50 protein-coding genes and 2 tRNA genes (2 of these 52 cut by a window edge) are annotated in these 56739 nt (G+C 69.8%); 27 read left to right on the forward strand and 25 right to left on the reverse strand.

Features of this window, described 5'->3' with window-relative positions:
• The 4 genes from ACZ3HL_RS01425 to ACZ3HL_RS01440 all read left to right on the forward strand — a co-directional run.
• Positions 1-1315, forward strand: partial view of an NAD-glutamate dehydrogenase gene (locus ACZ3HL_RS01425; RefSeq protein ID WP_465416548.1) — the 3' end only. Its footprint begins 3659 nt before the window's first position; 1315 of the gene's 4974 nt are visible here — the last part of the coding sequence; its start codon lies off the left edge, out of view; its stop codon occupies positions 1313-1315.
• The gene (locus tag ACZ3HL_RS01430; RefSeq protein ID WP_465528075.1) at positions 1315-1734 is read left to right on the forward strand and encodes an acyl-CoA thioesterase; all 420 of its coding nucleotides are present in this window, start codon (positions 1315-1317) and stop codon (positions 1732-1734) included. The genes ACZ3HL_RS01425 and ACZ3HL_RS01430 overlap by 1 nt, the downstream gene beginning before the upstream one ends.
• Positions 1727-2362, forward strand: a complete 636-nt coding sequence (locus tag ACZ3HL_RS01435; RefSeq protein ID WP_037347649.1) for a DUF8010 domain-containing protein — start codon at positions 1727-1729, stop codon at positions 2360-2362. The genes ACZ3HL_RS01430 and ACZ3HL_RS01435 overlap by 8 nt, the downstream gene beginning before the upstream one ends.
• Before the next feature lie 63 nt (positions 2363-2425).
• Positions 2426-2701, forward strand: a complete 276-nt coding sequence (locus tag ACZ3HL_RS01440) for a hypothetical protein (protein WP_465416542.1) — start codon at positions 2426-2428, stop codon at positions 2699-2701.
• 74 nt (positions 2702-2775) lie between these two features.
• On the opposite strand, the gene ACZ3HL_RS01445 is transcribed toward ACZ3HL_RS01440, so the two are convergent.
• Positions 2776-3417, reverse strand: coding sequence for a DUF305 domain-containing protein (locus ACZ3HL_RS01445; RefSeq protein WP_465416540.1), 642 nt, complete (start codon positions 3415-3417; stop codon positions 2776-2778).
• A gap of 87 nt (positions 3418-3504) precedes the next feature.
• On the opposite strand from ACZ3HL_RS01445, the gene ACZ3HL_RS01450 reads away from it, so the two are divergent.
• The gene (locus ACZ3HL_RS01450; protein WP_465528077.1) at positions 3505-4965 is read left to right on the forward strand and encodes an LVIVD repeat-containing protein; all 1461 of its coding nucleotides are present in this window, start codon (positions 3505-3507) and stop codon (positions 4963-4965) included.
• Between the two features lie 20 nt (positions 4966-4985).
• Here the strand turns inward: ACZ3HL_RS01450 and ACZ3HL_RS01455 are convergent, their stop codons facing one another.
• Genes ACZ3HL_RS01455 through ACZ3HL_RS01465 form a run of 3 tightly spaced genes read right to left on the reverse strand, consistent with a single transcriptional unit; the run spans position 4986 to position 7932 of the window.
• Positions 4986-6539 (reverse strand): glycoside hydrolase family 13 protein, encoded by a 1554-nt coding sequence (locus ACZ3HL_RS01455; protein ID WP_465416536.1) that lies wholly within the window; start codon positions 6537-6539, stop codon positions 4986-4988.
• A complete protein-coding gene (locus ACZ3HL_RS01460) occupies positions 6539-6934 on the reverse strand; it encodes a globin (RefSeq protein ID WP_038517366.1) in 396 nt (131 codons plus the stop codon). Before ACZ3HL_RS01460 ends, ACZ3HL_RS01455 begins: the two co-directional genes overlap by 1 nt.
• A 20-nt stretch (positions 6935-6954) precedes the next feature.
• The gene (locus tag ACZ3HL_RS01465; protein ID WP_465528078.1) at positions 6955-7932 is read right to left on the reverse strand and encodes a mechanosensitive ion channel family protein; all 978 of its coding nucleotides are present in this window, start codon (positions 7930-7932) and stop codon (positions 6955-6957) included.
• A gap of 419 nt (positions 7933-8351) precedes the next feature.
• Here ACZ3HL_RS01465 and ACZ3HL_RS01470 point away from each other — a divergent pair, with 419 nt between their 5' ends.
• The 3 genes from ACZ3HL_RS01470 to ACZ3HL_RS01480 all read left to right on the forward strand — a co-directional run bounded on the left by ACZ3HL_RS01470 (position 8352) and on the right by ACZ3HL_RS01480 (position 10344).
• Positions 8352-8846: an HNH endonuclease gene (locus ACZ3HL_RS01470; protein ID WP_007034711.1), complete on the forward strand. Its 495-nt coding sequence runs from the start codon at positions 8352-8354 to the stop codon at positions 8844-8846.
• A 771-nt stretch (positions 8847-9617) separates the two neighbouring features.
• Positions 9618-9875 (forward strand): aa3-type cytochrome oxidase subunit CtaJ, encoded by a 258-nt coding sequence (gene ctaJ / locus ACZ3HL_RS01475; RefSeq protein WP_034313897.1) that lies wholly within the window; start codon positions 9618-9620, stop codon positions 9873-9875.
• Entirely contained in the window at positions 9862-10344 is a 483-nt protein-coding gene (locus ACZ3HL_RS01480) for a DUF5130 family protein (protein WP_465416531.1), read from the forward strand. The genes ctaJ and ACZ3HL_RS01480 overlap by 14 nt, the downstream gene beginning before the upstream one ends.
• A gap of 70 nt (positions 10345-10414) precedes the next feature.
• Here ACZ3HL_RS01480 and pepN read toward each other — a convergent pair whose 3' ends face one another.
• Positions 10415-12988 carry an aminopeptidase N gene (gene pepN / locus ACZ3HL_RS01485; protein ID WP_465416529.1) on the reverse strand — a complete coding sequence of 858 codons (2574 nt, stop codon included), beginning with the start codon at positions 12986-12988 and terminating at the stop codon, positions 10415-10417.
• Positions 12989-13157: 169 nt separating this feature from the next.
• On the opposite strand from pepN, the gene ACZ3HL_RS01490 reads away from it, so the two are divergent.
• The gene (locus ACZ3HL_RS01490; RefSeq protein ID WP_465416527.1) at positions 13158-13778 is read left to right on the forward strand and encodes a mycothiol-dependent nitroreductase Rv2466c family protein; all 621 of its coding nucleotides are present in this window, start codon (positions 13158-13160) and stop codon (positions 13776-13778) included.
• On the opposite strand, the gene ACZ3HL_RS01495 is transcribed toward ACZ3HL_RS01490, so the two are convergent.
• The gene (locus ACZ3HL_RS01495; RefSeq protein WP_465528080.1) at positions 13775-14578 is read right to left on the reverse strand and encodes an MBL fold metallo-hydrolase; all 804 of its coding nucleotides are present in this window, start codon (positions 14576-14578) and stop codon (positions 13775-13777) included. The two genes, ACZ3HL_RS01490 and ACZ3HL_RS01495, sit on opposite strands and share 4 nt — an antisense overlap.
• Positions 14575-15294, reverse strand: a complete 720-nt coding sequence (locus ACZ3HL_RS01500; RefSeq protein ID WP_465528082.1) for a 2-phosphosulfolactate phosphatase — start codon at positions 15292-15294, stop codon at positions 14575-14577. Before ACZ3HL_RS01500 ends, ACZ3HL_RS01495 begins: the two co-directional genes overlap by 4 nt.
• Before the next feature lie 45 nt (positions 15295-15339).
• Between ACZ3HL_RS01500 and ACZ3HL_RS01505 the strand changes: the two genes are divergently transcribed.
• Both ACZ3HL_RS01505 and ACZ3HL_RS01510 read left to right on the forward strand, forming a co-directional pair.
• Positions 15340-15813 (forward strand): ribose-5-phosphate isomerase, encoded by a 474-nt coding sequence (locus ACZ3HL_RS01505; protein ID WP_007034718.1) that lies wholly within the window; start codon positions 15340-15342, stop codon positions 15811-15813.
• A gap of 1 nt (position 15814) precedes the next feature.
• Positions 15815-16624 (forward strand): Fpg/Nei family DNA glycosylase, encoded by an 810-nt coding sequence (locus ACZ3HL_RS01510; RefSeq protein WP_465416518.1) that lies wholly within the window; start codon positions 15815-15817, stop codon positions 16622-16624.
• Between the two features lie 224 nt (positions 16625-16848).
• On the opposite strand, the gene ACZ3HL_RS01515 is transcribed toward ACZ3HL_RS01510, so the two are convergent.
• Positions 16849-17622 carry a hypothetical protein gene (locus tag ACZ3HL_RS01515; RefSeq protein WP_465416516.1) on the reverse strand — a complete coding sequence of 258 codons (774 nt, stop codon included), beginning with the start codon at positions 17620-17622 and terminating at the stop codon, positions 16849-16851.
• Between the two features lie 111 nt (positions 17623-17733).
• Here ACZ3HL_RS01515 and ACZ3HL_RS01520 point away from each other — a divergent pair, with 111 nt between their 5' ends.
• Genes ACZ3HL_RS01520 through ACZ3HL_RS01530 form a run of 3 tightly spaced genes read left to right on the forward strand, consistent with a single transcriptional unit; the run spans position 17734 to position 20847 of the window.
• Complete coding sequence (locus tag ACZ3HL_RS01520; RefSeq protein ID WP_257488385.1) at positions 17734-18609, forward strand: TIGR03619 family F420-dependent LLM class oxidoreductase; 876 nt, start codon at positions 17734-17736, stop codon at positions 18607-18609.
• A 3-nt stretch (positions 18610-18612) separates the two neighbouring features.
• The gene (locus ACZ3HL_RS01525; RefSeq protein ID WP_465416512.1) at positions 18613-19059 is read left to right on the forward strand and encodes a nuclear transport factor 2 family protein; all 447 of its coding nucleotides are present in this window, start codon (positions 18613-18615) and stop codon (positions 19057-19059) included.
• Positions 19060-19080: 21 nt separating this feature from the next.
• Entirely contained in the window at positions 19081-20847 is a 1767-nt protein-coding gene (locus ACZ3HL_RS01530; protein ID WP_465528084.1) for a M48 family metallopeptidase, read from the forward strand.
• Here ACZ3HL_RS01530 and ACZ3HL_RS01535 read toward each other — a convergent pair.
• Both ACZ3HL_RS01535 and ACZ3HL_RS01540 read right to left on the reverse strand, forming a co-directional pair.
• Complete coding sequence (locus ACZ3HL_RS01535) at positions 20840-22057, reverse strand: RNA polymerase sigma factor (protein ID WP_465528086.1); 1218 nt, start codon at positions 22055-22057, stop codon at positions 20840-20842. The genes ACZ3HL_RS01530 and ACZ3HL_RS01535 overlap by 8 nt on opposite strands.
• Before the next feature lie 38 nt (positions 22058-22095).
• Complete coding sequence (locus tag ACZ3HL_RS01540) at positions 22096-22536, reverse strand: GNAT family N-acetyltransferase (RefSeq protein WP_465528088.1); 441 nt, start codon at positions 22534-22536, stop codon at positions 22096-22098.
• Positions 22537-22758: 222 nt separating this feature from the next.
• Here ACZ3HL_RS01540 and ACZ3HL_RS01545 point away from each other — a divergent pair, with 222 nt between their 5' ends.
• Positions 22759-23151 (forward strand): hypothetical protein, encoded by a 393-nt coding sequence (locus tag ACZ3HL_RS01545; RefSeq protein ID WP_465528090.1) that lies wholly within the window; start codon positions 22759-22761, stop codon positions 23149-23151.
• A 61-nt stretch (positions 23152-23212) separates the two neighbouring features.
• Here the strand turns inward: ACZ3HL_RS01545 and ACZ3HL_RS01550 are convergent.
• Positions 23213-23289: transfer RNA gene (locus ACZ3HL_RS01550), tRNA-Pro, on the reverse strand.
• A gap of 84 nt (positions 23290-23373) precedes the next feature.
• On the opposite strand from ACZ3HL_RS01550, the gene ACZ3HL_RS01555 reads away from it, so the two are divergent.
• Positions 23374-23447: transfer RNA gene (locus ACZ3HL_RS01555), tRNA-Gly, on the forward strand.
• Between the two features lie 111 nt (positions 23448-23558).
• Here the strand turns inward: ACZ3HL_RS01555 and ACZ3HL_RS01560 are convergent.
• A complete protein-coding gene (locus ACZ3HL_RS01560) occupies positions 23559-28253 on the reverse strand; it encodes a HAMP domain-containing protein (RefSeq protein ID WP_465416501.1) in 4695 nt (1564 codons plus the stop codon).
• A 130-nt stretch (positions 28254-28383) separates the two neighbouring features.
• On the opposite strand from ACZ3HL_RS01560, the gene ACZ3HL_RS01565 reads away from it, so the two are divergent.
• On the forward strand, positions 28384-29961 hold the full coding sequence (locus ACZ3HL_RS01565; protein ID WP_465528092.1) for a SpoIIE family protein phosphatase: 1578 nt from the start codon (positions 28384-28386) through the stop codon (positions 29959-29961).
• Here ACZ3HL_RS01565 and ACZ3HL_RS01570 read toward each other — a convergent pair.
• A complete protein-coding gene (locus ACZ3HL_RS01570; protein ID WP_465528094.1) occupies positions 29944-30951 on the reverse strand; it encodes a DNA topoisomerase IB in 1008 nt (335 codons plus the stop codon). The two genes, ACZ3HL_RS01565 and ACZ3HL_RS01570, sit on opposite strands and share 18 nt — an antisense overlap.
• 98 nt (positions 30952-31049) lie before the next feature.
• On the opposite strand from ACZ3HL_RS01570, the gene ACZ3HL_RS01575 reads away from it, so the two are divergent.
• Together ACZ3HL_RS01575 and ACZ3HL_RS01580 are read left to right on the forward strand one after the other, a co-directional pair.
• Positions 31050-31592, forward strand: a complete 543-nt coding sequence (locus tag ACZ3HL_RS01575) for a type 1 glutamine amidotransferase domain-containing protein (RefSeq protein ID WP_465528096.1) — start codon at positions 31050-31052, stop codon at positions 31590-31592.
• A 58-nt stretch (positions 31593-31650) separates the two neighbouring features.
• A complete protein-coding gene (locus tag ACZ3HL_RS01580; RefSeq protein WP_465416492.1) occupies positions 31651-31827 on the forward strand; it encodes a hypothetical protein in 177 nt (58 codons plus the stop codon).
• On the opposite strand, the gene ACZ3HL_RS01585 is transcribed toward ACZ3HL_RS01580, so the two are convergent.
• Positions 31820-32206 carry a hypothetical protein gene (locus ACZ3HL_RS01585; protein WP_465528098.1) on the reverse strand — a complete coding sequence of 129 codons (387 nt, stop codon included), beginning with the start codon at positions 32204-32206 and terminating at the stop codon, positions 31820-31822. The two genes, ACZ3HL_RS01580 and ACZ3HL_RS01585, sit on opposite strands and share 8 nt — an antisense overlap.
• Positions 32207-32254: 48 nt before the next feature.
• On the reverse strand, positions 32255-33577 hold the full coding sequence (locus tag ACZ3HL_RS01590) for a protein kinase domain-containing protein (RefSeq protein ID WP_465528100.1): 1323 nt from the start codon (positions 33575-33577) through the stop codon (positions 32255-32257).
• A 144-nt stretch (positions 33578-33721) separates the two neighbouring features.
• Between ACZ3HL_RS01590 and ACZ3HL_RS01595 the strand changes: the two genes are divergently transcribed.
• Complete coding sequence (locus tag ACZ3HL_RS01595; protein ID WP_465416486.1) at positions 33722-34822, forward strand: sialidase family protein; 1101 nt, start codon at positions 33722-33724, stop codon at positions 34820-34822.
• A gap of 139 nt (positions 34823-34961) precedes the next feature.
• Positions 34962-35792, forward strand: a complete 831-nt coding sequence (locus tag ACZ3HL_RS01600) for an SAM-dependent methyltransferase (RefSeq protein WP_465416484.1) — start codon at positions 34962-34964, stop codon at positions 35790-35792.
• Positions 35793-36208: 416 nt separating this feature from the next.
• Here ACZ3HL_RS01600 and ACZ3HL_RS01605 read toward each other — a convergent pair whose 3' ends face one another.
• From ACZ3HL_RS01605 to ACZ3HL_RS01615, 3 genes are all read right to left on the reverse strand, one after another.
• Positions 36209-38092: a M48 family metalloprotease gene (locus ACZ3HL_RS01605; RefSeq protein WP_465528102.1), complete on the reverse strand. Its 1884-nt coding sequence runs from the start codon at positions 38090-38092 to the stop codon at positions 36209-36211.
• A gap of 169 nt (positions 38093-38261) precedes the next feature.
• Entirely contained in the window at positions 38262-39095 is an 834-nt protein-coding gene (locus tag ACZ3HL_RS01610; protein ID WP_465416480.1) for an aldo/keto reductase, read from the reverse strand.
• A gap of 28 nt (positions 39096-39123) precedes the next feature.
• Positions 39124-40305, reverse strand: coding sequence for an MFS transporter (locus tag ACZ3HL_RS01615; RefSeq protein WP_465416478.1), 1182 nt, complete (start codon positions 40303-40305; stop codon positions 39124-39126).
• Positions 40306-40448: 143 nt separating this feature from the next.
• Between ACZ3HL_RS01615 and ACZ3HL_RS01620 the strand changes: the two genes are divergently transcribed.
• From ACZ3HL_RS01620 to ACZ3HL_RS01635, 4 genes are all read left to right on the forward strand, one after another.
• On the forward strand, positions 40449-40901 hold the full coding sequence (locus ACZ3HL_RS01620) for a MarR family winged helix-turn-helix transcriptional regulator (protein WP_465416476.1): 453 nt from the start codon (positions 40449-40451) through the stop codon (positions 40899-40901).
• 137 nt (positions 40902-41038) lie between these two features.
• Positions 41039-42496, forward strand: coding sequence for an amidohydrolase (locus ACZ3HL_RS01625; RefSeq protein WP_465528104.1), 1458 nt, complete (start codon positions 41039-41041; stop codon positions 42494-42496).
• A 39-nt stretch (positions 42497-42535) separates the two neighbouring features.
• Entirely contained in the window at positions 42536-42940 is a 405-nt protein-coding gene (locus ACZ3HL_RS01630) for a hypothetical protein (protein WP_465416472.1), read from the forward strand.
• 43 nt (positions 42941-42983) lie between these two features.
• A complete protein-coding gene (locus tag ACZ3HL_RS01635; protein WP_465416470.1) occupies positions 42984-43448 on the forward strand; it encodes a DUF2127 domain-containing protein in 465 nt (154 codons plus the stop codon).
• Between the two features lie 9 nt (positions 43449-43457).
• On the opposite strand, the gene ACZ3HL_RS01640 is transcribed toward ACZ3HL_RS01635, so the two are convergent.
• The 7 genes from ACZ3HL_RS01640 to ACZ3HL_RS01670 all read right to left on the reverse strand — a co-directional run bounded on the left by ACZ3HL_RS01640 (position 43458) and on the right by ACZ3HL_RS01670 (position 54110).
• Positions 43458-44156 (reverse strand): PP2C family protein-serine/threonine phosphatase, encoded by a 699-nt coding sequence (locus ACZ3HL_RS01640; RefSeq protein WP_465416468.1) that lies wholly within the window; start codon positions 44154-44156, stop codon positions 43458-43460.
• Positions 44157-44305: 149 nt separating this feature from the next.
• Positions 44306-45127 carry a hypothetical protein gene (locus ACZ3HL_RS01645; protein WP_465528106.1) on the reverse strand — a complete coding sequence of 274 codons (822 nt, stop codon included), beginning with the start codon at positions 45125-45127 and terminating at the stop codon, positions 44306-44308.
• Positions 45128-45172: 45 nt separating this feature from the next.
• Positions 45173-47023, reverse strand: a complete 1851-nt coding sequence (locus tag ACZ3HL_RS01650; RefSeq protein WP_465528108.1) for a glycosyltransferase family 39 protein — start codon at positions 47021-47023, stop codon at positions 45173-45175.
• A gap of 4 nt (positions 47024-47027) precedes the next feature.
• Positions 47028-48299 (reverse strand): bifunctional glycosyltransferase family 2/GtrA family protein, encoded by a 1272-nt coding sequence (locus ACZ3HL_RS01655; protein WP_465528110.1) that lies wholly within the window; start codon positions 48297-48299, stop codon positions 47028-47030.
• Positions 48300-48355: 56 nt separating this feature from the next.
• Positions 48356-50203, reverse strand: coding sequence for an ArnT family glycosyltransferase (locus ACZ3HL_RS01660; protein ID WP_465528112.1), 1848 nt, complete (start codon positions 50201-50203; stop codon positions 48356-48358).
• 4 nt (positions 50204-50207) lie between these two features.
• Positions 50208-51740 (reverse strand): sensor histidine kinase, encoded by a 1533-nt coding sequence (locus ACZ3HL_RS01665; protein WP_465528114.1) that lies wholly within the window; start codon positions 51738-51740, stop codon positions 50208-50210.
• Between the two features lie 357 nt (positions 51741-52097).
• Entirely contained in the window at positions 52098-54110 is a 2013-nt protein-coding gene (locus ACZ3HL_RS01670) for a fatty acid desaturase (RefSeq protein ID WP_465529081.1), read from the reverse strand.
• Positions 54111-54725: 615 nt separating this feature from the next.
• Between ACZ3HL_RS01670 and tig the strand changes: the two genes are divergently transcribed.
• Entirely contained in the window at positions 54726-56096 is a 1371-nt protein-coding gene (gene tig, locus ACZ3HL_RS01675; protein ID WP_125676316.1) for a trigger factor, read from the forward strand.
• Positions 56097-56281: 185 nt separating this feature from the next.
• Positions 56282-56739, forward strand: partial view of a ClpP family protease gene (locus ACZ3HL_RS01680; RefSeq protein ID WP_007034748.1) — the 5' portion only. The gene runs 145 nt beyond the window's last position; 458 of the gene's 603 nt are visible here — the first part of the coding sequence; the start codon lies at positions 56282-56284; its stop codon lies off the right edge, out of view.

Raw genomic sequence — 56739 nt, forward strand, 5'->3', positions numbered from 1 at the left:
GCTGGACCACCTGGTCTCGACCGGATCGCTGGACGCCGAGCAGCGCAACGAGCTGCTGGAGCAGATGACCGACGAGGTCGGCGAGCTGGTGCTGGCCGACAACTACCGGCAGAACGCGGTACTCGGCGTCAGCCGGGCGCACGCCGGCCCGATGGTCTCGGTGCACCAGCGGCTCGTCGCGGCGCTGGTCGCGAAGGGCGCTTTCGACCGCAAGCTCGAAGCGCTGCCGAGTTCGGCGGAGTTCCGCGCGCTGGAGAAGGCGGGCGAAGGCCTCACCTCGCCGGAGCTGGCGACGCTGATGGCCCACGTCAAGCTCGACCTGAAGGACGAGCTGCTGGCGAGCGAGCTGCCGGACTCCGAGGTGTTCTCGCGTCGTCTGCCCGAGTACTTCCCGAAGCCGCTTCGGGAGCGCTTCGGCGACGCGATCTTCCAGCACCCGCTGAAGCGCGAGATCATCACGACGATGGTGGCCAACGAGGTCGTCGACGGTGCCGGGATCTCGTACGTCTTCCGCCTGATGGAGGAGATGAACGCGACCGCGACCGACGCCGTCCGGGCGTACGCCGTGGTCACCCACGTGTACGACCTGCCGTCGTTGTGGGCCCAGATCGACGCGCTGGACAACGTCGTGCCGACCGAGGTCGCGGACGAGATGATGCTGGAGACCCGCAGGCTGCTCGACCGGGCCGCCCGCTGGTTCCTCACCAACCGGCCGCAGCCGCTGGCCCCGCTCGCCGAGATCAACCGGTTCGGCCGGGTCGTCGGCGAGCTGGCCCCACGGGCGCACGAGCTGCTTCGCGGTGTCGAGTGCGCTTCGGTGGACGCGAACACCGAGCGGCTGATCGAGAAGGGCGTCCCGGCGGAACTCGCCGGACGGGTGGCGCTGCTGCTGCACACCTACGGCCTGCTCGACGTCACCGACGTCGCGGAGCTGGCCGAGCAGCAGGCGGGGATCGACGCGGTGCACACCCCGACGGAGACCGCGGGCCTGTACTACGCGCTGTCCGACCACCTCGGCATCGACAAGATGCTGACGTCGATCAGCGGTCTCGAACGCGGCAACCGCTGGCACGCGCTCGCGCGGCTGGCGCTGCGGGACGACGTCTACGGTTCCCTGCGGACGATCACGCTGGACGCCTTGCGGCACAGCGATTCGGGCACCGACCCGGACGAGAAGATCGCCCACTGGGAGAAGACGAACGCTTCGCGGTTGCAGCGCGCCCGGGTCGCGCTGGACGAAATCAGCCAGATCGGCAAGCTCGACCTGGCGACGCTGTCGGTGGCGGCGAGGCAGATCCGGAGCACGGTGAGGTAGTGAGCTACATTTCCCTGATCCGGCCGCGCTGGTCGGATATGGACGTCTACGGGCACGTCAACCACGCGAATCTGGTGACCCTGCTCGAAGAGGCACGGATCCCGCTGCTGTTCGGGGACGCCGTCCGCGCCGGGCTCACCGAACTGCCCAAGGGCATCGTGGTGGTGAAGCTGGCCGTCCATTACCGTTCGCCGATCGTGGTGTCCGATCAGGACATCCGGGTGGAGATCTCGTTGAAGGACTTGAAGCACGCCAGCTTCACCCTCGGCTACCGGGTGCATTCCGGGCCCGCCGAGGCCGACAAGGTCGCGGTCACCGCCGAGACGGTGCTCGCGCCGTTCGACACCGCGTCCGAGCGGCCCCGCCGGCTGACCGAGGACGAACGTGCCTTCCTGGAGAAGGGGTTCGCGGATGCCTGAGCTCGTCATCCCGGACGCGGGCGACCGCGAAACGCTCGGCGCGTTCGTGGCCAGGGCGGTCCGGCTCGACCAGAACACGCTGGTGCGGTTGCGGCAGCGTGGTGACGGTGTCGTCGAGGCGTGGTGCGCGACGCCGTTCGAGGTGCTGGCCACCAGGGCCGTCGCCGGTGACATCACGCCGTCGGACATCACCGTGTCCGGGAACGAGCTGCTCGCCGCGCTGACCGTCGCCGGTGGCGAGCGGATGGATCCGGGCCCGGCCCGCGACCTGATGTGGCATTCCGAGCTGCCCGCGCCCGGCCGCTGGCAGCTGGTGGACGAACTGCCGGCGACGGTGATCTCGGAGCTGGCCGATCGCGGAGTCACCCTCGCCCGCGACAACGTGGGTCCGCACGGCACGCCGCCGGCCTCGCTGATGGACCAGGCGGTGCTCACCGTTTCGGGCAACGAGCTGGAGATCAAGGTCCAGATGCGGTGCCTGTTCGCGCTGTCGGGGATGGGTTTCGTGGACTCGTCGATCGACGGCGACGTCGTCCGCGTCACCGCGACGGATTCGTGGATGCGCATCGACGCCAGGTACGGCGCCGTTCTCAAACGCCGCCACGCGCTTCTGCCGCTGCTGTTCTGACGGGTTTCTTACCGCTCGACGCCGCGGGTGGCTTCCGGCCGCCCGCGGCGTCATGCTGTCTCCATGAGCGACAAGGACGGGGAAGACCCGACGGCGGATTTCCTCGCCGAGATCCGGCCGGAGGAGACCCCGTGGCGGACGGAGCGCCCGCCGGGTGAGGAGGCGCCGGAACGCGCCGAACGCCCGGAGAAATGGGGTCGCGCCAAGAGCGCCGGCCGGGCCGCGGCGAAGGCGGCGCCCTACGTCCAGGCCGCCGCGCTGGCGACCTGGATCGTCTCGGGCACACTCGACGATTCCGGCGACTCCGGCTTCGACATGGGCTCCTCCGGCGACGCCTGACTCCCGCATTTCGTCCTCTGGATGCGGTAGTTGGCGTTACGAACTACCGCATCCAGAGGACGAAACGCGAGGGATCAGAGCTTCGAGCGCATGGTCTTCATCCGCTCGATCTCGGCGGACTGGCCGGTGATGACCTCCTGCGCCATTTCCTGCGCCTTGATCTCCACACCCTTGCCGAGCTGGGCTTCGGCCATGGTCAGCGCGCCCTGGTGGTGCGCGATCATCAGGTCGAGGAACAGCTTTTCGAACGCCACCCCGTTCGCCGCGCGCAGGTCCGCCAGCTGGGCCTCGGTCGCCATGCCCGGCATGAGCGCGTGATCGTGCCCGCCGCCGTGGCCCGCGTGCCCTTCGCCCGGCACCGGCTTGCCGCGGTCGGACAGCCACGTCTTCATCATCGTGATCTCGCCGTCCTGCGCGACCGAGATCCGCCCGGCGATCGCCCGGATCTGCTCGTTCGCCGTCTTGCCCGGCACCAGGTCGGTCATCACCTTCGCCTGCTGGTGGTGGGGGATCATCATCGTCATGTACTCGACGTCGGCCTCGTTGGGCTGATCGCGGTTCACGGGGGCGGGGGAACCGGTGCCGGCCTGCTCTCCGGGCTTCCCCGGCACGATCACCGGAGCACTTTGGGCCGGTTGCGCCGGGGTTTCGTCGCCGGTGCAGCCCGAGACCACGAAAGCAGCGGCGACCAGGGCCGATGTCAAACTTTTTCTCATCCCGGGAGTTCCTCCGTTGGTCGGTATCTGTTGAGCCTAAATAAGGATTAAGGTTCGCGTAAAGCTGGGTGGAAGGAGAGCCATATCGTGCTGCAGCCTGGGCTGAAACGCCGCTTGACCAGGGGCTTTGTGTCGGCGGCCGCAGTCGCCGCCCTCGGGGCCTCCAGCGCGCTCGCCGCGCCGGCCGTCATCGCCGAACCGTCGGCGACCGCGATCCCGGGCGTGGACGAGATCGTCCACAGCCCCAACCTCCGGTCGATCGCGAACGTCCCGCAGCAGGGACCGTTCACCAAGGACTCGACCGGCACCGACATCGCGTTCACGAAGGGTCACGCGATCGTCGGCACCTACGACGGGTTCAACGTCTTCGACGTCCGCAACCCGTACCGCCCGAAGATCGTCAGCCAGGTCCTGTGCCCCGGCGGACAGAACGACGTGTCGATCTCCGGTGACCTGCTCTTCCTGTCGACCGACTCGTCGCGCAGTGACAACTCGTGCACCAGCGTCTCGAAGCCCGCCTCGGACAAGACGTCGTGGGAGGGCATCAAGATCTTCGACATCTCGAACCTCGCGGCGCCCAAGTACGTCGCGGCGATCGAGACGGACTGCGGTTCGCACACCAACACCCTGGTGCCGGACAAGCGCGGCAAGGACGTCTACATCTACGTCTCGTCGTACGCGCCGGCGGCCAACCTGCCCGATTGCCAGCCGCCGCACGACAAGCTGTCGATCATCAAGGTTCCCGTGAAGGACCCGGCGAAGGCCGCGCTCGTCGCGACCCCGGTGCTGTTCCCGGCCACCGAAGGCGGCGGCAACCCCGGCGGCACCAACCCCGACGGCACCCGCCGGTCGCCGACCACCGGCTGCCACGACCTGACGGCGCTGCCGGAGAAGGACCTGATGGCCGGTGCCTGCATGGGTGACGGCGTCCTGCTCGACATCTCCGACCGGCTCAAGCCGCGGGTCATCAACCGCGTGCAGGACAACGTGAACTTCGCGTTCTGGCACAGCGCCACCTTCAACAACGACGCCACCAAGATCGTCTTCACCGACGAGCTCGGCGGCGGCGGGATGGCGACCTGCCTGGAGAAGTTCGGCTCCACCCGCGGCGCCAACGGCATCTACCAGATCACCGGCCGCGGCGACGACCGCAAGCTGGAGTTCGTCAGCTACTACAAGATCCCGCGTCTCCAGTCCGAGACCGAGAACTGCGTGGCGCACAACGGATCGCTGATCCCGGTGCCGGGCAAGGACATCATGGTCCAGTCCTGGTACCAGGGCGGCGTCTCGGTGTGGGACTTCACCGACGCGAAGAACCCGAAGGAGATCGCGTTCTGGGAGCGTGGCCCGCTCTCGAACGAGAAGCTCGTCGGCGGTGGGACGTGGTCGGCGTACTGGTACAACGGCCACATCTACTCGTCCGACATCGTGAAGGGCCTGGACGTCCTGAGCCTCAGCGACTGGCGGACCTTCCCGGCGAAGCTCGTCCGGCAGAACGAGTTCAACGCCCAGACGCAGTACAAGCTGCACCCGGGCTTCAACAAGTAGTCCGGTAGCGGCCGCCTGGCTCAGACGAGCCAGGCGGCCGCGTCCGGCGGCAGTTTCCCGTTCACCAACGGCACGCTCGACAGCAGCACCTCGCCGGGCGGCAGCGCGATCGGGCTCGCCGACGTGTTCAGCGCGCACACCAGCCCGCCGCCGCGCCGCCGGAACGCGAAACACCCCGCGGGCGCGCCGTACCACTCGAGGTCTTCGCCGCGGAAGGCCTGGTGCGACTTACGGATCTCGATCGCCCGCCGGTACAGCGACAGCGTCGACGCCGGATCCTCCAGCTGCGCTTCCACGGTCACCGAAGCCCACGAAGCGGGCATCGGCAGCCACGTGCGCGGATTGCGCGAGAAACCGAACGGCGGCAGATCGCCTTCCCACGGCAGCGGCACCCGCGACGCGTCCCGGCCGAACTCGGCGCCGGAGGTCTTGGCCCGCGGGTCCGCGACCGCGTCGGGCGGGATGTCGACGTTGCCCAGCCCCAGTTCTTCGCCGTTGTACAGATAGACCGCCCCGGGCAGCGCGAGCTCGACGAGCGCCATCGCCCGCGCGCGCCGGACGCCGCGTTCACCGTCGCCGTACCGGCTGACCTGCCGCCAGACGTCGTGGTTGCTCAACGTCCAGGTGGCGGGCGCCCCGGCGGATTTCGGCACCGCCAAGGACCGCTCGATGGCCGTGCGCAGCGCGTCGGCGTCGAAATGCGTGAGCACGAGCCGGAAGTTGAAGGCCAGATGAAGCTCGTCCGGCCGGAGGTAGCGCGCGAGCCGCTCCTCGTCGGTCACCCAGATCTCGCCGACGGCCATCGTGCCCGGGTACTCGTCGAGCACCTTGCGGATCATCTGGTGGATCTCGTGGACGCGGTCGTTGTCGAACCGCGGATCGTAGAACTCGCTCGGCCCGAGCGGGTTCACCCGCGGGTCCATGTCCGGGAGACCCGGCGGTTTCGCCATCCCGTGCGCGACGTCGACGCGGAAACCGTCCACCCCGTGGTCCAGCCAGAACCGCAGGGTCCGCTCCAGATCGGCGGCGACCTCGTGGTTGGTCCAGTTCAGGTCCGGCTGCTGCGGTGAGAACAGGTGCAGGTACCACTGGCCGTCCGGGACCCGCGTCCAGGCGGGGCCGCCGAACGCGCTGACCCAGTTGTTCGGCGGCTGGTCGCCGCGCGGGCCGAGCCCGTCACGGAAGATGTAGCGATCCCGTTCCGGGCTGCCCGGCGGCGCCGCCATCGCCGATTTGAACCAGGCGTGGGTGTTGCTGGTGTGGTTTCCGACGACGTCGATGGTGACCTTGATGCCGCGTTTGTGCGCCTCGGTCAGCAGGACGTCGAAATCGCCGAGGGTGCCGAACATCGGGTCGACGTCGCGCGGGTCGGCGATGTCGTAGCCGTGGTCGGCCATGGGGGAGCGGTAGAACGGCGTCAGCCACAGCGCGTCGACCCCGAGCAGCTCCAGGTACCCGAGCTTGCCGCGGATGCCTTCGAGGTCACCGACGCCGTCCCCGTCCGAATCGGCGAACGAGCGTACGTAGACCTGGTAGAAGACCGCCTGGGCCCACCAAGCCACGTCGCGTTCCATCACACGAAGCTGTTCATCATGCTGTTGGCGGCCATCTCCAGGTACGCCCACAGCTGCCCTCGGTAGGGCTCCTCGATGTTCTCCTCGTCGACCGCGATCTTGATGCAGCGCAGCCAGGCGTCGCGTTCGATCGGGCCGATCTTGAACGGCGCGTGCCGCATCCGCAGCCGCGGGTGCCCGCGCTGGTCCGAGTAGGTGTGCGGGCCGCCCCAGTACTGCATGAGGAACAGCCGGAAGCGCTCCTCGGCAGGCCCGAGGTCCTCCTCGGGGTACAGCGGGCGAAGCACCTCGTCGACCGCCACTTCGGCGTAGAACCGCGCGACGATCCGGGTGAAGACCGGTTCACCGCCGATCGCTTCGTACAGGGTGGTGGGGTCAGGTTCGGTCACGGACACAGCTCCATTCTGCCCTTGTCCTACTGGGCCGCGGGGCCGGACGACAAAAAGCGCCCCAGAGGTGGCTCGAAGCCGGCTTCGTCGAGCGCGGCGAGCAGGTGCGCCCGCAGCGCGCGCTGCACGGACCACTGCTTACCCGGCCGGACCTTCACCGTCAGGCGGACCTTGATGCCTTCGGGGGTGACGGTCTCCACACCGAGCATCTCCGGCGGCTCCAGCACGTTCGGTGCGAGCCCTTCGCTCTCCAGGAGCGTCTTCGCCTTCTCGGCCATCAGCTCGGTGGCCTTCTCGACGTCGGCGGAGTAGCTGAGCGGGACGTCGACGACGGCCACCGCGAAGCCCTGGCTCGAGTTGCCGACCCGCAGCACCTCGCCGTTGCGGACGTACCAGACGGTGCCGTTGATGTCACGCAAGGTGGTGATCCGGAGGCCCACGGCCTCGACGGTGCCGGACGCCTCGCCGACGTCGACGACGTCACCGACGCCGTACTGGTCCTCGATCATCATGAACATGCCGGACAGGAAGTCCTTGACCAGGTTCTGCGCGCCGAACCCGAGCGCCACGCCGACGATGCCCGCCGAAGCGATGATCGGCGCGAGGTCGATGCCCAGTTCGCCCAGCACCAGGATGAACGCGAGGCCGTAGATCAGGAACGTCGCCATCGACTTGAGCACCGAGCCGATCGTGGCGGCGCGCTGACGGCGCCGTTCCATCACCGCCGACCCGAGCACTTCGGGAGCCCGCTCCCGCAGCGGTCTCAACAGGGTGGGCAGCTTCGACGAGCCGCCCGGCATCCGCGTCACGCGGTTGATCAGGCGTCGTACGAGGTATCGCAGCAGGAACGCCACCGCGACGATCATCAGGATCCTGAGCGGCTTGGTCAGAAGCCAGCCCGCGGAGGCGGAGAGCCATTCGTTCTTTGTGACCTGGAACACCTGATAGCACAGGCTGCCGGCCTCGCGTGTGCAGGCCGGGGGTTCGGTGGGCAGCAGGTTCACGGAGAGGAAATGTCCTTTCGTACTCGACGGGGATCGGTCACGCCGCTGGTCCCCGGCGGATGCGAAACACCCAACTTCATGTGGCCGCCGGGTCGCGCGCATGTGACACGTCCAGTAACACACGTGCACTTTGGGGCTGATCTGTGGTCGACTATGCCTGCACCGGTGGAGGTGGTCGAGTGCCAGACCGACAACCCATCCCCCTCGGCGTCCCGAGCCAAGCCGTGGCCGGACAGGCGCCGGAGGTCGTGTTGCGCGCCCATCCGGGAGGTGCCCCCTCGCACGGGGCTCCACCGGGCGGGCCGGGAACGCGGCCAGGGGGTGTTGCCCGCCCGCCCGGACAGCGTAGAGGGCGGGACCCGTCGACCACGGCGGTACCCACTACGACCACGGGGTCGTCATGGGGCCGCAGACGGGTATTGCTGTTGAACGCCACGTTCGAGCCGCTCACGGCGCTGCCGTTGCGGCGCGCGGTGGTCCTCGTGATGTGCGGCAAGGCCGAGGTGGTGCACGGAGACCCGGCGGGGCTCGAACTGCACGCCGCCACGGTCTCGCTGCCCGTGCCTTCGGTGATCCGGCTGAGCACCTACGTGCGCGTGCCCTACCGCGCGCAGGTGCCGCTGACCCGGGCCGGGCTGATGCACCGCGACCGGTACCGCTGCGCCTACTGCGGAGGGCGGGCCGAGACGATCGACCACGTCGTACCGCGCAGTCGTGGTGGTCCCCACAGCTGGACGAACTGTGTCGCCTGTTGCGCCAAGTGCAACCACCGGAAGGCGGACAAGCTGCTTTCCGAGATCGGCTGGCGTCTGCGCGTCGTGCCGAGGGCCCCGCACGGGCCGCACTGGCGGCTGCTCGCGCATTCGAAGGAGGCCGACCCGTTGTGGCGGCCGTACCTGGGCACCGCGGCCTGACCGGTTCCAGGACACGTCGGCGCCCCGGCTGCCTTTCGGCGGCCGGGGCGAGCCGATGATGCCGTGGTGGAGCTCGTTACGAGTACGCCGTCCCCTACAGCCGGTCGTGCCCGGACTCAGGCGGCGAGGGAGAAGTCGCTCTGGCAGGTGACACGGGTGCCACGGGTGACGCGAGTTCCTCGGGTGACCCGGGTGCCGCAGGTGACGCGGGTTCCGGCCGTCACGCGGGTGCCGCGAGTGACGCGCGTTCCGCGGGTGACCCGAGTGCCGGCGGTGACACGGGTGCCCCGGGTGACGCGCGTTCCACGGGTGACGCGGGTGCCGGCGGTGACCCGCGTACCGCGAGTGACACGAGTACCGCGCGTAACCCGTGTGCCCGCCGTCACACGCGTACCGGGGACGAATCCAATTTCGAAGAGTGACGAAATGTCGTCGATGATCGCCTGGCCGGGTGTCTGGGTGCTCTGCATGACATGTCCTCCTGCGACCGGTGCGTTACCTGCTGGGGTGGGGGAGCTGGGCGCAAGGCCCGTACAGGTGAAAAAGCTACGAGGATTTCAAGGCCGCGACAAGGCGACAGCGCCGGGTGCGGCCGCCCGTACGTTGAGTTGCAACCTTTCGGCCTTGCGGGCTTCGGCCCAACGTGGGAGCGCTTTCGCGGCAAGCGGCGGACGGACCCCTCCGGACGACGAGCGGTAGGTGTCGCGGCGCACGGCCGTGCGAGCGAGTGCGGCCGCGCGACGGCGATCCGGGTCGGATACGCTCACGCGCGTGAACCTTGTCGAGACGATCCTGGTCTTCGCGGTGATCCCCTTGGTCATCTACGCGCTGTGCGGGGTGGCCACGCTGCGGTCGAAGGGCGCGGGCGTCGCCCGGTACCGGCCGGGGCAGCCGTGGGAGTACCCGGCCATGTGGTGGAGCGCCAACCCCGACGGGGTCGGCGCCAGGCATTCGCACGCGGGCGGCGCGACCGCCGTCGGTGCGGCGGACGGAGCTTCGGTGACGGGAGGCGCTCGTGGCAACTGGTGAACTGACCCATTCGTCCACCGCTGTTGACGAAGAGCCCGGTTACGGCGCCGCCGTTACTTCCAGCGGCCGGATTTCCGCCGCCAAGATGTACGAACCGGCTGGTCCGAACAGCCCATTCACCACCCAGCAGCTTGCCCGGCTGGACGAGGCGCTGACGCTGGCCAGCCGCGAGACCGGCCTGGACTTCAGCGTGTACCTCGGCGACCTCGGCGAGGACACCCGCGTCACCGCCGAGGGCCTGCTGGCCTCGACCGACAACCCGGCCGACGGTGTCGTCATCGCCGTGTCGCCCGGGCAGCGCGTCATCGAGATCGTGACGGGCTCGATGGCCCGGCACCGCCTGCCCGACCGCGGCGCGAAGCTCGCCGTGGCCAGCATGGTCGCCTCCTTCAAGGAGGGCGACCTCATCGGCGGTCTCGTGAACGCCCTCCGCATGCTGAGCGACCAGGCGGGCGCTCCGCAGCACTGACGCTTTACGCCGTGAAGGCCTCCTTCCCTACCTTGAGAGTAGGGAAGGAGGCCTTCACGGCGTTACGGGACTAGACCCCGGCCTGGGAGTCGAACTCACGGGCGGCCAGCGCCCGCACGATCCCGGCCCGGCCTTCCGACACGAGACGGCGCAGCGCCGCCGGGTGCTCCCCGGCCAGCCACTCGTCCGACGCCTCCACCGTCGACGGCTCGACGGCCCACGACGGGTACAGCCCGACCACGGTCGGCTGCGCCCGCTCGCTGGAGCGCCGCTGCCACACCTCGTCGATGACCTCGAAGTAGCGCGTCACGTAGCCGCCGAGCAGGTGCTTCTGGCCCGGGTGGGAGAAGCCGGTGATGAGCGAGTCGCTGACCGCGTTGGGCAGCTCGTCGTCGTACACCGCCCGCTGCCACGCGTCGGCCTTCGCTTCGGCGGTCGGCCGCAGCGCCCGCGAGCGCTCCGCCTGGCGCCGTCCGGCGGCGGTGTCGTCCTTGGCGAGTTCCGCGTCGATCTCCGGGTTCTCCGCCTTGCCGTGCGCGACCAGCGCGTGCAGCAGGCGCCAGCGCAGGTCGGTGTCGACGGTGAGACCTTCCAGCGGCGCGGTGCCGTCGAGCCAGCCGGCGATGATCTGCAGCGTCTTGTCGTCGAGCACGCAACCGGCGAGCGAGTTCACGAACGCCAGCTGGTGGTCGGAACCGGCCTCGGCGCCCTGCGCCAGCTCCAAGAGCCGGGCGGAGAACTCCGGCCAGCCCTTGTCCGCCGCCCACTCCGGCTTCGCGTACGAGTTCAGCGCCGTCTGCGCCTGCAGGAGCAGCCGCTGCACCACGCCGACCTCGGTCTCGGTGTGCACGCCGCGCTGGACCAGGGTGACGAAGTCGCGCGCCTTGAGCTCGGCCTCGCGCGTCATCTCCCACGCCGCCGACCAGCACAGCGTGCGGGGCAGCGGTTCGGTGATGTCGGCGATGCGGTCGATCAACGTGGTCAGCGACGCCGGGTCGAGCCGCATCGTGCAGTAGGTCAGGTCGTCGTCGTTGACCAGCACGAGCTTGCCAGCCGGCAGACCGACCAGCGCCGGCACCTCGGTGCGCTCGCCGTCCACGTCGAGCTCGACGCGGTGCTTGCGGACGATCTTGCCGTTCTCGTCCTCGTCGTAGACGCCGACCGCGACGCGGTGCGTGCGCAGCTCACCGGCGCCCGGCTTGGCACCGGTCTGGGTGACGGCGAACGCGGTGTACGTGCCGTCGGCGCCGACCTCGTAACGCGGGCTCAGCGAGTTGAGACCGGTGGTCTCCAGCCACTGCGCGCTCCACCACGACAGGTCGCGGCCCGAGGCCTCTTCCAGCGCGCCCAGCAGGTCCGCCAGGGTCGCGTTGCCCCAGGCGTGCTTGCCGAAGTAGACCTTGAGGCCTTCGAGGAAGTGCTCCAGCCCGACGTAGGCGACGAGCTGCTTGAGCACGCTCGCGCCCTTGGCGTAGGTGATGCCGTCGAAGTTCACCTCGACCGCGTGCAGGTCGACGATGTCCGCCGCGATCGGGTGCGTCGAGGGCAGCTGGTCCTGCCGGTACGCCCACGACTTCTCGATGTTCGCGAAGCTGGTCCACGCGTTCTTGTACTCGGTGGCCTCGGCCTGGGCCAGCACGCTCGCGAAGGTCGCGAACGACTCGTTCAGCCACAGGTCGTCCCACCAGCGCATGGTGACCAGGTCGCCGAACCACATGTGCGCCATCTCGTGCAGCAGCGTCTCGGCGCGGCGCTCGTAGGCGTAGCGGGTGACGCGGCTGCGGAAGACGTAGTCCTCCAGGAAGGTGACCGCGCCGGCGTTCTCCATCGCGCCCGCGTTGAACTCCGGCACGAACAGCTGGTCGTACTTCGAGAACGGGTACGGGGTGGCGAACTTCTCGTGGTAGAAGGCGAAACCCTGCTTGGTCTCGGTGAACAGCTTGTCCGCGTCCATATGCTCGGCGAGCGAGGCGCGGCAGTAGATGCCCAGCGGGATCGTGCGGTGGGAGTCGGTGAACTCGTCGCGCCACTCGCTGTACGGGCCCGCGATCAGCGCGACCAGGTAGGTCGAGATCCGCTCGGACACCTTGAACACGGTGCGGACGGCCCCTTCCGGGGTCTCCTCGGTCGATTCGACCAGCGCGTTCGAAATGACCTTCCAGTCCTTCGGCGCGAGCACGGTGAGCCGGTAGACCGACTTGAGGTCGGGCTGGTCGAAGCAGGCGAACATCCGCTTCGCGTCCGCGGTCTCGAACTGCGTGTAGAGGTAGACGCCGTCGTCGACCGGGTCGACGAACCGGTGCAGGCCCTCGCCGGTGTTCATGTACCGGCAGACCGCGTCCACGACGAGCTCGTTCGACTCGGCGAGCGCGGGAAGCTCGACGCCCTTGTCCTCGACATACCCGCTGACGTCGAGTTCCGTCCCGTTGAGGACGGCGGACTCGATCCCCTCGGCGACGATGTCGACCCACGACGCTTCGCCGCTTCTGGCGCTCGCGAATTTGATCGTCGTCTTCGACGTGAAGGTCTTCTCACCGGGACCGCCGCGGCCGTCGGTCAGATCCAGCTCGATGTCGTAGGACTCGACGTCGAGCAGCTCCGCGCGCAGCTTGGCTTGGTCTCGGGTCAGGTTGGGGGCGGGCACTGGCACCTCTGGTCATCGGTATCGGTTTTGGTTTCCAACTACAGGCATCCAATCATGTCGGGGCCCGTGCTGACGACGGGAACAACGCCGACGGCCGCGATGTTGGCTCGCTGTGTAGCACCCTGTGTGTGTACCGGCCCGCCCAAGACGATGGCACTGGGAGAACCTGATGACCGCCCCGTCCGAGAAGACCAAGGTCGACTTCTACTTCGACCCGATCTGCCCCTTCGCCTGGATCAGCTCGCGCTGGATCCTCGAGGTGGAGAAGCACCGCGACCTCGACCTGAGGTTCCGGATCATGAGCCTGTCCGAGCTCAACAGCGGCCGCGAGGACCTGCCTGAGCAGTACAAGGAGCTGCTGAGCCGCGGCTGGGGCCCCGTCCGAGTCGCCACCGCGCTGGCGCAGAAGAACGGCGAGGAGGCCCTGCGGGACTTCTACACGGAGTTCGGCACGCGCCACCACAACCAGGGCGACAAGGACATCCCGAAGGTCATCAAGGAGACCCTCGAAGCCATCGGCGCGCCGGCCGAGCTGGCCGACGCCGCGGAGTCGGCCGAGTACGACGAAGCGCTCAAAAAGAGTCACTACGAAGGTATGAATCCGGTCGGAATGGACGTCGGCACCCCGACCATCCACATCGACGGCGTCGCCTTCTTCGGCCCGGTGCTCAGCTCGATCCCGCGTGGCGAGGACGCCGTCAAGGTCTTCGACGGCGCCCGCGCGCTGGCGAGCTACCCGGACTTCTTCGAGCTGAAGCGCACCCGGTCCGGTGAGCTGAACTTCGACTAAGGGGTTTCCAGGGCGGCCTTGGTGACATCGCCGGGGTAGGGGGACCTCGCGACGGCTTCGTCCGTCGTGAGGTCCCCCGCCGCGATCCTGGCCTTGAGTGAGACGAGTTCGCGCAGCCCATCGCGGTGCTTCTCGATGAAGGCGGTGTCGACGGGGTCCCCGTGGCCGGCGACGATGATCTTCGGCTCCAGCGCGAGGATCGCGTCCATCACGCCCTGCCATTCGGCCAGGAAGCTGCCGTCGTTGAAGGAGAAGGCGCTGAAGCCGGCTTCGGCGTTCTCGACGGCGTCGCCCGCGTAGAGCACGCCCGCGTCGGGCACGTGCACGAACAGGTCGTGATCCGTATGGGCCCGGCCGAGGAACCGCAGCACGGCGGTGCGGCCGCCGAGCTCGATCTCGGCGGTGCCGGTGACCGGCTTGTCCGGCAGGGTGATCTCGGTGCGCTCCAGCGCCTCCGCCATCTCCGGCCGGTTTTCGCCGAGGTAGTGCTGGATCCACTTGCGCCGCGCGCCCTCGCCGTAGGTGGTCAGCTCGGCGAGGCACGCTTCGTGTGCCCAGACGTCGCACGGCAGGAACGCCGTCGTGCCGAAGGCGTGGTCGAAATGCGCGTGGGTGTAGACGACCGACCACGGCAGCGGCGTGATCTCCCGGACCGCCGCGGCCAGTTCGGCGCCCTGCTCGACGTCACCGCGGACGTCGACGACCAGACAGCGCTCACCGCCCACGACGAGGCCCACGGTCAGGTCCAGCTCCTCGTAACGGCGGGCGTACACGCCGTCCGCGAGTTCGAGCCAAGTCACGAATCCTCCAGAATTCCGTTGCGCAGCACGGGAACCGTGCCGCTGGTGTCTCGCATCGCGGCGAGTGTCACGTCGTTCGCGTGCCCGGCCGAGGCGAGCTCACGCCCTGACGAACACTCTGTCAGTGCTTCGGTGATGTCGATCGCTTTCGCCGCGATGGCGGCGAGACGGGCTTCGGCGGACAGGCGGCCGTAGCCGTCCAGCGCCGCGACGATCGCTCCCGCGCCGAGCTGGTCTTCGACGCACGGCCTCAGCGGTCCGAACGTGGTGGTTTCGGTGTGGATGCCGATGCCCCAGCGTTCCCCGGCCGGGATGACGCCGATCGGGCGTCCGTCCGCGAGCTCGGCCGCGCGGGCGGCGACGGCGGTCGCGTTGCGCAGACATCCCGCCACCACATGGGCACCGGTCGTGGCGGCGGCGTCGCACAGCGTGGCGCCATTGGGTGAGGGGAGCGCCAGAAGTGTTCCGGAAGGGATTTGCGTCACAGACGAAGGACGCAAGGTCCATTCGCTTTCACACGCGAGGATGGCGCCGCGCGCTTTCGCGGCCTCCTCACCGCGGTGGTCGCGCCAGCGGACCGGTAACACGCGGCCACCGTTTCCCAGCACGAGATCCGTTGTGGTGCAGAAGGAAAGCACATCGACGATGACGAGGACGGCGCAGTCCGCGCCCAAGGCGGCGACGCCCTCGCTTCCCCATTCGAGTCTGATGTCCACCCCCACAGCATGCTCGCCCCGGAACGTGATGGCAGACTCCGCGCTGTGCGTGTTTACCTTGGCTCCGACCATGCCGGTTTCGAACTGAAGAACCACCTCGTGGCCCACCTCAAGGAGCAGGGCCACGACGTCGAGGACGTCGGCCCCTTCGTCTACGACGCGGCCGACGACTACCCCGCTTTCTGCATCGAGGCGGCCCGCCGTGTCGTCGCGGACGAGGGCAGCCTCGGCATCGTCGTCGGCGGCTCCGGCAACGGCGAGCAGATCGCGGCCAACAAGGTGAAGGGCGCTCGCGCCGGTCTCGCGTGGAGCGTCGAGACCGCGAAGCTCACCCGTGAGCACAACCACGCCCAGCTGATCGGCGTGGGCGCGCGGATGCACACCACCGAAGAGGCCACGGAGATCGTCGAGGCGTTCCTCGCGACCCCGCCGAGCCCGGACGAGCGCCACGGCCGCCGCGTCCAGCAGATCCTGGACTACGAGAACACCGGCTGGCCGCCGCCGCTGCCCGAGCACTGACATGCCCGAGGGGCACACGCTCCATCGCCTGGCACGTCTGCACAAACGCCGGTTCGCCGGGCACCCGGTCGAAATGAGCAGTCCGCAAGGACGGTTCGCCGCCGAAGCGTCCCGTTTGGACGGCCGCGTGCTGGTGAAGGCCGAGGCGTACGGGAAGCACCTGTTCCACGACTACGGTCCACACGGGACGGTGCACGTCCACCTCGGCCTCTACGGCACGTTCTCCGACGTGCCGCTGCCCGCTCCGGAGCCGGTGGGGCAGGTGCGGATGCGGCTGGCCGGTCCGACCCATTTCGCCGATCTGCGCGGCCCGACCCGGTGCGAACTCCTGGACGCGCCCCAGGCCGACGCGATCAAAGCGCGGCTCGGCCCGGATCCGCTGCGCCGCGACGCGAAGCCGGACCAGGCTTGGGAGCGGATCTCGCGGTCGAAGACGTCGATCGCGGCACTGCTGATGGACCAGTCGGTGCTGGCGGGCGTCGGCAACGTGTACCGCGCCGAGGTGCTGTTCCGGCACGGTGTCGCCCCGCTCGTCCCGGGCCGCGCGCTCGATCGCGGGCTGTGGGACGACATGTGGGCGGATCTCGTGACGCTCATGCGGCACGGTGTCCGGGTGGGACGGATCGACACGGTCGCGCCCGAGCATCTGCCCGAGGTCACCGGTCGCGCGCCGCGGCAGGACCGGCACGGGGGCGAGGTCTACGTCTACCGTCGCGAGGGGATGCCTTGTCTCGTATGCGGGACGGCGGTGCTGCGGAGCGACCTGGCGGCGCGGAACCTCTTCTGGTGCCCGACCTGCCAGCCCGCCTGACCACCTCTCGACGCGCCCGTCTGCGGCCGGACCAGGCTGCGGCTGATCGGCCGCCCGTTCGTCAGCGTTGCGAAAGCCACTTTCGCAACGCTGAAGGTTGCGAAAGTGGCTTTCGCAACGTGCCGTGGGTGGCCTAAGCGCCCGAAACCGGCCCCGAACGCTGTGAAAGGTCCTTTCCTTGCAGATTTCGCAAGGAAAGGACCTTTCACAGCGCTTGGAGAGGGCTAGAAGTCGAAGCCTCCGCCGTCGAAGCCGCCACCATCGAAGCCGCCGCCGTCGAACCCACCGGCGTCCCCGCCCATGTCTCCGCCCGCGTCGCCGCCGGCATCACCGGCGCCGGCGTCCTCCTGGCCCGCGTCATAGCCCGATTCCCAGGCCGACGCGCTCGCGATCCCCGCCATACCGGAGAACATCGCGCTGAACAGCAGCATCGAACCGAGCCCCCAGGCACCGGCGACGAGCGCGGGCTTCCACCACGGCTCGCTGTACCAGCCCTGCGGCACCGGACGGCCCGCCACACGGCCACCGGGGTAGTAGTGCGGCGTGCGCTGGCTCGGGTCCGGCGAAGCCTCGTAGTGCTCGCCCTCGACGTCGACCGAGCGGTACTCGGTGACCTTGCCCGCCCGATCGCGCTCTTCGCTGCCGGGCAGTTCCGGACCGGGGTCCATGCCCATCGCGAGGCGCGCCGCACGGACGTAGTAGAGCCCTTCGATGGCGGTCTCGCGCACCAGGCGAGCCTGTTCCACCGTCTGCGCCTGCTCCATCTGGGAGCCCGCCGCGGTGAAGCGTTCGGACGCGTCGGCCATCGCCTGCTGGGAGGCGGTGTCCGTGCCGGTGAGGTTCATGACCTGACCGCCCAGTCGTTCGACGAGGCGCCGTGCGTCCGCCTTCGCGTCGTCCAGCTGGCGCTTCTTGGCCGCCGCCTGGGATTTCGCGAAGTAGATGCCGCCGCCGACCACGACGGCGAGGAGCACGATCAGGAAGATCGCGGTGCCCATGGGTTCACTCCAGGAATCGTTCGGCCTTTGCCCGGATCAACGCGGGGGACCCGCCGGGGGTTCCCCGCGCGCACTGGCGGGCGAAACTAGAACGCGTTATAGTTCGGCTCCATGAAGTTCACCCTGTCGATCGCGATGAACCCGCTCGATCAGCTGGGCGAGCTCGCCCGGGCCGCCGAAGAGGCGGGTTTCTCCTCGATCGCGCTCCCGGATTCCCTGTTCTATTCCGAAACGGTCTCGGCCGACTATCCGTACACGCCCGACGGCAGTCGCTTCTGGACCGAGGAGACGCCCTGGGCGGATCCGCTGGTCGCGGCCGCGTCGATGGGCGCGGTCACCGAACGGCTCACCTTCTACACCTCCGTGCTCAAACTGGGCTCCCGTAACCCGGTCCTGCTAGCCCGCCAGGTCAACTCGGTGGCGGCGCTGACCGGCGGCCGCTTCGGGCTCGGGCTCGGCGTCGGCTGGTCGCCGGAGGAGTTCCGCTGGTGCGGCGCGCCGTACGAGAAGCGCGGCAAGCGCGTGGACGAGGCCATCGAGGTGCTGCGCCTGATCCTCGACGGCGGGATGGTCGAGTTCCACGGCGAGTTCTTCGACTTCGACAAGCTCCGCATGAGCCCGACACCGCCGTCGCGGGTGCCGTTCTACATCGGCGGGCACACCGACGTGGCGCTGCGCCGGGCCGCGCGAGTCGCCGACGGCTGGTCTTCGGCGATGATGAAGTTCGACGATCTCCGCGACACGATCGCCAAGCTGCGAGGGCTGCTGGCCGACCAGGGCCGCGCCGACGATCCCTTCGAGTACCAGGCCGTCTGCATCGACAAGTTCGGTCTCGACGGCTACCGCGAACAGGGTGACATCGGCGTCACCGACATCATCACCATGCCGTGGGTGTTCGACGGCCTCGGTTTCGACGCCGAAGTCGGCCCGAAGCTGGATTCCATCAAGAAGTTCGGCGACGAGATCATCGCGAAGATCGGAGACTGAACCATGGGTGTCGACGTCTGCTGGGATCCGGCCACCGAGCAGCCGCCCGCGCGCCGGGCCGCTTTCCGCTCGATGACCGCCGTCACCGCCGGGGACAAGGCCGCCTGGCTCGCGCTTTTCGCCGGGGACGCCGTCGTCGAGGACCCCATCGGCCCGTCGATGTTCGACGAGGAGGGCAAGGGCCACCACGGACAGGACGGGATCAGCGCCTTCTGGGACAAGACGATCGCGAACGTCGAACGCTTCCAGTTCACCATCCGCGATTCGCACGCGGCCGGTGACGAGGTCGCGAACGTCGGCACCATCACGACGTACCTGCCCGGTGGCTACCGCGTCGACACCGACGGCGTGTTCGTCTACCGGGTGCGCGAGGACGGGCTGATCGTGTCGATGCGCGCGTTCTGGGAGACCGAGCGCGCCATGGCCACGGCCAGGAAGGCCGACGAGTGACACGCGGGTAGGTTCCACGCCATGCGGATCGGTGTGGTCAAGGTCGTGTTCCTGGTGGTGGGGTTCTACGCCTTGGACACGCTGGTCTTCCTTCTGCTCGCCTTCGGCGGAGGCTTCCTGCTGGCCGGGATCGACAACGTCCCGCTGTTCATCCTCGCCGGGCTCGGCCTGGGCTTGCTGTTCGGCGCCGGGGTCGTGGCGCTCCTGCCGATGCGCCCGGTGCCCTTCGTGCCGAAAGGGGTTCCGCTCTACCGCGACGACGCCCCCGGGTTGTGGGCGACCCTCACCGAACTGGCGGAGACGATCGGCACCCGGCCGCCGGATCAGGTGTGGCTCACCGCCGGGCCGGGGGCGTCGGTGGTCGAAGAGGCGCGGCTGTTCGGGCTGAAACCCGGTCGCCGGTTCCTGTCGATCGGTCTTCCGACGCTCCAAGCGTTCACCCGCGCACAGGCGCGCGCCGTGCTGGCACACGAGTTCGCCCACTACGCGCAGCTCGACGGCCGGACCAGCGTGACCGGCTATCGCTCCCACGTCGCCGCCGCGCGGATGCTCGACCGCTTTCCCCGAAGCACGGTCAACCCGCTGGCGTGGCTGTTCCGCGGCTACGCCCGGCTGTTCGTCCTCACCCAGCGGGTGGCGAGCCGCCGTCGTGAGTACGGGGCCGACCAGGTCATGGGCCGGATCGCCGGAAGGTCCGCCGCGCATTCGGCGTTGCGGCTGCACGCGCGGCTCGGCGAGGAGTGGACGCGGTATCTGAGCGTCCACGTCGGACCCGGCGCGGACGTCGGGATGGCCCCAGACGACGTCTACGGCGGCTTCGCCGGAATGCTCGAAGCACGGCGCGAACGGCTGGCCACCGTCGACGAGCCGATCCGGCTCCCCTCGCGCTGGGACACCCACCCGCCGACGACGGAACGGTTGTGGGCCTTGGACACCGCACCCGAAAGGTCCGATGTGGACGATCGTCCGGCACTGGGCCTGCTCGCCGACCCCGGCCGATCCGCCGCCCGGCTCGAGGAGGCGTCGTTCGACTTCGGTGAGTGCCGTCGTCTCCCCTGGGACACGTATCCGCGTGAGGTGGCACTGGCGCGGCTGAAGGTCGACGCCGAGGCCGCGTACCGGGCCATCGCGCGGGCGTCGGGGCAGCCGGGTGGAAGCCTCGAAGCGCTGCTCACGGTGCCGGGAGCGGATGTCCCGGAGGACGGGCTCACGGCCGCCGTCGTGCTGGCCGCGTTGGACGCGGGCACGATGCGGTTCGTGCACCGGTGGGACGACGAACCGGATTTCGTCCTCGCCGACGGTTCTTTCCTGGACTTCGACCTCGTCGAGGATCTGCTGATCGGCGAACCCGAGCACGCCGCGCGCGCCCGTGCGGCACTGGCGCGGCTGGGTATCGACCCGGCGGCCGCGAACGGCGGGACGGAGCGGCTGTCACCGGGTGAGGCCCCGGTGATCGGCGGGCTGGCGAGCGTGAAGTTCGACGACCGGCCCGGCCATCTGGTCATCACCGAACGCGGCCTGATCTTCTCGCCCGACCCGGAGGCCGGGGCCGGCTCCGGGAAGGACGCACTGCTCGCGCTGATGGCGCAGGCACCGTTCGCGGTCGCCGCGCGGGCCGGCGCGGTCTGGTTGCCGTACGAGGAGATCTCACACGTGGAGAAGCGACGCGACATCCCGCTCAAGGCGACCGTGACCCGCTACGACGGCGTCGAACACCGGATCCACTCTGTCTACACCGGTTACGTCCACGAGAAGTCGCACGAGACGATCCTCGGGGTGCTCAGGTGAGCCGCTCCGCGCGCCGTGCCAGGTATCGCTTCTCGGGTTCACTCGCGGTTCTGCCGGCGGCCCGGAGGTAGGCCGCGCGCGCGGCGACGGTGTCCCCGGCCAGTTCCAGCAGGTGCCCGCGGACGGAGTCGAGCCGGTGCGTCTGGTTCATCCGGCTGTCGTCGTCGAGTGTCGCCAGCAGTTCGAGGCCCGCTTCCGGCCCGTTGACCTCGGCGACCGCGACGGCGCGGTTGAGCGTGACGACCGGACCGGGCGAGACCTTTTCGAGGACGTCGTAGAGCGCGAGGATCTGGGGCCAGTCCGTGCCGGCCGCGGTGGCCGCCTCGGAGTGGACGGCGGCGATCGCGGCCTGCACCTGGTACGGCCCGACCGGGCCCGCCGCCAAGGCCTCGCTCACCAGCGAAACCCCTTCGGCGATCATCTCCGCGTTCCAGCGCGAACGGTCCTGCTCGGCGAGGGGGACGAGCGAGCCGTCCTCACCGGCGCGGGCGGCGCGGCGGGCATCGGTCAGCAGCATGAGCGCCAGCAGGCCGGTGACCTCGTCCTCGTCCGGCATCAGCCGCCGGAGCAACCGGGTCAACCGGATCGCTTCGGCGGTCAGATCCGCACGGTGCAGGTCGGGGCCGCCGCTGGTCGTGTAGCCCTCGTTGAAGATCAGGTACAAAACCTGGAGGACGACACGAAGCCGTCCGGCCAGTTCCCCGGCGGGCGGCAGGACGAACTCGGCGCCCGCCTTCTTGATGGTCTGTTTCGCCCGGCTGATCCGCTGGGCCAGCGTCGATTCCGGAACCAGGAAAGCGGTCGCGATCTCGCCCGTGGTCAGCCCGCCGACAGCGCGCAGGGTGAGCGCGAGTTGCGACGGCGGGGACAGGGATGGGTGGCAGCACAGGAAAAGAACGGTGAGCGTGTCGTCCGAATCGGCCACAGTGGACGGACCGGCGAGGTCCATCAGCGCGTCGTTCTCCTCGCGCCGCCGTCGTGCGCTCTCGCTGCGCCACTCGTCCACCAGCCGCCGCGAAGCGACCGTCGCGAGCCAGGACTTCGGACTGTCCGGGACGCCCTGCTCCGGCCATTGCTGCGCGGCCGCGAGCAGGGCTTCCTGGACGGCGTCCTCGCAGGCGTCGAACTGCCCGTGCTTGCGCACCAGCAACCCGATGACCTGCGGGGCCAGCTCCCGCAGGAGCGCTTCCACCTGACGATCGTCCTTCACGACGCCAGTCTTACCGCATTCAGTCCTCCGTGAGCCGGTCAGGCGGTCAACCGGCGGACGAACCGGGCGCTGTGCTCGCAGCGGTCCTCGTATCCCCGCGCGCGATAGAACGCGTGCGCGCCGGTCCGGTGGCGGGAACTGGAGACCTCCATGGTGTGGCAGCCCAGGCGCAGCGCCTCCGCCTCGGCCGCGGCGACCAGCTCGCGTCCGATGCCCGAACCTCGCCGGGTCTCGTCCACCACCAAGGCCACGATCCGCCCGACCGAACCCGGCCGTTCGAGCAGCGGGATCGCGACCACCGCGACGACACCGACCACCTTGCCGTCCTCCTCCGCGACGAACGCGGCACCTTCGGGATGACGGGCCCAGCGTTCGAGCCGTCCACGCACGTCGGTCTCGTTGTTGTCCGGGTAGCCCAGCTCGGTGAGGAGCGCGGTCACGGCAGGGGCGTCGGTGGTGGTGGCGTGGCGTATCTCCATGATCGCCATCCTGCCCGCACAGGCGACGGCCGACGAGTAGCGGCGAGCCGGAACAGGTAGTTCGAAGGTGCGGCGTTCACCGACCTTGGCACACTGAACCATATGGCGGTGACTCAGCAACTCGTTCGCATTCCGGCCACGCGGCTCGCAGCCTGTCGGTCGGTCGAAGCGCTGCACGAGCTCTGCTCCTTCTCTTCGGCTCCGGCTGGGGACCACCTCGACATGGATTGGTGGCCTTCCACCCTGAAACGGGTTTGGGCGCTCACCGGAGCCGACGGCCGGACCTTGGCACGGCTGCGGCGTTGTTTCGAAGGTGCGGAAGAAGTCAACCCGGCCTACCGGGATCATCCCGAGACGATCTGGGAACACCCGGTGACCGCCTTGGAGCCACCGCAGGTCGGCGAGGTCGCCGAAGCGTTGTTCGCCGTGACACCCGATGCGGTCCGCGCCGTCATGCTGTCGGACTCGGGCCGGATCGAGACCGAACTGGGCAAGGACGCGCTGGCTCTGGGCGATGATCAGGCCGGACAACTGGCTCGGGAACACACCGTCCTGCGCGACTTCTACGAGGAAGCCGCCCGCCGTCGGCTGGCGGTCGTGCTGTGGTGGGACTGAACGTTCCGACGTCGCCTAGCGGGGGTACAGAAAAGGCCGGACCCGCAGGTCCGGCCCCATCTGGTCGGGATGACAGGATTTGAACCTGCGACCCTCCGCTCCCAAAGCGGATGCGCTACCAAGCTGCGCCACATCCCGTGACTTCCCCGGTCTCCCGGGGGGTGTGCGCACAGCCTAGCGGGTCACGCTAAGCTGTTTTCGCACCCGGTACTCCGGGGGCACGCGGGTGTAGCTCAATGGTAGAGCCCTAGTCTTCCAAACTAGCTACGCGGGTTCGATTCCCGTCACCCGCTCCACAGCTCCACAAAAGAACCCGCAGGCGCCTGGCCTGCGGGTTCTGTCGTTTGATGAGGGATTTGGGACGCTCAACGTCCCAAATCCCTCATCAACGGCGCCGGAGCCCCTGCTCAGTCCGTGCCGGTTTCCGACGAGTCCGACGGCGTCACGGCCTGCGAGAGGCCGCTGGACGCGGCATCGGCCTCCAGGTGCGCGGCGATCAGGTCCAGCAGCTTGTCCGTGTCGACGGGCTTGGTCACGTAGTCGTCCGCGCCCGAAGCGAGCGTCCGCGCCTTGTCTTCCGCGGTCGCCTTCGCCGTGACGGCGATCACGGGCAGGTCTTCGTGCGCGGCCTCCGCGCGGATGGCGGTGATGGTGGCGTTGCCGTCCAGTTCCGGCATCATCACGTCCATCAGGACGAGCGCGGTGTCCTCGTGCCGTTCCAGCGCCCGGATGCCGGCGACGCCGGTTTCGGCGTAGATGACCTCCAGCCCGTTGCGTTCCAGCACGGCGGCCAGCGCGAAGACGTTCCGGAGGTCGTCGTCGACGATCAGGATCTTCTCCCCGTGGAACCGTTGTGACGGCGTCACCGGGATCACCTGCGGCACCGCCATGATCAGCGGGACACCGCTCGCCGCGGCGGTGGTCGGCACGACCAGGTTCGACGCGCTCACCGGCAGGTACAGCGTGAACGTGCTGCCCTTGCCGGGTTCGCTGCGGACGCGCAGTTCGCCGCCGAGCAGTTCGGTCAGTTGCTGGCTGATCGACAGGCCCAGCCCGGTGCCGCCGTATTTGCGGCTGGTGGTGCCGTCGGCCTGGCGGAACGCGTCGAAGATGATCGCGAGTTTGTCCGGCGCGATCCCGATCCCGGTGTCCTCGACGGCGAACGCGAGGACACCGGGGGCGTTGCGGAGCGAGTCGGCTTCGACCTCGCCCGGATCGGCCATCCGGATGTGCAGGCGCACGCCGCCCTCGTCGGTGAACTTCGCCGCGTTGGACAGCAGGTTCCGCAGCACCTGCTGTACGCGGTGTTCGTCGGTGTGGATCGACGAGGGCACCGGCGGGTCGATCAGGACGGCGAACTCCAGGCCCTTATCCGAGGTGAGTGGACGGCAGATCGATTCGACGTATTCGACCACCTCGGGCAGCGTGACGTCGGACATCTGCAGGTCGAGGTGTCCGGCCTCGACCTTGGCCATGTCGAGGATGTCGTTGATCAGCTGCTGCAGGTCGCTGCCCGCCGAGTAGATCGTCCGCGCGAACTGGATCTGCTTCTCCGACAGATTCCCGTCCGGGTTCTCCGAAAGCAGTTTCGCGAGGATCAGCGCGCTGTTGAGCGGAGTCCGCAGTTCGTGCGACATGTTCGCCATGAACTCGGATTTGTACTGCGACGCCATGGTCAGCTGCCCGGCACGCTCTTCGAGCTCCTGCCGCGCCTGCTCGATCTCGCTGTTCTTGACCTCGATGTCGCGGTTCTGCTGCGCGAGCAGCGCCGCCTTCTCCGCCAGATCCGTGTTGGACCGGCGCAGTTCCCGTTGCTGCGCCTGCAATTGCTCGGACCGGGCGCGCAATTCCTGTGCCAGGCGCTGGGATTCGGTCAGCAGCGCCTCGGTGCGCGAGTTCGACTGGATGGTGCTGACGTTGACCGCGATGGTCTCCTTCAGCTGCTCCAGCAGGTCGATGTGGACGGTGCTGAAGGCGTTGATGGTCGCCAGTTCCAGCACGCCGAGCACCTCACCCTGGAACAGCACCGGCAGCACGATCACGTTCACCGGCGCGGCCGAGCCGAGCCCGGAGGAGATGAGCGCGTACTCCGGCGGGGCTTCGTGGACCAGTATCGTGCGCCGGTCGACGGCGGCCTGCCCGATGAGCGACTCGCCGGGGGAGAACCGCAGCCCGGTCTGGGATTTCGCCAGCCCGTAGGTCGCGATGCTCTCCAGGACCACCTCTTCCTGCTCGTCTTCGCGGGCGAGGAAGAACGCGCCCTGCTGCGCGGAAACGAGCGGCGTCAGCTCGGAGAGGATCAGCGACGCCACCGACGCGAGATCGCGGTGCCCCTGCATGAGCGCGGACAGCCTGGCCAGGTTGGTCTTGAGCCAGTCCTGCTCGCGGTTCGCGCGGGTGGTCTCCTTCAGGTTCGCGATCATCTGGTTGATGTTGTCCTTGAGCTCGGCCACCTCCCCGGACGCGTCGACGGTGATGTGCCGGGTCAGATCGCCCGCGGTCACCGCGGTGGCCACCTGCGCGATCGCCCGCACCTGGGTGGTCAGGTTCCCGGCCAGCTGGTTCACGCTTTCGGTCAGCCGCGACCACGTGCCCGCGACCCCGGGCACCTCCGCCTGACCACCGAGCGTGCCGTCCGTGCCGACCTCGCGGGCGACACGGGTGACTTCGGAGGCGAAGGCCGAGAGCTGGTCGACCATCGTGTTGATGGTGGTCTTGAGTTCGAGGATCTCGCCGCGCGCGTCGATGTCGATCTTCTTCGACAGATCGCCCTGCGCCACCGCGGTGGTCACCGTCGCGATGCTCCGCACCTGGCCGGTCAGGTTGTCGGCCATGACGTTCACGTTGTCCGTCAACGCCTTCCACGTGCCCGCCACGTTCGGCACGCGGGCCTGGCCGCCGAGGATGCCTTCCGTACCCACCTCGCGGGCGACGCGGGTGACCTCGTCGGCGAACGCGCGCAGCGTCTCGACCATGCTGTTGATCGTCTCGGCGAGGACCGCGACCTCGCCCTGCGCGTCGATCGAGATCTTCTTCGACAGGTCGCCGTTCGCCACCGCGGTGGTCACCGTCGCGATGCTCCGCACCTGGTCGGTGAGGTTGGTGGCCATGACGTTGACGTTGTCCGTCAGGTCCTTCCAGGTCCCGGCGACGCCGCGCACCTGCGCCTGGCCGCCGAGCTTGCCCTCGGTGCCGACTTCGCGGGACACCCGGGTGACTTCGTCGGCGAACGCCGACAGCTGGTCGACCATGATGTTGACGGTGTTCTTGAGCTCCAGGATCTCGCCGCGCGCGTCGACGATGATCTTCTGGGTCAGGTCGCCCTTCGCGACGGCGGTGGTCACCTGAGCGATGTTCCGCACCTGGTCGGTCAGGTTCTTCGCCATGAAGTTGACGTTGTCGGTGAGGTCCTTCCAGGTCCCGGCCACGCCGGGCACCTGCGCCTGACCGCCGAGCCGCCCGTCGCTGCCGACCTCGCGGGCGACACGGGTGACCTCGTCCGCGAACGCCGACAGCTGATCCACCATGGTGTTCAGCGTGTTCTTGAGTTCGAGGATCTCGCCCTTGGCGTCGACGGCGATCTTCTGCGACAGGTCGCCCTTCGCCACCGCCGTCGCCACCTGGGCGATGTTCCGGACCTGCGCGGTGAGGTTGTTCGCCATGAAGTTGACCGACCCGGTGAGGTCGCGCCAGGTCCCGGCGACGCCCGGCACCTGCGCCTGACCGCCGAGCTGACCTTCCGTGCCGACCTCGCGGGCGACCCGCGTGACCTCGTCGGCGAACGACGAGAGCTGGTCGACCATCGTGTTGACGGTCGTCTTCAGTTCGAGGATCTCGCCGCGCGCGTCGACCGTGATCTTCTGGGTCAGGTCGCCCTTCGCCACCGCGGTGGTGACCTGGGCGATGTTGCGGACCTGGTCGGTCAGGTTGTCCGCCATCTGGTTCACCGAGTCGGTGAGCCCGCGCCAGGTGCCCGCCACGCCCGGCACGGTCGCCTGGCCGCCGAGACGGCCTTCGCTGCCGACCTCGCGCGCCACCCGCGTGACCTCGTCCGCGAACGAGGACAGCTGGTCGACCATCGTGTTCAGGGTGTTCTTGAGTTCGAGGATCTCGCCCTTGGCGTCGACGTTGATCTTCTGGGACAGGTCGCCCTGCGCGACCGCGGTCGCCACCTGGGCGATGTTGCGGACCTGGTCGGTCAGGTTGTCGGCCATCAGGTTCACCGAGTCGGTGAGGTCGCGCCATGTGCCCGCCGCGCCGGGGACCTGCGCCTGGCCGCCGAGACGGCCTTCGCTACCCACCTCGCGCGACACCCGGGTCACTTCGTCGGCGAACGACGAGAGCTGGTCGACCATGATGTTGACGGTGTTCTTGAGCTCCAGGATCTCGCCGCGCGCGTCGACGTTGATCTTCTGGGTCAGGTCGCCCCTGGCCACCGCGGTGGTCACCTGGGCGATGTTGCGCACCTGGTCGGTCAGGTTGCTGGCCATGACGTTGACGTTGTCGGTGAGATCACGCCAGGTGCCCGCCACGCCCGGAACCTCGGCCTGGCCGCCGAGCCGTCCTTCGGTGGCGATCTCGCGGGCCACTCTGGTGACCTCGGTCGCGAACCGCGAAAGCTGCTTGATCAGCCCGTTGACCGTCTTCGCGACTTCGGCGAATTGACCCTGCAGCGGCCGCCCGCCGACTTCCAGGGGCATCGGCTCGGACAGATCGCCCTCGGCGACCGCCCCGAGAACCCGGTTGAGCTCGGCCGTGGGCCTGCTCACGTCCTCGATCAGGCCGTTGACGACGTCGACCGCGGTGGCCCAGCCGCCGGGGCCGATCTCGGCCGCCACCCGCTCGGTCAGCCTGCCTTCCTTGCCGACCGCCTCGCGGACACGCAGGAGTTCGGTCACCAGTCGCTGGTTCCGTTCGGCGATGTCGTTGAAGGCGCCCGCGAGCTGGGCCGCGAGCCCGTCGCCGTGCGCCACGAGCCGCCGCCGGAAGTTGCCGTCCCCGAGGTCACGAGCCGCCGCGAGGAGGCGTTCCAGGGTGGCTTCGTCCACCTGGCCGCCACCACCTTCCACGGGGATCCGGTCCCTTTGGGAGTGCTGTGTCATCTGTGTCGACCCTCTCCACCACGCATGCCAAGCCATGGTCGTCGCATCAGCGTGCCATGATTCGACCTACACTTCGAGCCAGTCCGCCCGCTCACACTGCGCTACCCGCAAGGCAGGAGGAGGTCCGGGAATGGTGTCACGGCCCGCCCCGGCCTCGACGTCGCTCCCCTCGGAGTCGTCGCCCCCGGCGAGCGAGGGAGCCCTGCCCGAATCCGGGCGGTTCTGGCGTGAGCTGCTCGAAGACGTCCGTGACGCGGTGCTCGTGCAGGACGTCGGCGGCGCGCTGCGCTGGTCGAATCCCGCCGCCCGCGAGCTGTTCGGCGGCGGCCGCCCGGTACTGACCGCGGAAGGCCCCGACGTCGGGCATGTCGAGCACACCGGCCGCCGGTTCCCGGCCCGGATCCGGACGCTGCCCGGCGGCTGGCACGCGTGGACGGTGACCTCCGCGGTCGCGGCCGACGGCCCGCGCGTCGACGGCTTCCTCGCCGCTTCGGCGCCCCGGCTCGCCTCCGCGCGGGGGCGGCACGGGACGGCGAAGGTGATCGCCGAGGTCGCCGCGGCCGAACTCGGCGACTGTGTCTTCGTGCTCCTGCCGACCACACGTGGCCGGTGGGAGTGGTGGAGCTGCGATCACCGCACCACCCACGGGCACGGCCGGATCAGGCGCGTTCCCGCCCAGCTGGCACCGGTGCTCGCCGGCACCTTCGCCTCCACGGACGAACTCGAGGCCAAGGCGGTCCCGGAGGAGGAGATCGCGACCCTGCCCGCGATCGTCGCGGAACGGCTCGCCGTCCATTCGTCGGTGACCGTGGTCTCACTGGGCTTCGACGGCGGATCCGGGGTCACCGGCGCGGTGGTGCTCGGCAGGCGCGGCGCGCCCGCGTTCGGCGAGGACCATCCGCGAGCGGTGACCGAGTTCGCCCGCGCGGCCGGGACGGCGCTGGCGAACGCGCACCGCTACGCCCGCCAGGAGGAGGCCACCCGCGGCCTGGAGACCACGCTGCGCCCGACGCCGCCCCCGGACGTGCACGGCGCCAGGTTCGACGTCTGGTACGAGCCCTCTGGCGGCCTGCTCGACGTCGGCGGCGACTTCTACGACGTCCTGCCGCGCGAAGGCGGCGGCGCGATGTTCGTCCTCGGCGACGTCTGCGGCAAAGGTGCCGAGGCGGCCGCGCTCACCGGCCGGGTCCGGCAGACCCTCGCCGCGCTCGACCTCGTCGAGCACGACAACACGACGTTGCTGAGCCTGCTGAACTCCCTGCTCATCACCGGCGGCAGCGGCCGGTTCGCCACGCTGGTGCTCGGTTCGGTGCTGGCGGACGAAGACGGTCTCGGCGTCACCTTGGCCTCGGGCGGGCATCCCGCGCCGCTGGTGGTGCGCCGTCGCGGCGGGGTCGACGAGATCACCCTGCCCGGCACGCTGGTCGGGATCTCCCCGCAGGCCCGCTTCGCCGAGACGGCCATCCGGCTGGCCGAAGGCGACGTCTGCCTGCTCTACACCGACGGGATCACCGAAGCGCGGCACCACGAGCGGCCGTCGGACCTGTTCGGCGACGAGCGGCTGCGTGAACTGCTGGCCGGCTGCCAGGGAATGTCCGGTCGCGAGGTGGTCGCCAGGGTCCGCTCCGCGGTGCGGGAATGGCTCGGCAGCGGGACGCACGACGACATCGCCGTCCTCGCCATCGAAGCCTCACGACCCGTTCAGTAGCCGCACCACCGCCCGCTCCACGATGTCGCGGGCTTCGTCGGGGCCGGCCGCCTTCGCGGCTCGCCGTACCGCGCGTCCGATGGTCCGGTCCCGCCGGTACGCCTCGATCACCCGAGGGTCCACATAGGACCGTCGCGCCACGGTGGGCGTGTTGCCGAGCCCTTCGGCGACTTCGGTCATCACGGCCTTCTCGACCCGCTTCAACCCTCGTTCGCTGGACGGTTTTTCCGTGTCCGCGAAGGCCGAAGCCGCCAGGACGGTGGCGTTCCAGGTGCGCAGGTCCTTGGCGGTGAAGCCGTCGCCGACGATCTCCCGGAGCCGGTCGTTGATGTCGTCGGCCTGCACCTCGTGCCAGCCGTCGCCGTCGCGATAGGCGAGCAGGCGCATGTCACCGCCCCGCACCCGCCGGAGGGAGCGGACCAGCCGCACCAGTGCCTCGTCCCGCAGCCGGACCTTCCGCTGGATGCCGTGTTTCGCGGGGTAGTCGCACACCAGGCATTCGCCGCGGAGTTCGACGTGCTCGCACAGCAACGTCGCCGCCCCGTGGGTGCCGTGCTCGTCGGCGTAGCTCTCGCCGCCGGTGCGGAAGACCCCGAGGTCGATCATGCGCAGGGCACCCGCGAGCACGCGTTCCCGCTTCAGGCCACGCGAGTCGAGGTCCTCTTGGACCGCTTTACGCAGCTTGGGCAGCTTTCGTGCCAGCGCGAGGACTCGCTCGTGCTTCTCTTCGTCCCGGGCCCGTCGCCATGCGGGGTGGTAGAGGTACTGCTTCCGTCCGGCGTCGTCGATCCCGACCGCCTGGATGTGGGCGTTCTGGTGCGGGGAGATCCACACGCGCCGCCATGCGGGCGGGATGGCGAGCGCGTTGATCCGCTCGATCGTTTCCCCGTCCTTCAGCGGCTCGCCGTCCGGGGTCAGATAGCCGAAGCCACGACCTCTGCGCCGCCTCCGGATACCGGGGGACCCCAGGTCCGCTCGCCGAAGTCGCATGCGGGCAGATACCCGCCGTGGCGGGAGTTCATGCCCATGGTTCGGCGGTCGCGGTCCGGGGTAGTCCGAGAGCGACTACGACCTCAGGAGGGAACCCGATGGCGACATCGCTGAACGGACGCCGCGTGGCCATCCTCGCCGCGGACGGCGTGGAACAGGTCGAGCTGGTCGAGCCGCGCAAGGCGGTCACCGACGCCGGGGCGACGGCCGAAGTCGTCTCGCTGGAGCCCGGCGAGATCCAGGCCATGAACGGCGACATCGACAAGGCGGACAAGTTCACCGTGGACCGCGTCGTCAAGGACGTCACGGTCGCCGACTTCGACGCGCTCGTGCTGCCCGGCGGCACGATGAATCCGGACAATCTGCGCGCGGACGAGAACGCGGTCCGCTTCGTGCGCGACTTCGTGAACAGCGGCAAACCCGTCGGCGTGATCTGCCACGGCCCGTGGACGCTGGTCGAGGCCGACGTCGTCCGCGGCCGCACGCTCACGTCGTATCCCAGCGTGCGCACCGACATCCGCAACGCCGGCGGAACCGTCGTCGACCAGGAGGTCGTCACCGACGGAAACCTGACATCGAGCCGCAATCCGGACGACCTGCCCGCGTTCTGCGCCGAGATCGTCACCCGATTCGCCGGGTAAACGAGTGGCGCGCGTCACAGAACTGGGGGATCGTTGTGGCGGGGAAGGAGGTGCCGCGATGACCGTGCACGCCAGACGCTACGGCCGCTGGTGCCGTGAGCATTTCGAGGCCGAGCACGAGCCGGAACACCCGCGGCCCGCGGAGGCCACGGCCGCCCCGGAGGTCGCCGACGCCCAGGCCGAGCAGGCCCAGGCGGGTGACGCCCCGGACGGGAAACCGGGCTCGCTCAATTGACGGAGCGGCGGTACCAGACCCGTTTCGGGCCGGGGAGGCCGATCCGCGAGACCAGGTCGGTCACCACGCCGCCGATGATCAGCCACAGCAACGCGGCGAGACCGTCGTTGAACAGGGTGCGGAGCTTGAGGCCGTCCGGGGTGAACAGGTTCCGCAGCCCGAGCGAGACGGCGCGCGACCACTGGTCGATCAGCTGCGCGAACCCGTTGCCCGGGTTGGCTTCGCCGAACACCAGCAGGATGTGCACGATCAGCACCAGCGCGGAGATCCAGCACACCGCGTGGACGATGGCGTTGACGACACGCACGACGCGGATCCTGCCGGGTGTCTGTTCGACGATTTCTTCCTGCGGCTCTCGCGGGTCGTTGATGTAGGTCATCGCCGTCTCCCATCATCGTCCACAGTGGACACCCTGCTGCGCGGTCGCTCAGCCGGGTGGCCCTGGCCTGCTGCTCTTCGTCGGCGGGCCGGGCCTGGTCTTGCTCGGCTTGCCCGAGGTGCTCCGCCGGTCGCCGGCGGTGGTCGTGTCCCTCGCTGCCGAGGTGGCCTCGGTGCTTTCGGTGTGGGACGGCTCCCCGGAGGCCGGGACGGCCTCGGTCACCACGACGGTGCCGTTGCTCGCCTTCGGGCCGCTGGTCGGCACTTCGACGGCCTCCGAAGACTGCACGGCACGCGTTTCCTGGCCTGCCACCGGGGCGGACGAGCCGCTCACCGCCGGGGGAAGCAGGCCGCCCGGCTGGACCGGCGCGGGCGACCCCGTCTGATTGAGGGCCAGCATGACACCCAGGGTGATCGCGGCGGCGGGCGCGCTGACGGCGGCGACCACGGCCGCCCGCTTCCGGGTAGCGGGGGCGAGCCGGACCACCTTCGTCCCGGTGGAATCCTCCAGCAGGATCCGCGCGATGGCCGCGGCCGTCGGGCGCTGCGACGGCTTCCGCGCGGTCATCCCGCGCAACAGCGTCGTCATGGTCACCGACAGCCCGCTCGGGATGCGGGGTGGCCGGTGCAGCCGCCCGACCGCGGCCTCGACCGGGGTCCCGGTGTACTCGCGCTGTCCGGACAGGCATTCGAGCAGGACGAGGCCGAGCGAATAGATGTCGGCGGGCGGGCCGACGTTCTCGCCGCGGACCTGTTCGGGCGCCATGTACGCCGCCGTGCCGACGACGCCGCCGGTCTCGGTCACCCTGGTCGCGTCGAAGGCGTGCGCCACCCCGAAGTCGCCGATCAACGGGCCGTCTTCGGCGATCAGGATGTTCGCCGGTTTCAGGTCACGGTGGGTGATGCCGTGCGCGTGGACGTGCGCGAGCGCGTCGGTCAGCCGGGCGGCCAGCTCGACGACCTCGTCCTGGGGGAGCGGGCCGGACCGCAGGCGCTGGGCCAGGTTCGGGCCCTCGACCAGGCGCATCGTGAGGTAGGTGTAGCCGTCGTCTGAGCCCGCGTCGTACAGCGGGACCAGCCCGGGGTGGCGGACCGCGCTGAGGGTCTGGATCTCCTGCTCCCGGCGGCGCTCGTCCCTGGCCATCGTGTCCGCGTGGAACAGTTTCAGCGCGACTTCGCGCCCTTCGCGCATGTCCCAGGCGCGGAAGACGCGCGCGGTCGCGCCACGGCCGAGCAGCTCCCCGACCTCGTACCGGCCGGCGAGCCTGCGCGGCAGATGGTCCGGGTCGTGGACGTTCAGGCTGAACCGGCGCTGAGTGGTCCCGGGGTCTTCTTCCTCATCACCACCAGCACGCGCACCCGCGTCGCCCATCGGTGCTACCTCCGTCTCACCGGCCGAACGCCGTATACCCGGTCCGGCCCCGGGCGAAACAAGGTTTGCGAGAGTACCGGAGATGAGCTGGGGGTTCACCCCGAACGGCGGGCAACCCGGGCGGGGGCCGGACGTCCCGTGGTCATGAAGCCGAACCGGTGGGCCGCGCTCGCCGCCGCCGCACTGACCGCCCTGGCCACCTTCACCCCGCCCGCCGCCGCCGACGACGCCCAGGTGCCCAAGGGATTCGCCCCCGCGTCGACGAGCTGGACCGGGCCGCGGCACGGATTCGTCCTCGGGTTCTCGCCGTGCGGGAGACCCGGATGGTGCGCCTCGCTGCTGGCGACCACCGACGGCGGAGAACGGTGGCGCCGCGTCGGTGAACCGCCGATCTCCTTGCCGGACAACCACAATCAGGTCAAACTCACGGTGATCGACGGGCGCGACGCGTTCCTCTCCGACGGCACCCGGCTGCTCGCCAGCCACGACGGTGGCGCCAAATGGTCCGAAGTCCGCCTCGCCGGGGTGCGGGAACCCTTCTATATTTCGAAGATCGCCGAAGCGGGTCCGCGGGTGTTCGCGATGGTCACCGGATTCGGCACCCCGTCGACGACGACGCTGTACGCCGGGATCTCCGGCACGCGGCTGCTCCTGCCGGTCCCGGGATTCACCGTCACCGGCTCCTCGACCTACGGCGACATCGCCACCAGCGGCGGGATCCAGGTTTCGATGGGGGCGGACCATCGCGTCCAGAAGTACTGGACGTCGTCGGACGGTCTGACCTTCGCGGCCGCGCCACCGCCCTGCCCGGCGGACAGTTCGGCTTCGCTGAGCGGCGTCCGGCGAGGGCAGGTGCTGGCGCTGTGCAGCGGAGGACCGGGGACGCCGCAGCCGGGGGCGACCGTCCGGCGGCTGTGGCGCGCGCCGAAGCTCGGCGGGCACTTCACCGCGACGGCGCAGGCACCCGTCCTCGGGATCGACCAGAGCTTCAGCGCGGCTTCGCCCACGGCGGCGACCGTCGCGGCGGAAGGCGGCGGCACCGGATTCCTGCACAGCACCGCCGACGGCGGATCGACCTGGACGACGACCGTGCTCAGCGGCCGCGGCGTCTGCCTCAACGATCTGGACTTCCCGGACGAGCGGGTCGGCGTGGTCGTGGACGGCCTGCCCGACGCCGACGGCGGGTCCGCCGTGTACCGCACCACGGACGGCGGAGTCACGTGGCGTGAGCTCGCCTTCGGGTGATCGTCGCAGGTGAGCAAGGCCCTTGGGGAGGTTCACGTGACAGCACGCCATGTCGTAATCTGTGTACGGTCCGTCGATGTCGAGGGAGCCGTGGGCGCGTTCGCGCGGCCCGTGCGCGGCTGAAGGGTGGAACGTGTCCATGACTTCGGACGAGGTCCGGTCTGTGCCGAGGCGTCCCCTTCCCCTCGACTACAGCAAGCCCAACCTCGCCCGGATGAAGGACGTCCTTCTCGGCGGGCACGACCACTACGAGGTCGACAGGCGGGCGGTCGAGGACCTGCTCGCCCTCGCCCCCGACGCCGCGGCGATGGCCAAGGAGTTCCGCTCCTGGGCGAACCGGGTGGTCCGGTTCCTCGCCGGCGCCCGCGGGATCGACCAGTTCCTCGACCTGGGCTCCGGCCTGCCCACCTCGGAGAACACGCATCAGGCGGCGCAGCGGTACAACCCGGACGCGCTGGTCGTCTACGTCGACCACGACCCGGTCGTCCAGGCACACGGGCTGGCGCTGCTGGAGGACCTCCTCGTCCACGTCAGCGGCGCCGATCTGACCGACCCCGAGCAGACCCTCGCCGATCCGGTGGTCGCCGAGCACATCGAGTTCGACCGCCCGGTCGCGGTGATCCTGAACTCGGTGCTGCACCACATCGAGGACCTCGACGAGGCGCGGTCCGTCGTCCGCGCGTACGTCGACGCGATCGCGCCCGGCTCCTACGTGCTGATCACCCACGACTTCACCCCGGGCGAGGGCGCACGCGGCGCGCTCGCCCGGAAGCTCGACGACCTGATGGCGAGCACCGGGCACCGCACCGTGCACCGCGGCCGCGACGAGATCGAGTCGCTGTTCGACGGGCTGGAGATCCTGGAGCCCGGCGTCGTCCACCTGCACGAATGGTGGCCCGAGGGGCCGCGTCTCGCGCCGCTGACCGAGCTGAACCACCTGAGCCTCGGCGGCGTGGGGGTCAAGCCTTAGGGGTCGTGCGGGGCTCGGCACTGGCGCGCGTGTCGCGAAAGCCACTTTCGCAACGTTGAGGGTTGCGAAAGTGGCTTTCGCAACCTGTATGGGGACGGGCTGGCCGTCCTTCCACGTTCGATCGTCAGCGCGCGCTTCGCCCACTGGCGTCCGTGTCGCGAAAGCCACTTTCGCGACGTGCGTGGAGGGCCGTTCCTCCCGTGTGGCGGTTGGTGCAGTTTCGCCGCTGGCGGCTGGGTTGCGAAAGCCACTTTCGCAACGTTGAGGGTTGCGAAAGTGGCTTTCGCAACCTGTATGGGGGCGGGCTGGCCGTCGTTCCAGGTTCGATCGTCAGCGCGCGCTTCGCCGCTGGCGCGCGTGTCGCGAAAGCCACTTTCGCGACGTGCGCGAAGCGAGACCGAACACGAAAGCGCGCCTCAAGCCCTCAGCGACCCGAAGAACGCCGTCAGCTCGTCGTGGGCGGTCCCGAAATCCTCGGTGTTGCCGGTGAAGGCCAGTTCCAGCGTCTCGCCGTCGGACAGCTCCAGCGTCACGTACGCGGTGAGCTTCCGGCGGGGGAAACCGCCCGCGACGATGTCCGGGAACGGGATCCGCCGGGCGCCCGGTTCGGCGCGCAGATCGTCGAGGCCGCGCTCTCGCAGCTTCCGGATCCGCTTGCGGTCCGACACGCCGCGTGCCCCGATCAGGCCGGCGAGGCCGCGGCGGATCAGCACCGAACGCGCCATCGGCAGCAGCACCACTTCGGTGTCGCAGACGATCAGGTCGTAGAGCTTCCGTTTGGCCTTGAGAGCGGTGAACATCCCGAGCATCCGTGCTTCGGCGGGATCCGGCTCCGGCTGGGGCTCCTGCTTGCAGAAGTACCCGGCAGGCACGCTCAGCAGTTGCAGGTTGTGGACCAGTTCGTCGACCGCGCGCGGGCTCCGCACCGCCGGGCCGACCAGTTCGGCGACGTCGAACGGCTCGCCGTCGCCGAGACACAGTTCCCAGCCGCCGCCCCAGTTCAGGCGGTGGGCGGCGACGCCGTTGTCGATCATCGCGGCGGTGACGGTGTCGGCGAACAGTCCGGTGAGCAGATCGAGGCTCTCCTCGCGGGACGGCGCCCGCAGGGGTTTGGCGAGCGCGTCGGCGTCCCCGTCGCGCAGCACCCGCACGACCTCGCCGATCGTGCCGCGCGGAGCCAGCCTGCTCTCGATCCCGGCCGAGGTCAGCAGCCTCGCGCCCTCCGCCACCGACGCGCGGCCCGCGCGTTTGACGACTTCGTCCCAGTCGGCGCGCGGTCCGGCGTCGCGGACCAGCACGGCCAGCTCCGCCTCGGGCACGTCGATCTTCGGCGCGCCCAGGAGCGACCACCCCGGCCGCGCGTCCGGCTTCACCGGGTTGTCCGGCACGCCCGCCAGCGCGGCGATCCGCCGCTTCGTCGGCGGATGGCTGTCGTACTTCGACAGCTCCTCGCCGTCGATGATGTCGTCGGCGTACTCGGTCACCCAGTCCCGCTGGACGGGGTGGTTGAGGTACGACCGGAACCCCAGCAAAACGGCGGGAGTGCGCCGCGCCGCCACGCCGAGCGAGAGATAGCGCTCGGAGTAGTCCTTCCACAGCGGGCTCAGCGTCGCGACCTTCCGCAACGCCGCGGCCGCCGTCCGGCTGCCCGCCGCGAGCACGGACGCCTCGTCGGCCTGCAGTTCCTGCCGCCGGTTCGCCGACCGCGCGATCAGGAGGTACAGCTTCGAGTACGCGGAGAGCAACGCCCTGGCGGGGCCGCCGTCCAGCCTGTCGACGGTGAACGCGAGCGTCTGGGTGCCGCGGTAGGTCAGCGCGAGCAGGCGGGTATGGCCGCCGCTGTAATGGCCGAGTTCGTGCGCGAGCACCGCGCGCAGCTCGCTCACACTCAGCGCGGCCATCAGCGGCAGCCCGATCAGCATCGTGCGGCGGCCCGGCCGCAGACCGAGGAACCGGGCGTCCTCGCTGACCGCGGCGTTGATCTCGCCGATCAGCACGATCTCGTCCGGCGGCCGCGTCTTCACCTGGGCGGCGAGGTCGTCGATCATCCGCCACAGCGCGGGATGCGCTTCGCGGTCCAGCCGCGGCCCCTCGATCGGGGGACGCCGCGCCCGCAGCGCGCTCGCCAGCCCGAAGCCGAGCGCGATCATGATCGCGAGCCCGCCGAGCATGACGTAGGTGCCGATCTTGCCCTGGATCCGCAGGCCTGCCAGCACACTGGCGACACCCACCGCGACGACCACCACCGGGAACGCCACGAGCAGAAGTGTCGCGAGGACGGCGCGTCCTCGGGCCTGCATCGTCGGTTACCTCTTTTCGCACAAGTGCCGTCTGTGCGGCCGAATAGTAACCGGCTACGCAGCGGGCTCGTGCCGAAACAACGAGCTACGCCCGCGACCTGCGAACACCCAAAGCCTCGTGAGTGGTAAGGACGGTTAGAACCGTCCTTACCACTCACGAGGCTGACGACTAGGCGACGTTGAAGGTGTCGGGATCCGGTCCGGTCCGCTCGCCCCGGTCCAGCACGGACAGCGAAGCGATGTCCTCCTCCGACAGCGTGAACCCGAAGACGTCGAGATTTTCCTTGATCCGCGACGGCGTCACGGACTTCGGGATCACGACGTTGCCGAGCTGCAGGTGCCACCGCAGGACGACCTGCGCCGGCGTGCGGCCGTGCTTCGAAGCCAGCGCGGTGATCGCGCCCTCGCCGAGCAGGTCGCCGCCCTTGGCCAGCGGGCTCCACGCCTCGGTCGCGATGCCGTGCTTCGCGTCGAATTCGCGCACGGTGGCCTGCTGCAGGTACGGGTGCACCTCGACCTGGTTGACCGCCGGGGTCACCGAGCCGACGTCGAGAAGCCGTTCCAGGTGCGCGGGCTGGAAGTTGGACACTCCGATCGCGCGCACCCGGCCGTCGGCATACAGCTTCTCGAAGGCCTTCCACGTGTCGCGGTAAAGATCGCGCTCCGGCGTCGGCCAGTGGATGAGGTAGAGGTCCAGCTTCTCGAGACCCAGCTTGGCCAGGCTGGCGTCGAACGCCTTCAGCGTGGCGTCGTAGCCCTGTTCGCTGTTCCACAGTTTGGTGGTGATGAACAGCTCGTCGCGCGGGATCCCGGACTCGGCGAGCGCCTTGCCGACGCCCGCTTCGTTGCCGTAGATGGCGGCGGTGTCGATGCTGCGGTAGCCCGCGTCCAGCGCGGCCTTGACCGCGGCGGTGGTCTCCTCGTCCGGCACCTGGAAGACGCCGAACCCGAGCTGCGGCATCTCCACCCCGTTGTTGAGCTCGACGGTGGGAATGTCGGTCACTTGCGTTCCTTTCGTGGGTACTTGCGGGTCAGGCGGCGGGGGCCAGTTCGGCGCGACGAGCCTTTCGCCGCCCGCTGTCGAGCATGCCGGAGATGACCGCGACCAGCAGTCCGGCGAGCGCGAGCGCGGCGCCGATCCAGTTGGGCGCGGTGTAGCCGAGGCCGGCGTCGATGGCCTTGCCGCCGAGCCACGCGCCCCCGGCGTTGCCGAGGTTGAACGCGGCGATGTTGGCCGCCGAAGCCAGCGCGGGCGCGCCTTCGGCCTTGTTCATGACGCGGGCCTGCAGCGGCGCGACGGTCGCGAAACCGGCGGCGCCGAAGACCGCGATGGTGATCGCGGCGGGGAGCTGGGCGTGCGCGGTGAAGACGAACACGACCAGCACGGCCGCGAGCACGGCGAGGATGACGTACAGGCTGGGCATCAGTGACCGGTCGGCCGCCTTGCCGCCGAGCAGGTTGCCGACGAACAGGCCGCCACCGAACAGCACCAGCAGCCAGGTCACCGCGCCGGGGGAGAAGCCGGCGACCTCGGTCATCATCGGGGCGATGTAGGTGAAGGACGCGAACACCCCGGCGAAGCCGAGCGCGGTCATCGCCAGCGCGAGCCACACCTGCGGACGCCGGAACACCGCCAGTTCGCTCCGCAACCCGGCGCTCTTCGTCGTCGCCTGCACGGGAACCAGCGCGAGGATCCCGATCAGGCCGATCACGCCGAGCGCGCTGACCGCCCAGAACGTCGAACGCCAGCCCAGCGCCTGGCCGAGCGCGGTCCCGGCGGGGACACCGAGGACGTTGGCGACGGTCAGGCCGGTGAACATCATCGCGATGGCGCCCGCCTGCTTGGTCGGCGCGACCAGCGAGGCGGCGACGACCGCGCCGACGCCGAAGAACGCGCCGTGCGAGAGCGCGGCGACCACGCGACCGGTCATCAGCAGGCCGTAGGTGGGGGCCAGCGCGGAAACGACGTTGCCGGCGATGAACAGGACCATCAGGCCGACCAGGACCGTCTTGCGCGGCACCCGCGACGCGAGCGCGGTCAGCAGCGGGGCACCGACCACGACGCCCAGCGCGTATCCGGAGATCAGCAGTCCGGCGGAGGGGATCGAGACGCCGAAGTCGCCCGCGACCTCGGGCAGCAGGCCCATGATCACGAACTCGGTGGTGCCGATACCGAAGGCACTGATCGCCAGTGCGAGCAGAGCGGCAGGCATTGGAGGCTCACTTCTTCCCGTAGAGTGGTGTTGTCTGGCGTTGGCAACTACGGGCGTCTGAAATAGTTGCACGCGCCGTATATTGCACACGCTTGATGATGCATGACGCAACGAAGCTCGGGCAACCGGGGAAGAGGTGAACCGTGTCACTGGCCGACGACGCCGTGGAGGCACGCGCGCAGGGCTGGCGGACCTTGGCCGCACTGCACGCGCGGATCGAGGACGCGCTGGAGCGCGCGCTGGCACAGGAGCACTCGCTGTCCGTCAGCGAGTACACCGTGCTGGACGTGCTCGCCCGTCAGGACGGTTTCCATCTGCGGATGAACCAGCTGTCGAACGCCGTCGTGCTCAGCCAGTCGGCGACGACCCGGCTGGTGTCGCGGCTGGAGGACCGGGGACTGCTGCAGCGGTACCTGTGCCCGGACGACCGGCGGGGGATCTACACGGAGGTCACGCCGTCGGGGCAGGAGCTGCTCGCGGCCGCGCGGCCGACGCACGACGCCGTCCTCACCGAGGCTTTGGCCGCCGCCGAAGAACTCCCGGAACTCGCGCCCTTGGTCGCCGCGCTCGGAAAGCTCACCTTCGCCCGCTCCTGACCACTCCCGCGTTTCGTCCTCTGAATGCGGTAGTTGGCATCGCGAACCACCGCATCCAGAGGACTAAACGCGGCCGGGGGCGTACGCAAGGAGCGCATCCAGAGGACTAAACGCGGCTGGGCTGGCAAGGTGAGGGCGTGGACGATCTTCTGTTGCGCCGGGTCCGGGTCGGCTTGGCGGGTTCCCTGTCGGACGTGCGGATCGAGGGCGGCCGGATCGCGGCCATCGCGGGGCCGGGGCAGGCGGGTGAGGCGTCGGAGATCCTGGACGGGCACGGCGGCACCCTGCTGCCCGGCCTGGTCGACGCGCACGTGCACACCGCCCAGTGGTCGGCCGCGCGCCGCCGGATCCCGCTGGGGGAGGCGACTTCCGCCGCGCACACGGTCGAGCTCGTGCTGGCACATCTGCTGGCGAATCCCGCGCCGCCCGGCGAGCTCGTGCTCGGCGCCGGCTTCCGCGACGGACTCTGGCCCGACGCCCCGCACAAGGATCTGCTGCAGAAGGCGCTGCCCGGGCATCCGGTCGCGCTGTTCAGCGCCGACCTCCACACGTTGTGGCTCAGCCCGGCCGCGCTCAGGCTCATCGGCCGCGAGCATCCGACCGGGGTGCTGCTGGAGAACGACTGCATGAGCGCGACGGCCGAACTCCCGATCGCTCCCGAGGACGTCATCGACGGCTGGGTGGCCGATGCCCTCGACGCCGCGGCCGCCCGCGGCGTCACCAGGATCGTCGACTACGAATACGCCGACACGGTCACCGACTGGCGGCGACGGCAGGCGCGGAAACCCCTGCCGGTCCGGGTTTCCTGCGTGATCGCGAAGTACCTGCTCGACACCGCCATCGAACGCGGCCACCACTCCGGAGACGTCCTGGAGGGCAGCGGCGGACTGCTCACGGTCGGCCCGTTCAAGCTGTTCGTCGACGGTTCGCTGAACACGCGCACCGCGTACTGCGTCGGCCACTACGCCGGAACCGAGTCCCACGGGCTGCTCGAACTACCGCCCGGGGAGCTGGAACCGTTGATGCGCAAGGCTTCCGAACACGGTCTTTCGCCCGCGGTGCACGCGATCGGCGACCACGCCAACAAGATCGCGCTCGACGCCTTCGCGAAGGTCGGCTGCGCGGGCCGCATCGAGCACGCGCAACTGCTGCGTGCCGAGGACGTCACCCGCTTCGCTGAACTGGGGGTCGTGGCGAGTGTGCAGCCCGCCCATCAGCCGGACGACCGCGACGTCGCCGACCGGCATTGGCATGGCTGGACCGATCGGGCGTTTCCGTACGGCGCCTTGCACCGCTCCGGGGTGACGCTGGAGTTCGGTTCGGACGCGCCGGTCGCGCCGCTGGACCCGTGGGACGCGATCGCGTCGGCGGTCAGCCGCACCGACGACGAGCGCCCGCCGTGGCATCCCGAGCAGGCCATGCCGCTGGAGGCCGCGCTCGCCGCGTCGTCCGGTGGCCGGACGTCGGTGGCCGTCGGGGACGTGGCGGACCTGGTCGTCACCGCGGTGGATCCGGCGCGGCTGTCCCCGGCCGGGCTGCGCGACATCCCCGTCACCGCCACGGTCATGGACGGCCGTGTCACCTACGCGTCCTGAGTCTTCCCTTGCGGTGACGCAACGCCTCAATGGAAGGGCATGGATCACCGCCTGCTCGACCGGCTCCGGGACCTCCACGGCTCCTTGAGCGACGACATCGGCTTCGTCACCCGGATGGTCGAAGAGGACGTGCCGCGCGCCGACGTCCTCCGTGATCTCGGGGAACGGCTCACCGACCTCGGCACGGCACTGCTCGCCCGTTCGGACGACGTCAACGCCGACGTGCTCGCGAAGCTGCCGGACGACGGCTGGCTGCCCGAAGCGGGTGACCGCCACCGGGCGCTGCTCGTGGCCCACCACGTCGGCGAGCGGCCGCTGCGCTGCGGGCGGATCTATCTCGCCGTCTGCGGTGCGCCGTGCTTCCCCTTCTACGGCAGGGACCTCTCCGGGCGGATCGCGCGGCACGAGCGGTGCCCGGCCTGCCAGGACCGCCTGTTCCGGTGACGGCGGCTGCGAGCGGCGGCGAGGTGCGGCAGGGTCAGGTGACATGAGCACCGAGAAGCTGTTCCGGATCGCCATCGCCCTGAAGGGGCTCGACGGCGCATTGCAGCTGGTCGGCGGGCTGGTCCTGCTGATCGTGCCGGCGTCGGTCATCTCCGGCTTCGCGCACGCCGTCGTCACCCGGGACCTGCTCGGCGACCCCGAAGGGACGCTGGCCCGGCACCTCGAACTCGCCGCCGGCCACTTCGCCGAGGGCCGGACGTTCGCCGTCGTGTACCTCGTGGCGCACGGGCTGATCAAACTCGGCCTGGTCTGGGCGCTGGCGAAGAAGGTGATGCGGGCGTACCCCGTCGCCGCCGTGGTGCTCTCGGCGTTCGTGGTCTACGAGATCTTCCGCGCGATCCACACACATTCACTCGCGCTGCCGTTCTTCGCCGCCCTCGACGTGGTGATCGTCGTGCTGGTCCTGCGCGAATACCGGCAGCTCAAACGGGATCGCGTCGCGGCCTGACCGCCCGGTTCAGGCCGCGACGCGAAACTTTTCCGTGGTGACGTCCGCGCCGGGCGGATCCACCACGAGCGCGGTGGCGTTGTCGGAGCCACCGAGCGAGATCGCCGTCCGCACCAGCTCGGTGGCCGCCCTGTCCGGCATCCCGAGGATGTCGAGCATGGTCTGGCCGCTGAGCGTCTTGTGCACACCGTCGCTGGTGAGCACGAGCCCGCCGGTCGTGACGGTGGCCGTGCCGATCTCGTGCGCACCGGCCGTGCGGACGCTGGTGGTGACGACGTGTTCCATCCGCGGTGTCACGGGTTGTCCGTGGTCGCGGAAGTACTGCGCGAGCGTATGGTCCTTCGTCACCTGCCGCACGGTGTAACCGTCCCAAGCGTACGCCCGTGCGTCCCCGACCCAGGCGATGCCATACCCCTCGTCGGTCCGCACGGCCACGACGAGGACGCAGTCACCCGCCTCGCCGAGGGCGAGCACGGCCCGCTGAGCAGCGAGAACGGCCCCGATCGCCCCTTGCTCGGCCGGCGTCCTGGCCGCCGCCGAGGCCGCCGTCCGCGCCGCGTGTGCCGCGTTCGGGTGATCTCCGACTCCATCGGCCAGCGCGAACACGATCCCTCGTCCGCCTGGGGGCGCATACGCCGCGACGGCGTCCGCGTTGTGCTCGCGCGGCCCTTGCGCGCTCGCCGTGTGCCAGTGTGGAAGCTCCCTCATGGTCTTCTCCTCACCCCTGGGTGATTCCCTGCTTCCAGGGTGCGCCGTGAACCTGTGGGGCGGCTGAGGGGCAGGTGAAAGGCAGCTGTCGGTCCCGTCTCGTGAGTGGTAAGGACGGTTCTAACCGTCCTTACCACTCACGAGGTCGGTCAGCGCAGCCGTGTGATCAGCGTCCGCAACCAGCTCTCCGCCATCGCCGGTTCCTTCCGCAGATGCCGCACCAGCAGGTCCCGCCCGGCCTTCGAGCGGCCCGCCTCGACGATCTCGACCGCCTCGGCCAGCCCCCGCAGCCGCTTCTCCGAATGCTCCGGCGCGCGGCCGTTCTCGTCCGACCACCGCGGCCGCGGGAACGACGCCGTGAGCTTGGGCTGCGTGTTGCCGAAGTAGAGCCAGACCGGCTCGTCGAGCGAGATGTTCCGGACGCCGTTCGAGGGCAGGTCGGCGGGCCAGTCGAACTGCTGCTGCCAGCGGAAGGCCGACGGGCTCGTGTCCTCCCGGATGGTGATCCCGAGGAACCGGAGCCGCCCGCGGATGATGCTCCAGGCCTCGCGCTCATCGTCGATCCAGTTCCGCAGCAGTCCGTAGAGGCCGGTGAACGTCTGTCCTGTGTAGACGAGGTCGACGAACACCTTCGGCCGTCCGCGGGCCAGGTCGTGCGGGCTCAGTCCCGCCGAAGCGAGATACCCGCGAAGAGTGTCCACATCGGACTCGGTGAGACCGTTCCAGGTGCCGGCGAACGACAACGGCAACTGGTGGATCCGTTCCCGCCAAGGGGTTCCGCTCAGCAGGTCGTGCACGCTGTCCGCGGAGCGCCCGACGAAGTACAGATCCGCGTCACCGGCGCGGGCGATCACCTTCGCGGCGCATTCGATCAGTTCGTCCAGAAACCACAGCGACGGCTTTCCGGCGCGCTCCAGTAGCGTCCCGAGCTGGTCGGGGCGCACGAGATCCCAGCGGTACGGCCGATTCACGCCGTCCAGGATTCCCGTGCGCCCCAACGTTTGTCGACGTATTTTTCAGGAGAGCAGGTGGTACACCGTCTGCTCGCCGATCGTGGTGGCGGTGAAGTTCTCGGCGACCCATTCGGAGATTTCGTTCGAGCGTCCGCCGGGGCCACCGCCACGGCCGCCTTCGACGTAGTAGGTGATTTCCCCCTTCGCCACGTACTGCTGGAATTCCGCCAGTGTCGGGGCGGGATCCCCGCCGCTCCAGCCGCCGATGCCGATCACCGACTTCCCGCTCGCGAGTTCCAGGCTCGCCGCCGCTTGCGAACTCGTCGTCGCGGCGGCCCATTTCGTCGTGGTCGCGGCGAGCGCGGCCCCGATCTCCGCGGACGAGCCTTCCTCCATTCCCATGCCCATTCCCCGTTCACCGCCGGTCGACGGGCCGGAGAGCGGGATGGAGCCGGAGTGCGCCTGCGAAGCGGTTTCGATGCCGTACGCGGTGGTGCCGAGCCCGACGGTCAGGACGGCGGCCGTCGCGACGACGGCGACGAGTTTGCGCGCCGGCGGCACACCGACCAGCACCACGGTCGCGGTCAGCAGGCCGAGCCCGGCGATGATCCAGCGCAGCGCGGGCAGCCAGTCCGCGTCGCGGTCCAGCAGAATGTACGCCCAGACGGCGCTGGCCGCGATCATCAGCGACAGGAACACCCGAGGCGCGAGGTGCGCCCGGCCGCGCCACAACGAGGTCCCGGAGATCGCCACCACGGCGGCGATCGACGGCGCCAGCGCGACGGCGTAGTACGGGTGCACGATGCCGCTCATGAAGCTGAACACCAGCGCGGTGACGAGCATCCAGCCGCCCCACACGATCAGCGCGGCCCTCGTCCGGTCGGTCCCGGCGGCCCGCCTGGTGAACCACAGCCCCGCGACCAGCCCGATCAGCGCCGCGGGCAGCAGCCACGACACCTCACCGCCGAAACTGGCGCCGAACATCCGGGTCAGGCCGCTCTCGCCGCCGAAACCGACATTCCCGCCGACGGAGCCGACAGAGCCACCGGGGCCGACCACCATGCCGCCCCCACCCCTGCCGAAGATCCGGCCGAGTCCGTTGTAGCCCAAGGCCAGTTCGAGCAGGCTGTCGCCGTCCGAGCCCCCGATGTACGGTCGCGAGTCCGTCGGCCACAGGTCGACCAGCGCGATGTACCAGCCCGCCGAGACGACCACCGCGACCACCGCGCCTGCCAAGTGGAGCAGCCGTTTCCCCAGCGACGCCGGTGCCGCGATCAGGTAGGCGAGGCCGAACGCGGGCAGCACCAGGAACGCCTGCATCATCTTGGTCAGGAAGCCGAACCCGATGGCGACGCCGGCGAAGGCCAGCCAGCGCGGGCTCGCCTTCTCGATCGCGCGGATCGTGCAGTACCCGCCGGCGATCAGGAGCAAGGTCAGGAACGCGTCGGGGTTGTTGAACCTGAACATGAGCGCGGCGACCGGGGTGACGGCGAACGCCGCCCCGGCGAAGAGGCCGGCGACGGGGCCGGAGGTCCGCTTCACCGTCAGGTACAGCAGGCCGACCGAGGCGACACCCATCAAGGCCTGCGGGGCCAGCACGGTGAAACCGGAGAAGCCGAAGAGCCGGGCGAACGCCGTCGTCACCCAGAGCGCGGCGGGCGGTTTGTCGACGGTGAGCACGTTCCCGGCGTCGACCGAGCCGAACAGCCACGCCTTCCAGTCCTGCGTGCCGGACTGCACCGCCGCGGCGTAGAACGAGTTGCCGTAACCGGAGGCGGTCAGGTTCCAGAGGTACAGCAGCGCGGTGGCCGCGAGCAGCCCGAAGACGGCGGGCCGGACCCAGCGGCCGGGCGGTTTCGTGGCGTTCTCCGCGGCGTGGCCGGGGCCCACCCGGGAAGCGAGTGCGGTGGTCATGGGGTCAGCTCTCCATCTCGGTGGCGGGGCGGCGGCGGAACACCCAGCCGCGCAGCAGCAGGAAACGCAGGACGGTGGCCGCGAGGTTCGCGAGCACGAGCGCGGTGATCTCGAGCGGCAGGCCGGGAGCCGTCATCGTGTGCAGCAGCGCCAGCGCGCCACTGGTGAGCGCGAGCCCGAGGCCGAACACGATGAGGCCCTGGAACTGGTGCAGCCCGGCACCTTCCCGGCCGCGGATGCCGAACGTCAGGCGCCGGTTGAGCGCGGTGTTGCCGATCGCGGTCACCAGCAGTGCGACGAGGTTCGCCGCCTGCGCGCCGGTGAACGTCCGCAGCAGCAGGAAAAGCACGAGGTAGGCGATGGTGCTGGCGACGCCGACGGCGGCGAACCGCACCAGCTGCCGCACCAGGCTCGGCGCCACGCCCGGCGCCTGTACCTGGATCGGCGCGCGGCCGAGTTGTTCCCGCAGGCCGCTGATCGGGATCCGTCCGGTCATCGTCGCCTTGGCCAGCCGCGCGATCCCTTTGAGGTCGGCGGTCGCGGTGGCGATGATGTTCACCGACGAGTCCGGGTCGTCCACCCAATCGACGGGGACCTCGTGGATCCGCAGCCCGGCCTTCTGCGCCAGGACGAGCAGTTCGGTGTCGAAGAACCAGCCGGTGTCCTGGACATGGGGGAGCAGCCGCTCGGCGACGTCGGCGCGGATGGCCTTGAAACCGCACTGCGCGTCGCTGAACCTCGCCGCCAGCGTGCCGCGCAGGATCAGGTTGTAGCAGCGGGAAATGAACTCACGCTTCGGCCCGCGCACCACCCGCGCGCCGCGGGCGAGCCTGCTGCCGATGGCGAGATCGGAGTGACCGGACAGCAGCGGCGCGACGAGTGGTCCGAGCGCGGCCAGATCGGTCGAGAGGTCCACGTCCATGTACGCGAGCACCGGAGCGTCCGAAGTGGACCAGACCGAGCGCAGTGCGCGGCCGCGGCCCTTTTGGTCGAGGTGGCGGGCTTCGACGTCGTCGAATTCGCGGCTCAGCCGTTCGGCGACCCGCAGGGTGCCGTCGGTACTGGCGTTGTCGGCGACGGTGATCCGGAACGGGTACGGGAACTGCTCCACGAGGTGCGCGCGCAGCCGCCGGACGCACGGTTCGAGGTCGGTTTCCTCGTTGTGGACCGGGATGACGACGTCAAGCACGGGGGAGCCGTCCGGGGCGATGGCGGGGCGGCGGCCGCTGTCGGCGCCGGAGAGGATCGCGGTGGTCATGGTGTCAATCTCGGTCATCGCGCTGAGGTCGCCTTGTGTCCGAGCTGTGCTGTCGCTGTGTCCTGTCACGGGATTCACCGGCTCAGGTCGTAGACGGTGACCCCGTCCACAGTGGTCGGACGATAGGTGTCCGCGACCCAGGCGGCGATCCGCTCGGCGGCGTCGCTGCCGGTCTCGCCGCGCATCATCATGCCTTCGCCGAGGAAGTAGTGGATCTGTCCATTTCGGACGTAATCTTGGAACTGCTCCAGCGTGGGCGCCGGGTCCGTGCCGTTGAACCCGCCGACGGCCATCACCGGGGCCCCGCTTCCCAGCTGATAGCCCGCCGCGTTGTTGGAGCCCACGGTCGCCGCCGCCCAGGTGTATTTCGCGCTGTCCCGCCGGATCAGGGCGGCGAGTTCCTCTCCGGGCAGGCTCGTCCCGAGCAGCCCGCCGCCGCCCATCCGCATTCCCCGGCCCGTATCCGGTCCGGCGGAGGGAAGCGCGCCGGAATGCGGGGTGGCGGCCGTCGCGACCGTGTACACGCCGGTGCCTGCGAGAATGGTAATGAGCGTGCTTGCGGCGACCAGACGCCTTGTCGCGTCAGGCAATCGAGAGGCGAAGAACACCAGAAACGCGCACAGGAGACCGGCCACGAGGATCGCGATCGCGAGTCCGGGAAGCCAGTCGGATCGCCGCGACAGCAGGAGATACGCCGTCAACGCGGTCAGCCCGATCCCCGCGCTCAAGCTGCCCGCCGCGGCCGGATTCCCCCGTGCGCGCCACAACTGGGTGCCCGCGATCCCGGCGAGCGCGGCGACCGCCGGGGCGAGCGCGATCATGTAGTACGCGTGGATGATGCCGCCCATGTAGCTGAACACCACGGCGGTCACCAGGAACCAGCCGCCCCACATGATCAGCGCCGCCCGCCCGCGATCGGTGCACGGGGCGAGGCGGGTGAACCACAGCCCTGCGGCCAGCGCGACGACGGCGGCCGGAAGCAGCCACGCGATCCCGCCCGCCATCTCGCTGCCGAACAACCGGTCCCAGCCCGTGCCGCCCCAGCCGCCGTTGGGGTTCCCGCCGACACTGCCGACCTCGTCGCCGGTGATGCGGCCGAAGCCGTTGTAGCCGAAAGCCAGTTCCCACAGGCTGTTCTCCTGCGAGCCGCCGATGTACGGCCGGTCGGCGGCAGGCCACAGCGCGACGACGGCGAGGTACCAGCCGGCGGAGAGGAGAGTCGCGCCCAAAGCCCCGGACAGGTGCAGCAGACGGCGGCCCAGCGGCGTCGGCGCGGCGATCAGGTAGGCGAGCCCGAACGCGGGCAGCACCAGGAAAGCCTGCAGCATCTTGGCGAGGAAACCGAATCCGACGGCGACTCCGGCCAGGGCCAGCCAGCGCGGGCTCGCGTTCTCCAGCGCGCGGACGACGCAGTAGGCACCCGCGGTCAGGAGCAGGACGAGCAGCGCGTCGGGGTTGTTGAAGCGGAACATCAGCGCGGCGGCCGGGGTGAGCGCGAGGACCGCGCCCGCCAGCAGCCCCGCGGCCGGGCCGGACGTCCGCCGCACCGCGGCGAACAGCAACGCCACCGAACCGACGCCCATCAGCGCCTGCGGAACCAGGATGCTCCAGGCGTTCACGCCGAACAGGCGCGCGGAAAGGCTCATCACCCACAACGCGGCCGGGGTCTTGTCGACCGTGATCGCGTTCGCGGCGTCGCTGGAACCGAAGAACAACGCCTTCCAGCTCGATGACCCGGCCTGCGCGGCCGCGGAGTAGAAAGCGTTGGCCCAGCCGGATTCCCCGAGGTTCCAGAGATACAGGACGGCGGTCGCGAGCAGCAGCGCGGCCACGGACGGCCGGACCCAGCGCGGATCGGCCGGTCTGTCCCGGGCGGAGCGAGCGGTTCGATCGGCTTCGTCGCGGGAGGCGAGGAGGGTCATGCGCTCAGCGTCGGGGGCCGACCTGGGGTGTGGTTGTGCCGAAGCTGTGCACCCGCTGTGAGGATCCGATCACCGGCAGCCGGACCGCGAACTCGGTGCGCCCCGGGTGGCTGTGCACCTCGATCGAGCCATGGTGCGCCACCACGATGGCCGACGCGATCGCCATCCCGAGGCCGGTGCTGCCCGCCGTCCGGGACCGGGAGGAGTCGCCGCGGGCGAACCGTTCGAACACGCTCGGCAGGAGTTCGGGAGCGATACCGGGGCCGTCGTCGGTGACGGTGAGCACCGCGGCCCCGTCGGGCGAACGGGTCAGCGCGGTGATCACCGTGGTACCGGGCGGGGTGTGCGTGCGCGCGTTGGACAGCAGGTTCGCCAGTACCTGGTGCAGGCGCTGGACGTCACCGCGGACGAGGACGGGCACCGGTGGGAGCCGCAGTTCCCAGCGGTGCCCCGGGCCGGCGACATGCGCGTCGCCGACCGCGTCCGCGGTCAGCCGGGTCAGGTCGACCTCGCCGGCTTCGAGCGGGCGTCCCGTGTCGAGTCTCGCCAGGAGCAGAAGGTCCTCGACCAGGGTCGTCATCCGCGCTGCCTCGGACTGGATCCGGGCCATCGAGTGGGCGATTTCCGGCGGTGCCGGCGCGCTGCCGCGGCCCGCGAGTTCGGCGTACCCGCGGATCGCCGCGAGTGGGGTGCGAAGCTCGTGGCTCGCGTCGGCGACGAACCGGCGGACCCGGGTCTCGCTGGCGTGCCGCGCTTCCAGCGCCCGCGCGATATGCCCGAGCATGAGGTTCAGCGCCGAACCGACCTGGCCGACCTCGGTCCGCGGATCGGTGTCGATCTCGGGCACCCGCACGGAAAGCGCGACCTGGCCGCGGTCGAGCCGCATCGCCGACACCCGGCCGGCGGTCGCGGCGACCCGGTCGAGCGGCCGCAGCGTGCGCCGGACCGCGAACGCGCCGAGGAACCCCGCACCGGTGACCCCCGCCGCGGCGACCCCGAACAGGATCCACCGGACGGTGGTCAAGGTGTCCCGCATCGGCCCGAGCGGAAGTCCGGTGACGACCACGCCGCCGGGGATCGTGACCGCCTGCACGCGGTAGTCGCCCAGCCCGCCGAGCGTCATCGTCAACGGCGGCCGGTCCGCCGGGACGGCGAACAGGCCCGCCTCCTGCGCGGCCGACAGTTCCTGCGGAAGTCCTTGCACGGTAAGGACTCCCGCGTACAACACGCGGTCGCCGGACAGGCGGACGCTGAGCGTCCCGGAGGCCTGGCCCGGCGCGTTGAGCGGATCGGGACCGAAACCGTCCTCCGGTGGCCGGCTCGCGAAGTCGTGGGCGCGGGCCGACGCGGCCGAGAGCTGGTCGTCGATCTGGCGGGTGAGGAACGACCGCAGGGCGATTTCGCCGGCGACGCCGATCGCCAGGCAGACGAAGGTGAGCAGCAGCACCATCGAGCCGGTCAGTTTGGCGCGCAGGGACAGCCGCCCGGGCCGGGTCCACCGGCGCGGGCCGGTGGTCGGGACCGGACCGGGTGCCATGCCCCCGAGCGTGCGCCGCGGTCGTATGCGCGCGTTGTGTCCCGCCTGTGAGGTCGCTGTGTGCTGTGGTCCCAGCGAGGTGGGGCGATCCGGGAGGTGTTGCGAAAGCCACTTTCGCAACCTTCAACGTTGCGAAAGTGGCTTTCGCAACCTGCCTCGCTTCACCCGGCCTGCCGACCGCGTGGTGACTGGGCGGACGACACGTGTGATCAGACGGACGACACGCGTGACTGGATGGACGACACGCCGGTGCGGCCGGGTCCGCCGCGAGTCGTCCGCCTGGACACGCGTGTCGTCCGTCTGATCACACGTGTCGTCCATCCAGTCACGCGCGATCGCCCGACTGGCCACCGGGCCTCAGCGGTCGTAGTCCACGGCCAGCTCGGGAGAGGTGGCCACCGCGCGGCAGGTCAGGATCCGCCCCGCCGCGACCTCGTCCTCCCCGAGCGCGTAGTGCACGTCCATCCGCGCGCTGCCCCGCATCACCGTCGCCCGGCAGGTGCCGCAGGCGCCGCCGACGCACGCGTACGGCGCGTCGACGCCATGCCGGAGCGCGGCACTGAGCACGGTTTCGCCCACGGTCGCGGGGATTTCGGCGGTCTTCCCGCCCGCGGTCACCGTCAGGGTCGGGCCCGGCCGCCGCGAGGGGCGGACGGGAAGCGCGCCCTGGAACAGTTCGAAGTGGACGTTCTCCTCGGGGACGTCGCGATCCGCGAGGGTCCGGCGGGCCATGTCGACGAGGTCGCGCGGGCCGCACAGGAACCACTCGTCCACCTTCGCCGGGTGCAGCCGCGACTGCAGCAGCGCGCGGAGGCGGGTGGCGTCCAGACGGCCGCGCTGGTAGCGCTCGTGCGAGATGGCGAGCGCCTCGCCGACGATGTCGAACGGCCTTTCGAGCCGTTGCGTGCGCAGATCCGGGTCGCGTTCGTCGGTGCGGTAGTGCACCACGTGCAGCCGCCCGCCCAGCCGCGTGGCGAGGGCGCCGAGTTCGTCGGCGAACATCGTGCTGGCGCCGGATGTGTTGATGTAGAGCAGGGTCGCCTTGCTGTTCGGCTCGTCCTGCAGGGTCGCGGTCAGGATCGGCAGGATCGGCGTGATCCCGCTGCCGGCGGCGAGCGCGACGTACCGCCCGGCGCGGCTCCGCGCCGGGGTCAGCGTGAACTCCCCGTCCGGGGGCAGGACGTCCAGCGCGTCGCCCGCCTCGAGTTCCGTGGTGGCGAACGTCGAGAACGCGCCGCCGAGCTGATGCTTGATCGCGATCCGTAGCACCCCTGACTCCGGCGTGGAGCAGATTGAGTAGGCGCGCCGCACCTCTTCCCCGTCGACCTCCGCGCGGATGACGAGATGCTGGCCGGGGGCGAACCGGAAGGTCTCCCGCAGCCGCTCTGGGACGTCGAACGTCACGGTGACGGCGCCCTCGCACAACGGCCGGACCTCGGCGACCCGCAGCGAGTGGAACCGGCTCGGCTGCCGGGGCTGGGGCGCGGGCGGTTCCTCGTCGAACGAATCGGTGAGCTGACGCCATTCGCGGTACTCCGACGACGTCAGCTCGCGGCCCCACGGGGTCGCGATCGGGACGTCCCTGGCGAGGTACGCGTCGCGGTTGTCCCGCCACGTGCGCAGGTACCGGTAGAACGGGATCGCCGGGTGGAGATGGTGCACCAGGTGGTAGTTCTGGCACAGCATGATCGGCGTCATCAGCCATTCGAGCCCGACGCGGACGCGTGTGGCGCCGAACCGGTTCTGCCGCTGCGCGCCGAGGTCGTGATGCGGCAGCCAGTCGAACCACCAGGCCAGGACGGCCAGTCCGACGCGTTGCGGGATCAGGTAGACCATCAGCAGTTCCCAGCCGTGGCCGCTCACGGTCAGCCAGGCGAACGCGGCGAGGCTCAGCGTGACGACGGCCGCGGTCTCGGCCCGCTCCGACGGCGGCCGCGTGCGCTGCCGCGCCACGTAGAAGCGGGCGTACCAGAAGTCGATGGTCAGCCAGCGCAGCGGCAGCTGCCACCAGGGGCCGTGCGCGGTCCAGGCGTCGGGATCGGTGTGGGCGTCCTCGTTGGTGTTCCGGTGGTGCTCCAGATGGATGTAGCGCACCAGGGGAAAGGAGCCGTAGGCCGCCACGAACGGCATCGCGAGCCTGCCGAGCAGTTCGTTGACCCAGGTGAGCTGTCCGGCCGCGTGGTGCGTCGACTCGTGCAGCACGGTGAACATGGTGAAGGTGACGAGCGCGTGCAGGGGAATGGTCACCCAGAGCGGCGCGGCCTCGTTGACGACCAGCCAGGTGGCGCCCGTCCAGACCATGGCGCCGCCGACGAACAACAACACCGTCGGCACCGAGACCACCGGCAGTGGGAGACGCGGGTTGGGCACACCGCGTCTCGGTCTTCTCTCGGGTGATTCCCCCGTGTCCTCGGACCGGATTACGGCGACGGTCATCGATCGTTCCCCTCGGTCGATGCTACCGGGACAAGCTGTCACACCGTAGACAATTAGTATTGGTTTGTAAACTTCATCCGATAGCCGAAACGCCTCGTCGTAGCGCCCGATGGTGAGTCGTGGCGCGCATCCGTGTCCAGGGAAGGGCCGGTTCGTAACAGAGAAGAACCGAAAACTGGTCCGATCGGGTGGTCGGCGAGTGGTCGCTGCGACGTCGTTCGAAACCCGTGAGCGGCGGATGCGGGTGGGCTGGTGGCCCCGGGACCGGACCGGGAAGCGACACGGCCCAGGCCGCGTCCTGCGGGCCTGTCCGCGGTCTTCGCGCCCAGGCGGCCCCCGGCGGCACGGGCGGATGCGGCCGGGTACGACCCGGTACGAGGCCGATCCGCCCGCACCGCCGGGAACCACCTGGATCACGAACCCCGTCGAACAGACCCACAGGACACGGCCTAGACTCGGACGGCCCGGTCTGCAAGGTGACCAGGGCACATCCGCCGTCGACGACGTGCGGATGCTCAATCACATCGTTTACCGCTCGAGGAGAATACGTTGAAGAGCACCGTCGAGCAGCTCAGCCCGACGCGAGTCAAGATCAATGTCGAGGTGCCGTTCGACGAGCTCAAGCCGAACTTCGACCGCGCCTACCGCAAGATCGCCCAGCAGGTGCGCATCCCCGGCTTCCGTCCGGGCAAGGCGCCGGCTCGCGTGCTGGAAAGCCGGATCGGGCGGGCCCCGGTGCTCGACGAGGTCGTCAACGAGGTCATTCCGGCCAAGTACATGGAAGCCGTGCGCGCGGGCGAGGTCCGCACGCTGGGCCAGCCCGAGTTCGAGGTGACCAAGCTGGAGGACCGTGAGGTCCTCGAGTTCACCGCCGAAGTCGACATCCGCCCGGAGATCTCGCTGCCCGACCTCGAGGGCTTCTCGGTCAGCGTCGACGACGTCGAACTGACCGACGCCGAGGTCGACGAGCAGCTCGACGAGCTGCGCGCCCGGTTCGGCACGCTCACCGGTGTCGACCGCCCGGCCGAGAACGGCGACTTCGTCTCGATCGACCTCGCGGCCACCGTCGACGGCCAGGAGGTCGAGGAGGCCTCGACCACCGGCCTGTCCTACGAGATCGGCTCCGGCCAGCTCGTCGACGGTATCGACGAGGCGATCATCGGCGCGAACGCGGGCGAGACCAAGACCTTCACCACGAAGCTGGTCGCCGGCGAGCACACCGGCAAGGACGCGGACGTCACCGTCACCGTGCAGACCATCAAGCAGCGCGAGCTGCCCGAGGCGGACGACGAGTTCGCCCAGATGGCGAGCGAGTTCGACACGATCGACGAGCTGAAGGCCGACCTTCGCGAGCGCCTCGGCCGCGTCAAGAAGATGCAGCAGGGCGTCCAGGCCCGCGACAAGGTCCTCGAGGAACTGCTCGAGCGCACCGAGGTCGCGATCCCGGAGAAGGTCCTCGAAGCCGAGATCGAGAACCGCAAGCACGACGCGATCCACCCCTTCGACCACGACGAGGCGCAGTTCGCGAAGGCGCTCGAGGCCGAAGGCCGCACGATCGAGGAGTTCGACACCGAGGTCCGCGAGGAGTCGGAGAAGGCGGTCCGCACGCAGCTGCTGCTGGACAGCATCGCCGACGCCGAGCAGACGTCGGTCAACGACGGCGAGCTCACCGAACGCATCATCTACCAGGCGCAGCGCTTCGGCGTCAGCCCGGACGAGTACGTCCAGCGGGCGCAGCAGTCCGGTCAGCTGACCGCGATCTACGCCGACGTCCGTCGCGGCAAGGCGCTGGCCTCGGTGGTCCGCAAGACCACCGTGACCGACGCCTCCGGCGCCACGGTCGACCTCGAAGAGCTCTTCGGCCCCGCAGCCGAGGAGACGCAGGTCACCGAGGAACCCGCGAAGACTGCGGCCGAGTAGGGAATATCCGGTCCTTCTCGAAACGGACCGTAAAGCTGTAAGCGAACTTGGGCGGTGTCAGGCATTCTGCACCGCCCAAGTTCGTTAGGGTCGGTTGCAAGATCCTCAGCACCTGGACACAGCATCTGGACATACAGCGGCGGCCGAGGCACGGCTGGCCGCCGTCGGCGAAAAGGCAGGCAGACGTGACGCAGCACATGCCCGAGGCGCGGACCGGAACCGCGGGGCTCAACCTCACCGACTCGGTCTTCGAGCGGTTGCTCCAGGAGCGCATCGTCGTCCTCGGCTCCGAGGTCAACGACGAGGTCGCGAACCGGATCACCGCCCAGTTGTTGCTGCTCGACGCAGACGACTCCGAGTCGGACATCCGCTTCTACATCAACTCGCCCGGTGGCTCGGTCACCGCGGGTTTCGCCATCTACGACACCATGCAGCTGATCCGCCCGGACGTCGCGACCTACGCGATGGGCCTGGCCGCGTCGATGGGGCAGTTCCTGCTCTCCTCCGGCACGCCCGGCAAGCGGTACGCGCTGCAGCACGCGCGCATCCTCATGCACCAGCCCTCGGCGGGTGTCGGCGGCACGGCCTCCGACATCGCCATCCAGGCCGAGGTGTTCGGCAAGTGGAAGCAGGAGCTGGCCCG

Source organism: Amycolatopsis sp. NPDC000009 (genome assembly GCF_055563465.1).

Excerpts from the sequence above, each read along its gene's own strand:
- ACZ3HL_RS01435 (WP_037347649.1), top strand. The coding sequence starts at position 1,727 with ATGCCTGAGCTCGTCATCCCGGACGCGGGCGACCGCGAAACGCTCGGC.
- ACZ3HL_RS01440 (WP_465416542.1), top strand. The coding sequence starts at position 2,426 with ATGAGCGACAAGGACGGGGAAGACCCGACGGCGGATTTCCTCGCCGAG.
- ACZ3HL_RS01445 (WP_465416540.1), bottom strand. The coding sequence starts at position 3,417 with ATGAGAAAAAGTTTGACATCGGCCCTGGTCGCCGCTGCTTTCGTGGTC.
- ACZ3HL_RS01455 (WP_465416536.1), bottom strand. The coding sequence starts at position 6,539 with ATGGAACGCGACGTGGCTTGGTGGGCCCAGGCGGTCTTCTACCAGGTC.
- ACZ3HL_RS01490 (WP_465416527.1), top strand. The coding sequence starts at position 13,158 with ATGACCGCCCCGTCCGAGAAGACCAAGGTCGACTTCTACTTCGACCCG.
- ACZ3HL_RS01510 (WP_465416518.1), top strand. The coding sequence starts at position 15,815 with ATGCCCGAGGGGCACACGCTCCATCGCCTGGCACGTCTGCACAAACGC.
- ACZ3HL_RS01515 (WP_465416516.1), bottom strand. The coding sequence starts at position 17,622 with ATGGGCACCGCGATCTTCCTGATCGTGCTCCTCGCCGTCGTGGTCGGC.
- ACZ3HL_RS01520 (WP_257488385.1), top strand. The coding sequence starts at position 17,734 with ATGAAGTTCACCCTGTCGATCGCGATGAACCCGCTCGATCAGCTGGGC.
- ACZ3HL_RS01525 (WP_465416512.1), top strand. The coding sequence starts at position 18,613 with ATGGGTGTCGACGTCTGCTGGGATCCGGCCACCGAGCAGCCGCCCGCG.
- ACZ3HL_RS01530 (WP_465528084.1), top strand. The coding sequence starts at position 19,081 with ATGCGGATCGGTGTGGTCAAGGTCGTGTTCCTGGTGGTGGGGTTCTAC.
- ACZ3HL_RS01540 (WP_465528088.1), bottom strand. The coding sequence starts at position 22,536 with ATGGAGATACGCCACGCCACCACCACCGACGCCCCTGCCGTGACCGCG.
- ACZ3HL_RS01545 (WP_465528090.1), top strand. The coding sequence starts at position 22,759 with ATGGATTGGTGGCCTTCCACCCTGAAACGGGTTTGGGCGCTCACCGGA.
- ACZ3HL_RS01560 (WP_465416501.1), bottom strand. The coding sequence starts at position 28,253 with ATGACACAGCACTCCCAAAGGGACCGGATCCCCGTGGAAGGTGGTGGC.
- ACZ3HL_RS01565 (WP_465528092.1), top strand. The coding sequence starts at position 28,384 with ATGGTGTCACGGCCCGCCCCGGCCTCGACGTCGCTCCCCTCGGAGTCG.
- ACZ3HL_RS01570 (WP_465528094.1), bottom strand. The coding sequence starts at position 30,951 with ATGCGACTTCGGCGAGCGGACCTGGGGTCCCCCGGTATCCGGAGGCGG.
- ACZ3HL_RS01575 (WP_465528096.1), top strand. The coding sequence starts at position 31,050 with ATGGCGACATCGCTGAACGGACGCCGCGTGGCCATCCTCGCCGCGGAC.
- ACZ3HL_RS01580 (WP_465416492.1), top strand. The coding sequence starts at position 31,651 with ATGACCGTGCACGCCAGACGCTACGGCCGCTGGTGCCGTGAGCATTTC.
- ACZ3HL_RS01585 (WP_465528098.1), bottom strand. The coding sequence starts at position 32,206 with ATGACCTACATCAACGACCCGCGAGAGCCGCAGGAAGAAATCGTCGAA.
- ACZ3HL_RS01590 (WP_465528100.1), bottom strand. The coding sequence starts at position 33,577 with ATGGGCGACGCGGGTGCGCGTGCTGGTGGTGATGAGGAAGAAGACCCC.
- ACZ3HL_RS01595 (WP_465416486.1), top strand. The coding sequence starts at position 33,722 with ATGAAGCCGAACCGGTGGGCCGCGCTCGCCGCCGCCGCACTGACCGCC.
- ACZ3HL_RS01600 (WP_465416484.1), top strand. The coding sequence starts at position 34,962 with ATGACTTCGGACGAGGTCCGGTCTGTGCCGAGGCGTCCCCTTCCCCTC.
- ACZ3HL_RS01605 (WP_465528102.1), bottom strand. The coding sequence starts at position 38,092 with ATGCAGGCCCGAGGACGCGCCGTCCTCGCGACACTTCTGCTCGTGGCG.
- ACZ3HL_RS01615 (WP_465416478.1), bottom strand. The coding sequence starts at position 40,305 with ATGCCTGCCGCTCTGCTCGCACTGGCGATCAGTGCCTTCGGTATCGGC.
- ACZ3HL_RS01630 (WP_465416472.1), top strand. The coding sequence starts at position 42,536 with ATGGATCACCGCCTGCTCGACCGGCTCCGGGACCTCCACGGCTCCTTG.
- ACZ3HL_RS01635 (WP_465416470.1), top strand. The coding sequence starts at position 42,984 with ATGAGCACCGAGAAGCTGTTCCGGATCGCCATCGCCCTGAAGGGGCTC.
- ACZ3HL_RS01640 (WP_465416468.1), bottom strand. The coding sequence starts at position 44,156 with ATGAGGGAGCTTCCACACTGGCACACGGCGAGCGCGCAAGGGCCGCGC.
- ACZ3HL_RS01650 (WP_465528108.1), bottom strand. The coding sequence starts at position 47,023 with ATGACCACCGCACTCGCTTCCCGGGTGGGCCCCGGCCACGCCGCGGAG.
- ACZ3HL_RS01655 (WP_465528110.1), bottom strand. The coding sequence starts at position 48,299 with ATGACCGAGATTGACACCATGACCACCGCGATCCTCTCCGGCGCCGAC.
- ACZ3HL_RS01660 (WP_465528112.1), bottom strand. The coding sequence starts at position 50,203 with ATGACCCTCCTCGCCTCCCGCGACGAAGCCGATCGAACCGCTCGCTCC.
- ACZ3HL_RS01665 (WP_465528114.1), bottom strand. The coding sequence starts at position 51,740 with ATGGCACCCGGTCCGGTCCCGACCACCGGCCCGCGCCGGTGGACCCGG.